Source organism: Vibrio sp. FF266, from assembly GCF_041439695.1.
GTDB classification, from domain to species: Bacteria; Pseudomonadota; Gammaproteobacteria; order Enterobacterales; family Vibrionaceae; genus Vibrio; species Vibrio tasmaniensis_A.
In genome coordinates, this window is record NZ_JBGOOO010000018.1 from 1 (window position 1) to 57,671 (window position 57,671).

Annotated in this window: 52 protein-coding genes and 1 pseudogene (1 of these 53 running past the window's edge); 16 read left to right on the top strand and 37 right to left on the bottom strand. The window is 43.6% G+C overall.

From position 1 onward, the window contains the following. Positions 1-176: 176 nt before the first annotated feature. The 6 genes from ACED59_RS14260 to ppsA all read right to left on the bottom strand — a co-directional run bounded on the left by ACED59_RS14260 (position 177) and on the right by ppsA (position 8,495). A complete protein-coding gene (locus ACED59_RS14260) occupies positions 177-1,499 on the bottom strand; it encodes a CoA-disulfide reductase (RefSeq protein WP_009846288.1) in 1,323 nt (440 codons plus the stop codon). Positions 1,500-1,576: 77 nt separating this feature from the next. Further along, entirely contained in the window at positions 1,577-2,983 is a 1,407-nt protein-coding gene (locus tag ACED59_RS14265) for a cation:dicarboxylate symporter family transporter (protein WP_009846289.1), read from the bottom strand. Between the two features lie 37 nt (positions 2,984-3,020). Then, complete coding sequence (locus ACED59_RS14270; protein ID WP_009846290.1) at positions 3,021-3,404, bottom strand: RidA family protein; 384 nt, start codon at positions 3,402-3,404, stop codon at positions 3,021-3,023. A gap of 23 nt (positions 3,405-3,427) precedes the next feature. Next, positions 3,428-4,093 carry a transcriptional regulator gene (locus ACED59_RS14275; protein ID WP_009846291.1) on the bottom strand — a complete coding sequence of 222 codons (666 nt, stop codon included), beginning with the start codon at positions 4,091-4,093 and terminating at the stop codon, positions 3,428-3,430. A 489-nt stretch (positions 4,094-4,582) separates the two neighbouring features. Beyond that, positions 4,583-5,920 (bottom strand): MATE family efflux transporter, encoded by a 1,338-nt coding sequence (locus tag ACED59_RS14280; protein WP_017096987.1) that lies wholly within the window; start codon positions 5,918-5,920, stop codon positions 4,583-4,585. Positions 5,921-6,122: 202 nt separating this feature from the next. Next, positions 6,123-8,495, bottom strand: coding sequence for a phosphoenolpyruvate synthase (ppsA, locus tag ACED59_RS14285; protein WP_009846293.1), 2,373 nt, complete (start codon positions 8,493-8,495; stop codon positions 6,123-6,125). A 178-nt stretch (positions 8,496-8,673) separates the two neighbouring features. On the opposite strand from ppsA, the gene ACED59_RS14290 reads away from it, so the two are divergent. After that, a complete protein-coding gene (locus tag ACED59_RS14290) occupies positions 8,674-9,507 on the top strand; it encodes a pyruvate, water dikinase regulatory protein (protein WP_009846294.1) in 834 nt (277 codons plus the stop codon). Positions 9,508-9,624: 117 nt separating this feature from the next. Here the strand turns inward: ACED59_RS14290 and grxB are convergent, their stop codons facing one another. From grxB to ACED59_RS14305, 3 genes are all read right to left on the bottom strand, one after another. Then, positions 9,625-10,257: a glutaredoxin 2 gene (grxB, locus tag ACED59_RS14295; protein WP_017096986.1), complete on the bottom strand. Its 633-nt coding sequence runs from the start codon at positions 10,255-10,257 to the stop codon at positions 9,625-9,627. A gap of 348 nt (positions 10,258-10,605) precedes the next feature. Further along, positions 10,606-10,767, bottom strand: a complete 162-nt coding sequence (locus tag ACED59_RS14300) for a hypothetical protein (RefSeq protein ID WP_009846296.1) — start codon at positions 10,765-10,767, stop codon at positions 10,606-10,608. Positions 10,768-10,930: 163 nt separating this feature from the next. Further along, positions 10,931-11,911, bottom strand: a complete 981-nt coding sequence (locus ACED59_RS14305; RefSeq protein WP_017096985.1) for a Gfo/Idh/MocA family protein — start codon at positions 11,909-11,911, stop codon at positions 10,931-10,933. Positions 11,912-12,515: 604 nt separating this feature from the next. Here ACED59_RS14305 and ACED59_RS14310 point away from each other — a divergent pair. The 3 genes from ACED59_RS14310 to ACED59_RS14320 all read left to right on the top strand — a co-directional run bounded on the left by ACED59_RS14310 (position 12,516) and on the right by ACED59_RS14320 (position 14,762). Then, complete coding sequence (locus tag ACED59_RS14310; protein WP_009846298.1) at positions 12,516-13,292, top strand: glycosyltransferase family 25 protein; 777 nt, start codon at positions 12,516-12,518, stop codon at positions 13,290-13,292. Between the two features lie 211 nt (positions 13,293-13,503). Beyond that, positions 13,504-13,986: a GNAT family N-acetyltransferase gene (locus ACED59_RS14315; protein WP_017096483.1), complete on the top strand. Its 483-nt coding sequence runs from the start codon at positions 13,504-13,506 to the stop codon at positions 13,984-13,986. Positions 13,987-13,988: 2 nt separating this feature from the next. Further along, the gene (locus ACED59_RS14320; RefSeq protein ID WP_017096484.1) at positions 13,989-14,762 is read left to right on the top strand and encodes a murein L,D-transpeptidase family protein; all 774 of its coding nucleotides are present in this window, start codon (positions 13,989-13,991) and stop codon (positions 14,760-14,762) included. A 104-nt stretch (positions 14,763-14,866) separates the two neighbouring features. On the opposite strand, the gene ACED59_RS14325 is transcribed toward ACED59_RS14320, so the two are convergent. The 7 genes from ACED59_RS14325 to ACED59_RS14355 all read right to left on the bottom strand — a co-directional run bounded on the left by ACED59_RS14325 (position 14,867) and on the right by ACED59_RS14355 (position 22,045). Then, a complete protein-coding gene (locus ACED59_RS14325) occupies positions 14,867-15,604 on the bottom strand; it encodes a sulfite exporter TauE/SafE family protein (RefSeq protein WP_017096485.1) in 738 nt (245 codons plus the stop codon). Between the two features lie 159 nt (positions 15,605-15,763). Further along, entirely contained in the window at positions 15,764-16,483 is a 720-nt protein-coding gene (locus ACED59_RS14330; RefSeq protein WP_017096486.1) for a glycerophosphodiester phosphodiesterase family protein, read from the bottom strand. Between the two features lie 56 nt (positions 16,484-16,539). Further along, positions 16,540-17,850 (bottom strand): sn-glycerol-3-phosphate import ATP-binding protein UgpC, encoded by a 1,311-nt coding sequence (locus ACED59_RS14335; RefSeq protein ID WP_017096487.1) that lies wholly within the window; start codon positions 17,848-17,850, stop codon positions 16,540-16,542. Beyond that, positions 17,840-18,682, bottom strand: coding sequence for a sn-glycerol-3-phosphate ABC transporter permease UgpE (gene ugpE / locus ACED59_RS14340; RefSeq protein ID WP_017096488.1), 843 nt, complete (start codon positions 18,680-18,682; stop codon positions 17,840-17,842). The genes ACED59_RS14335 and ugpE overlap by 11 nt, the downstream gene beginning before the upstream one ends. A 38-nt stretch (positions 18,683-18,720) precedes the next feature. Next, the gene (locus tag ACED59_RS14345) at positions 18,721-19,602 is read right to left on the bottom strand and encodes an ABC transporter permease subunit (RefSeq protein WP_029223743.1); all 882 of its coding nucleotides are present in this window, start codon (positions 19,600-19,602) and stop codon (positions 18,721-18,723) included. Between the two features lie 272 nt (positions 19,603-19,874). Next, on the bottom strand, positions 19,875-21,167 hold the full coding sequence (locus ACED59_RS14350) for an extracellular solute-binding protein (RefSeq protein ID WP_009846306.1): 1,293 nt from the start codon (positions 21,165-21,167) through the stop codon (positions 19,875-19,877). A gap of 275 nt (positions 21,168-21,442) precedes the next feature. Continuing rightward, positions 21,443-22,045, bottom strand: a complete 603-nt coding sequence (locus tag ACED59_RS14355; RefSeq protein ID WP_017096489.1) for a 2OG-Fe(II) oxygenase — start codon at positions 22,043-22,045, stop codon at positions 21,443-21,445. Between the two features lie 387 nt (positions 22,046-22,432). Between ACED59_RS14355 and ACED59_RS14360 the strand changes: the two are divergent. Further along, a pseudogene (locus tag ACED59_RS14360) lies at positions 22,433-23,220 on the top strand (MBL fold metallo-hydrolase). Between the two features lie 75 nt (positions 23,221-23,295). On the opposite strand, the gene ACED59_RS14365 reads toward ACED59_RS14360, so the two are convergent. Both ACED59_RS14365 and rimK read right to left on the bottom strand, forming a co-directional pair. Next, complete coding sequence (locus tag ACED59_RS14365) at positions 23,296-23,724, bottom strand: RimK/LysX family protein (protein ID WP_004733090.1); 429 nt, start codon at positions 23,722-23,724, stop codon at positions 23,296-23,298. Between the two features lie 32 nt (positions 23,725-23,756). Further along, a complete protein-coding gene (gene rimK / locus ACED59_RS14370) occupies positions 23,757-24,662 on the bottom strand; it encodes a 30S ribosomal protein S6--L-glutamate ligase (protein WP_010428457.1) in 906 nt (301 codons plus the stop codon). A 603-nt stretch (positions 24,663-25,265) separates the two neighbouring features. Here rimK and ACED59_RS14375 point away from each other — a divergent pair. Both ACED59_RS14375 and ACED59_RS14380 read left to right on the top strand, forming a co-directional pair. Beyond that, complete coding sequence (locus tag ACED59_RS14375; RefSeq protein WP_017096491.1) at positions 25,266-27,050, top strand: SgrR family transcriptional regulator; 1,785 nt, start codon at positions 25,266-25,268, stop codon at positions 27,048-27,050. A 164-nt stretch (positions 27,051-27,214) separates the two neighbouring features. Next, positions 27,215-28,276 (top strand): MBL fold metallo-hydrolase, encoded by a 1,062-nt coding sequence (locus ACED59_RS14380; RefSeq protein ID WP_029223745.1) that lies wholly within the window; start codon positions 27,215-27,217, stop codon positions 28,274-28,276. A 111-nt stretch (positions 28,277-28,387) separates the two neighbouring features. On the opposite strand, the gene ACED59_RS14385 is transcribed toward ACED59_RS14380, so the two are convergent. Continuing rightward, the gene (locus ACED59_RS14385) at positions 28,388-28,813 is read right to left on the bottom strand and encodes a MarR family winged helix-turn-helix transcriptional regulator (protein ID WP_017060573.1); all 426 of its coding nucleotides are present in this window, start codon (positions 28,811-28,813) and stop codon (positions 28,388-28,390) included. Positions 28,814-28,910: 97 nt separating this feature from the next. Between ACED59_RS14385 and ACED59_RS14390 the strand changes: the two genes are divergently transcribed. From ACED59_RS14390 to ACED59_RS14410, 5 genes are all read left to right on the top strand, one after another. After that, positions 28,911-29,402: a DUF2798 domain-containing protein gene (locus ACED59_RS14390; RefSeq protein ID WP_371695888.1), complete on the top strand. Its 492-nt coding sequence runs from the start codon at positions 28,911-28,913 to the stop codon at positions 29,400-29,402. 33 nt (positions 29,403-29,435) lie between these two features. Continuing rightward, a complete protein-coding gene (locus ACED59_RS14395; RefSeq protein ID WP_017069212.1) occupies positions 29,436-29,741 on the top strand; it encodes a DUF3861 domain-containing protein in 306 nt (101 codons plus the stop codon). Between the two features lie 206 nt (positions 29,742-29,947). Next, on the top strand, positions 29,948-30,712 hold the full coding sequence (locus ACED59_RS14400) for a hydratase (RefSeq protein ID WP_017096638.1): 765 nt from the start codon (positions 29,948-29,950) through the stop codon (positions 30,710-30,712). Between the two features lie 222 nt (positions 30,713-30,934). Beyond that, complete coding sequence (locus ACED59_RS14405) at positions 30,935-32,293, top strand: Na+/H+ antiporter NhaC family protein (protein ID WP_017096639.1); 1,359 nt, start codon at positions 30,935-30,937, stop codon at positions 32,291-32,293. 157 nt (positions 32,294-32,450) lie between these two features. Further along, the gene (locus ACED59_RS14410) at positions 32,451-33,518 is read left to right on the top strand and encodes an AraC family transcriptional regulator (RefSeq protein WP_017096640.1); all 1,068 of its coding nucleotides are present in this window, start codon (positions 32,451-32,453) and stop codon (positions 33,516-33,518) included. 20 nt (positions 33,519-33,538) lie between these two features. Here the strand turns inward: ACED59_RS14410 and ACED59_RS14415 are convergent, their stop codons facing one another. The 4 genes from ACED59_RS14415 to ACED59_RS14430 form a co-directional block, all read right to left on the bottom strand. Further along, complete coding sequence (locus tag ACED59_RS14415; protein ID WP_017096641.1) at positions 33,539-34,552, bottom strand: alpha/beta fold hydrolase; 1,014 nt, start codon at positions 34,550-34,552, stop codon at positions 33,539-33,541. Between the two features lie 124 nt (positions 34,553-34,676). Next, positions 34,677-35,837, bottom strand: coding sequence for a multidrug effflux MFS transporter (locus tag ACED59_RS14420; protein ID WP_371705019.1), 1,161 nt, complete (start codon positions 35,835-35,837; stop codon positions 34,677-34,679). Positions 35,838-36,160: 323 nt separating this feature from the next. After that, the gene (locus tag ACED59_RS14425; protein WP_017096643.1) at positions 36,161-36,541 is read right to left on the bottom strand and encodes a hypothetical protein; all 381 of its coding nucleotides are present in this window, start codon (positions 36,539-36,541) and stop codon (positions 36,161-36,163) included. Positions 36,542-36,725: 184 nt separating this feature from the next. After that, positions 36,726-38,438, bottom strand: a complete 1,713-nt coding sequence (locus tag ACED59_RS14430; RefSeq protein WP_012601031.1) for an RluA family pseudouridine synthase — start codon at positions 38,436-38,438, stop codon at positions 36,726-36,728. 314 nt (positions 38,439-38,752) lie between these two features. Here ACED59_RS14430 and ACED59_RS14435 point away from each other — a divergent pair, with 314 nt between their 5' ends. After that, complete coding sequence (locus ACED59_RS14435) at positions 38,753-39,205, top strand: NUDIX pyrophosphatase (protein ID WP_029223766.1); 453 nt, start codon at positions 38,753-38,755, stop codon at positions 39,203-39,205. Between the two features lie 16 nt (positions 39,206-39,221). Here the strand turns inward: ACED59_RS14435 and ACED59_RS14440 are convergent, their stop codons facing one another. From ACED59_RS14440 to ACED59_RS14485, 10 genes are all read right to left on the bottom strand, one after another. Further along, a complete protein-coding gene (locus ACED59_RS14440; RefSeq protein ID WP_017096644.1) occupies positions 39,222-39,659 on the bottom strand; it encodes a bifunctional diaminohydroxyphosphoribosylaminopyrimidine deaminase/5-amino-6-(5-phosphoribosylamino)uracil reductase RibD in 438 nt (145 codons plus the stop codon). Positions 39,660-39,923: 264 nt separating this feature from the next. Further along, entirely contained in the window at positions 39,924-40,451 is a 528-nt protein-coding gene (locus tag ACED59_RS14445) for a DUF4823 domain-containing protein (protein WP_009844743.1), read from the bottom strand. Positions 40,452-40,527: 76 nt separating this feature from the next. Beyond that, a complete protein-coding gene (locus tag ACED59_RS14450; protein WP_029223767.1) occupies positions 40,528-41,115 on the bottom strand; it encodes a nucleotidyltransferase family protein in 588 nt (195 codons plus the stop codon). Continuing rightward, a complete protein-coding gene (locus ACED59_RS14455) occupies positions 41,115-41,402 on the bottom strand; it encodes a putative quinol monooxygenase (protein ID WP_029223768.1) in 288 nt (95 codons plus the stop codon). The genes ACED59_RS14450 and ACED59_RS14455 overlap by 1 nt, the downstream gene beginning before the upstream one ends. 957 nt (positions 41,403-42,359) lie before the next feature. Further along, positions 42,360-43,217 carry a hypothetical protein gene (locus ACED59_RS14460; protein WP_017096647.1) on the bottom strand — a complete coding sequence of 286 codons (858 nt, stop codon included), beginning with the start codon at positions 43,215-43,217 and terminating at the stop codon, positions 42,360-42,362. Beyond that, positions 43,217-44,071, bottom strand: a complete 855-nt coding sequence (locus ACED59_RS14465; RefSeq protein ID WP_012601024.1) for an ABC transporter ATP-binding protein — start codon at positions 44,069-44,071, stop codon at positions 43,217-43,219. The genes ACED59_RS14460 and ACED59_RS14465 overlap by 1 nt, the downstream gene beginning before the upstream one ends. Then, the gene (locus ACED59_RS14470; RefSeq protein ID WP_012601023.1) at positions 44,068-44,439 is read right to left on the bottom strand and encodes a GntR family transcriptional regulator; all 372 of its coding nucleotides are present in this window, start codon (positions 44,437-44,439) and stop codon (positions 44,068-44,070) included. Before ACED59_RS14470 ends, ACED59_RS14465 begins: the two co-directional genes overlap by 4 nt. Before the next feature lie 226 nt (positions 44,440-44,665). Beyond that, positions 44,666-46,408, bottom strand: a complete 1,743-nt coding sequence (locus ACED59_RS14475; RefSeq protein ID WP_017096648.1) for an EAL domain-containing protein — start codon at positions 46,406-46,408, stop codon at positions 44,666-44,668. Positions 46,409-47,295: 887 nt separating this feature from the next. Further along, complete coding sequence (locus ACED59_RS14480) at positions 47,296-49,239, bottom strand: bifunctional diguanylate cyclase/phosphodiesterase (protein WP_102582529.1); 1,944 nt, start codon at positions 49,237-49,239, stop codon at positions 47,296-47,298. 161 nt (positions 49,240-49,400) lie between these two features. Next, positions 49,401-49,958 (bottom strand): hypothetical protein, encoded by a 558-nt coding sequence (locus ACED59_RS14485; RefSeq protein ID WP_017096649.1) that lies wholly within the window; start codon positions 49,956-49,958, stop codon positions 49,401-49,403. A 538-nt stretch (positions 49,959-50,496) separates the two neighbouring features. On the opposite strand from ACED59_RS14485, the gene ACED59_RS14490 reads away from it, so the two are divergent. Together ACED59_RS14490 and ACED59_RS14495 are read left to right on the top strand one after the other, a co-directional pair. Next, entirely contained in the window at positions 50,497-51,186 is a 690-nt protein-coding gene (locus ACED59_RS14490) for a response regulator transcription factor (protein WP_371705017.1), read from the top strand. Then, complete coding sequence (locus ACED59_RS14495; protein WP_017096651.1) at positions 51,179-52,528, top strand: HAMP domain-containing sensor histidine kinase; 1,350 nt, start codon at positions 51,179-51,181, stop codon at positions 52,526-52,528. The genes ACED59_RS14490 and ACED59_RS14495 overlap by 8 nt, the downstream gene beginning before the upstream one ends. Positions 52,529-52,669: 141 nt before the next feature. Here ACED59_RS14495 and ACED59_RS14500 read toward each other — a convergent pair whose 3' ends face one another. Continuing rightward, positions 52,670-53,215 carry a GNAT family N-acetyltransferase gene (locus ACED59_RS14500; protein ID WP_017096652.1) on the bottom strand — a complete coding sequence of 182 codons (546 nt, stop codon included), beginning with the start codon at positions 53,213-53,215 and terminating at the stop codon, positions 52,670-52,672. 226 nt (positions 53,216-53,441) lie between these two features. On the opposite strand from ACED59_RS14500, the gene ACED59_RS14505 reads away from it, so the two are divergent. Then, the gene (locus ACED59_RS14505; protein ID WP_009844755.1) at positions 53,442-54,707 is read left to right on the top strand and encodes an HD-GYP domain-containing protein; all 1,266 of its coding nucleotides are present in this window, start codon (positions 53,442-53,444) and stop codon (positions 54,705-54,707) included. Positions 54,708-54,856: 149 nt separating this feature from the next. Here ACED59_RS14505 and ACED59_RS14510 read toward each other — a convergent pair whose 3' ends face one another. From ACED59_RS14510 to ACED59_RS14520, 3 genes are all read right to left on the bottom strand, one after another. Further along, a complete protein-coding gene (locus tag ACED59_RS14510; protein WP_017096654.1) occupies positions 54,857-55,576 on the bottom strand; it encodes a DsbA family protein in 720 nt (239 codons plus the stop codon). Positions 55,577-55,699: 123 nt separating this feature from the next. Continuing rightward, the gene (locus tag ACED59_RS14515; protein ID WP_017096655.1) at positions 55,700-56,269 is read right to left on the bottom strand and encodes a protein disulfide oxidoreductase; all 570 of its coding nucleotides are present in this window, start codon (positions 56,267-56,269) and stop codon (positions 55,700-55,702) included. Positions 56,270-56,272: 3 nt separating this feature from the next. After that, positions 56,273-57,671: the 3' portion of a protein-disulfide reductase DsbD gene (locus ACED59_RS14520; protein WP_032499583.1), read on the bottom strand. It continues 665 nt past the right edge of the window; the window shows 1,399 of its 2,064 coding nt (coding positions 666-2,064); its start codon lies beyond the right edge, outside the window; it ends in the stop codon at positions 56,273-56,275.

Below are 57,671 nucleotides of genomic sequence, written 5' to 3' on the forward strand. Positions count from 1 at the left end.
GTGTCCCGTCCTGAAATGTGTTTACACATTGAGGACGAATTATGACTACTTCAAAGCGGAAGATTACTCGTTGGTTAAACATCGGTGTTTGGCGTTAAGGCAAAAAAAAGCAGAGCTTAATCGCTCTGCTTTGATCTCTAAATGAATATGCTTTGGGACTAGTACAATCAGTTCGCTTATTTAGCGACGTTACCTGCCACGTTTAGCGCATCCCATGTACGTGAAAAAGGCGGGGCATAACAGAAATCCATGTAGCCTAGTTGTTGAGTAGTCATCTTGGCTGTGATCGCTACGGCCAGTGCATTGATGCGGCCAACGGCTCCTTTCTTACCTACGATTTCACCACCTAAAAGGACCTTAGTTTCTGGGTGATAAACCAACTTCACCTTGATGTCTTCCTGGCCAGGGTAGTAATCGGTTTGGTTCTTATCTGAAATGGTCGATACTTTCACATCCAAGTTATGTTCTTTCGCTAGAAGTTCATTTACGCCAGTACACGCCAGCTCGTAATCGAGTACTTTCAAACAAGACGACCCCAAGAAGCCCGACATGTAGGTATCTTTACCTGCTAGCTTGTCTGCCATCATACGCGCTTGCTTATTGGCTGTGGTTGCTAGAGCAACATAAACAGGTTTGCCTAGTGCCATATGATGGACAACGGCACAGTCACCGACTGCGTGGATGTAAGCATCTACAGTAGCACCATATTCATTTACCAACAGAGCGCCGTTTGCAGCTTTTGGCAGTTCGAATGCTTCCGTGTTTGGTTTGAAACCGAGTGACAGGATCACGACATCGGCTTCTACGTTGCCATTATCGGTTTCTACTATGTAACCACCTTGTTCCGCATCGCGAATTGCAGACACGCTGCACCCTGTTTTAAGGTCTGCACCTGATTCACGAATCGCACCTTCGACTACTTCAATGATTTCTGGGCTGAACTGACGGCTCATGATGTGTTGTTCACGTTCGATGATCGTCACGTGTTTGTCTAAGCCGTGCGCTGCATCGAATACTTCCAGGCCGATAAAACCAGCCCCAATAACACACACACGTTGCTTGTTAACATCCTTTAGCGCTTCTTTAACCGCCAAGCCGTCTTCCATGCTTGTTAGTGTGTATACGTGTTCTGGATTGAATTCACCTAATGGTGGAACGATTGGTCGCGCACCTGTTGCAATGACCAACATATCGTAATCGATGACGCTTTCTTCATTTTGGTGACGTACCGTAATTTGCTTTTCAGTGCGGTCGAATGACACCATTTCTGTTTCTACACGTACATCTAAGCCTGATTTTATGGCTTGATCTGGTGTACGGGAGATCATTCGCTCGGTGTCATCAAACATGCCGCCTGCAAAGTAAGGTAAGCCACAGGCTCCGAAAGAGATGTAGCTACGCTTATCTAAAACGATGACTTCGTCTGATGGTTGATTACGTTTGTATTTTGCTGCGAAACTCATACCCGCGGCGCTACCGCCTATAACAACAACTTTCATATTTACTACCTAAATAACCTGAACTCAGGAAAAACAGAAGAGCACTCACGTGGAGTGCTCTTAATTAAGTTTGAGAATTATACTGCTGCTTCTTTTGATACTGTCGCTGTAACGTCAGCGTCGTATTGTTCAGTATCCAATGAGCCATTCTTCTTCGCTGTAAGAACGCCTGACAACATAGAGCCTGAGATGTTCAGCGCTGTACGAGCCATGTCAATTAGTGCTTCAATAGACACTAAAATCGCGACTACTGTGATGTCTAGACCCATGATGGTGAGTACCGCTACTGCTGCGAACGTTGCACCGCCACCAACACCTGCGATACCGAATGAAGCAATCGCGATAACAGCTATCAGTTGTAGGATAAAGCTCAAGTCTACAGGCATGCCCATGACCTGTGCCGCCATGATTGCTAGCATTGCTGGGTAGATACCGGCACAACCGTTTTGACCGATACTAGTACCGAATGTCGCTGACATGTTTGCTGTTTCTTCGTCTACACCTAGGCGCTGAGTTTGTGTTTCAACGTTTAGTGGGATAGCTGCCATGCTTGAACGAGACCCGAAACCGAACACGAGTACTGGCCAGATTTTCTTCATGAACTTGGCAGGAGAAAGGCCGAACATTGACACCATCACGAAGTGGATGCCGAACATAACGCCAATTGCTACGTAGCTTGCTAGAAGGAAGCGGCCCATCTCTGCAAGTGCGAACAGGTCGTTTGTCATCATGAACGTGGTCATCAGAGCGAATACACCGTAAGGCGTTAGCTTCAGGATTTCACGAACCATTGAAAGCACTACTTCTTTTGCAGAGTTGATGAAATCAACGAAGTTTTGCACTTTCTCAGGCTTACGGTTTTTCACTTGAAGGATGCAGTAACCAAGGAACATACCGAACAGTACAGTTGATAGCGTAGAAGTACGTTGAGAGCCCGTTAGCATGTCGAAGATGTTGGTTGGAATGATAGACAGAGCCATACCAGACAGACCGCTGCTCGCCATCGCATCTTGTGTTGCGACCAGTGAATCACCGCGAGCTTCAATCGCACTGTTTGTGCCGATTGTGCTTACTAGCGCGTTCGCATCGATACCAAATAGGTAAATACTTGCGATACCAACGGCCGCTGAGATAGCACAAGTGAAAAGTAGAATACCGATGATTTTTGGTGCGATTCGAGATAGCGCACCGCCGCCTTCAACGTTCATGATCGAAGAGATCATCGCCACAAACACAAGTGGGATAACGATCATTTGTAGAAGTTTGATGTAGCCTTTACCGAACACCGAAATCAGTTCAGCAAAGCCAGATGTCGCAACGTTGCCGACACCGAAAACAAGTTGAATTGCGCCACCGAACAGTAAGCCAGCAGCAAGCGCACTCAGTACGCGGAAGTTAAAACTTTTCTTTTGCTTTTTGAAGTTCGACAGCAGTGCGTAGAACCCAAAGAACAGTATGCTTAATCCAATAAATGAAACGCTCATGAGAATCTCCTATGATACCCATTAATACCTAAGTCGGTTATTTTTTGTATGCGATGGCTTCAATTTCAACCAGTGCGTCTTTTGGTAGTCGTGCTGCTTCAACACAAGAGCGAGCAGGTGCGTTCTCTGTACCAAACACCTCTGTATACACTTCGTTAAAGGCAACGAAGTTCTCCATGTCTGATAGGAAGCAGGTTGTCTTAAGCACTGTGTCCAGTCCCGCATTACTCGCTTCTAATACAGCTTTTAAGTTTTCCAGAGACTGACGAGCCTGCTCTTTGATGCCGCCCTCAACAAACTGCATGGTTTCTGGAACGAGAGGTAATTGACCTGATGTATAAACCATGTCGCCGTAAGACGTACCTTGTGAGTAAGGGCCGATAGCTGCAGGTGCTTGTTCAGTGGCAATGATCTGTTTCACGATGTAACTCCTAATTATTGGTTTTATTCTGATTTAAATTCACGGATAAACTTGTAAACCGCCTGTCGGCTGATCCCAAGTTGCTCTGATACTTGTGTAGTCGTCTCTTTTAGCTCAAATACGCCGTTATCAAATAAGCAACGGATGATGGCTTTATTACGACCTTTGCAGGAAACCGACTCGTCTTGGTCAACCTCGTTAATGGCTGAACTCAATGCTTGCTGAATCACATCATTTGCATTGTTACTGAAGGTCTCACTGACAATGGTTTGTGGCACATTGCACTGCGGCATCAGCGTCTTGACGATTTCTGGAAATGGGAAAGATAAGTTCATGTTGATACACAGCATACCAATCGGCTTTTGTTGTGGACCAGCCAGTACACAGGTGGTCGATTTAAGTAGGGAACCATCTGCTGAGTTGGTGAAATAGCTTTTCGGAGAAACTTCGCCAGTTTTCTCGAATGTGCTCCACATGCGTAAACCTAAATCGGTGATTGGTGACCCAATTTCACGACCCGTATGATGACCATTGACGATCTTCACGACTGAGTTTTCTAAGCTTTCAAATGAATGGATAACCACTTCGCAGTAAGGACCAATCAAATCGGCGATAGTGTCTGCTAAGCGGAAGTAATTACTTAAGCATTCTCTGTCTTCATCGGTGAATCGAACTTGTTTTACATTCATGATTTCGGTTTACATTTTTGAACTCAATGACTGAAATCTACTCCTTTGGTGGTACTCCCACAAGATGCGGTAAACTTCTGTAAACCTGAAGTGAACGTTCAAAACATCAACAAATCGTAAGTTTTAGACCTATATCACGAGCGGAATTTGAACAAGATCACCAAAGGTAGCCAAATGAGGTTTAATTTCTTAAACCGCATCAAGGTTTACATATTTAAAACCAAAGGTTGCATTTTTGAACCCTTTGATGATCTAGGACAAGTTATAAGGAAAGGCAAAAAATTGAATTAATTGGTATTGTAAATGCATGGCAATCAAGCATTTACCTTGCGAATGTGGTGGTGAGTAAAGATAGGTGGTTAATTGAAAATGAGGTTGTATTAGAGAGTTAAATTCACAAAAAACAGCTTTTTAATAGGATGCAAGCTAGGATTTAGATCCTAAAAAAGCAGCTGAAGTTGCTGCTTTATTTTGGAGTGTTCTGTTTGATTATTCGCTTGGCAGTTTAAGCTCGACTTGTTTTAGCGCGCGCTGATACATAAACCATGCACAGGTGCCGGCAAGCACATTACCTGTCATTGCGCCCCAGAATAGGCCTTCAATACCCGCAAGCTGAGAGCCAACCCACAAGCTAGGTAAGAAGAAGGCGAACAGGCGCAGCGCTGAAATCGTCAAGGCGGTATAGGACTTGCCTAATGCGTTAGAGACGGAAACCATCAGCATACAGATTCCTAATGGCCCTAAGCTAATAGGTACGATCAGTAGGTGATAGTTTAAAATCGTCGAGACTTCGCTTTCACTGGTCATTAGGTTTGCTAGTCCGCCAGAGAATAACCAAGTCACTAGTGCGATCACCAACTGGAAACCCAATACAAACATCACCGCAATCTTAACGAGCTTACGTATGTTTTCGAGATTGTTCTCTCCCAACATGCGGCCAATCATCGGAGGCATCGACATCGTTAGTGCTAGCACAGCGACAATCGAGAAGAATTCAAAACGTGAACCCAATGCCCAAGCTGCAACGGCAGCTGTGCCATAGCCAGCAAGCAGCTTAGTGGCGAACATGGATGAAACAGGAGGCAGCAGCTGACTGATCATCGCAGGCCCCATGATGTTACCAATGGAGCGAACACTCTTGCTGATGTCGAGGTCGTGCCAGTCGAAGGTCATCCAATGCTTCTTGGTGACCTTTGGTGCAACGATAAATATACCCGCACCGAACGCCAAGATGGTCGCAATGGCGGCTCCATTGATGCCCATGTCGAGCGTAAAGATGAAAATCGGGTCCAATATTAAGTTGATGATACTGGTCGCGATCATCATTGAACCGGGCAGCATGGTATTACCATTGGCACGACACACACTGTAGAAAAAGTAGAGCAGTGCACCTGTCCAAGAGCTGGCTAGCCAATAGATCCAATAAGAATCAATGATCGGTAATACCGTCGGTGGCGCATCCAACAATTGTAAAATTGGCCCTCGCAGCAGATAGATGATGACGGAGAAAAACGCGACACTCACGCTGCCCATCGCAATCACTAATCCACCAAGCTGCTTAGCGTAGCGCGTTTCATTCGCGCCAATGGCTCTCGCGATTACCGCGGTTGTCGCGATACCTAACCCGACCTGAATACCGATGATGATCATCTGTATTGGAAGCGTGAAACCTTGAACAGCGAGCGGCAGTACGCCCAGTTGGCCAATAAAAGCACTGTCGACAAGCTGGAAGCTCATTAGGGAAAGTACCCCAAATAGCATTGGCCATGTCATTGTATAGAGTTGTCGGCCAAGAGAAGGCGAGGGAGTTGCGGTAGTAGAATTCATAACACTCTTATCGGTCTTGAAGTTAGGCTTGTTGTGATGACAAACCTCTCAATGAAGAATTGTGTAAAGGATAACGTAAGGTCAGCGCGATACCAATGCTTGTTATGATAGGCAGGTTATCTTTGTTGGCTCTCGGTGAACAAAAAAGCCAGTCGCGATGACTGGCTTTGTTGACTCTATATCTAGTTGTTGACTCTAAGCGTTACTTGTTTGCAACGTTACCAAGCTTCAACCACGTGTCGATAACCGTATCTGGGTTTAGTGAAACAGAGCTGATGCCTTGTTCCATTAACCACTCCGCTAGGTCGTCATGGTCTGATGGGCCTTGGCCACAAATTCCTACGTATTTACCCGCTTTAGCTGCTGCATCGATTGCCATTTTCAGCATCGCTTTCACCGCTGGGTTACGCTCATCGAATAAGTGAGCAACGTCACCTGAATCTCGGTCTAGGCCAAGTGTCAGCTGTGTCATGTCGTTTGAACCGATAGAGAAGCCATCGAAGTACTTCAAGAATTCCTCAGCCAAAATCGCATTCGATGGTAGCTCACACATCATGATGACCTTCAGACCTTGGTCGCCACGACGAAGATCGAACTTAGCCAGAATGTCGATAACCGATGCTGCTTCGCTTGGAGTACGAACGAATGGGATCATGATTTCAACGTTCTTAAGACCCATTTCGTTGCGAACGCGTTTGATTGCTTGAGTCTCTAGCTCGAAACAGTCTTCGAATACTGGTGAGATGTAACGAGATGCGCCACGGAAGCCCAGCATTGGGTTCTCTTCATGCGGTTCAAACGTTTTACCACCGACTAGGTTGCTGTATTCGTTCGACTTGAAGTCAGACATACGTACGATCACACGCTTAGGCCAGAATGCAGAAGCGATTGTAGCAATGCCTTCTGTTAGCTTGCTTACGTAGAAATCGATAGGATCTTTGTAGCCACGAATACGCTGGTTGATTTCTGCTTTGATCTCATCCGTTTGCTCATCGAAGTTCAACAGAGCTTTAGGGTGAATACCAATCATCTTGTTGATGATGAATTCAAGGCGAGCAAGGCCAACACCTTCGTTCGGGATTTGGGCGAAGTCGAAGGCACGATCTGGGTTACCCACGTTCATCATTACTTTGGTTGGCAGCATTGGTAGCTCATCAACCTCAGAACGTTTGATCTCGAAGTCGAGTTCGCCGTTGTAAACGTAGCCTGTTTCGCCTTCTGAACATGACACTGTTACGGTGTCGCCATCATTCAGGCTGCTTGTCGCGGTACCACAACCAACTATGGCAGGAATGCCTAGCTCACGAGCAATGATTGCTGCGTGACAAGTACGGCCGCCACGGTTAGTGACAATCGCAGAGGCTTTCTTCATCACAGGCTCCCAGTCCGGGTCTGTCATGTCAGTGACCAGTACGTCGCCTTCTTGAACCAGTGACATTTGGTCTAGAGAGTCAACCAAGCGAACAGGGCCTGAACCGATACGCTGACCGATAGCGCGGCCTTCAACCAAGACATCCGCCTTGTTGTTTAGCTCGTAACGCTCGATAACGTTTTGGTCGCTCTGAGAACATACGGTTTCAGGACGCGCTTGAACGATGTAAAGCTTGCCGTCGATGCCATCTTTTGCCCACTCAATGTCCATCGGACGTTGGTAGTGCTTCTCGATGATCATTGCTTGTTTTGCAAGTTCTTTGATCTCTTCATCGTTCAATGAGAACTCGTTACGTTCTTTAGTATCTGTATCGATGATATCAACTTGCTTGCCGATCTCTTGGTTGGTTGAGTAGATCATCTTGATCAACTTAGAACCAAACGTCTTTTTAACAACTGGGTAGTGACCCGCTTCTAGCATTGGCTTATGAACGTAGAACTCATCTGGGTTCACCGCGCCTTGTACGACCATTTCACCTAGGCCCCAAGAAGAGGTGATGAATACCACTTGGTCGAAGCCTGACTCAGTATCAAGCGTGAACATCACACCTGAAGAAGCTTTGTCTGAGCGAACCATACGCTGGATACCCGCAGACAATGAAATGCCACGGTGATCAAAGCCTTGGTGTACTCGGTAAGAGATAGCGCGATCGTTAAACAGAGAAGCGAACACGTGTTTCGTTGCTTCGATAACTGCATCGATACCTTTCACGTTAAGGAAGGTTTCTTGTTGGCCAGCAAAAGAAGCATCTGGAAGGTCTTCAGCTGTTGCCGATGAGCGAACCGCAACAGACAATTCTTCGTTGCCTTCAATCAGTTCACGGTAGTTATCACGGATATCTTGCTCTAGTGATTCTGGGAAGGGTGCGTCTAGAACCCATTGTCGAATCGTTGCACCTGTCTTACGCAGTGCGTCAACGTCTTCAACATCAAGTTCATCAAGGAGTTGGTGAATGCGCTCATCAAGACCTTTGTAGTCAAGAAAGTTGTTAAACGCATAAGATGTGGTAGCAAAACCATTAGGTACTGATACGCCAGCGTTGGCTAGGTTAGAAACCATCTCGCCAAGTGAAGCATTCTTACCGCCGACTTTGTCGACATCTTCCATGGAAAGGCCATTGAACCATAGGGTGTTATTTTGCATTTATTTCTCCAGAAACATAGCAAGCATTGTAGGGATTTAAAGGCAAACGATTACGTATCAGTTTAAAAAAATGTAAATTATTTTCTAAAGCTGTGGGGGACGTAATAGTCAGCAGGGTTTCGTTATATATATTATGGTTCCCATCCTACTCAAAATAATTTTAAACATTAAATAAAAAATGCAAATTGATATCCAAAGTCGTGATGTATTCTATGTTTCTGATGGAACGGCCATAACATGTGAGACTTTAGGGCATGTTGTTCTAGGTCAATTCCCATTCGAAGCTAATGAAAAAACCTTCCCGTTTGTCGAAAGTGAAGACAAACTTTCTGATTTATTGAAAGAGATCGAGATTTCATATCGAGCAACAGGCCATGAACCTTTGGTCTTTTTCTCGATTGTGATTCCGGAGATAAAACTCAAGCTGTTAGATGCGCCTGCGCATTGTTATGACGTGTTAGAGAGTATCGTGCAGAAAGTGCAAGATGATACGAAAATGGCGCCTAAGCCGAAGCTGCAGCGTTCTCGTAGCGTCAATAAAGACTCGGACAAATACTTCGACCGTATTGCTGCTATCGAATACACGTTAGCGCACGACGACGGCATTACTTTAAAAGGCTTGGAAGAGGCAGACATTATCTTGTTGGGAGTCTCTCGCAGCGGTAAAACGCCAACGAGCTTGTACATGGCAATGCAGTTTGGTTTACGCGTCGCAAACTATCCGTTTATCCATGATGATATTGCTCGCTTAAGGTTGCTACCGGAATTTGAGATATATCGTCATAAGCTGTTTGGTTTAACCATTGATGCAGAAAGGCTCACTGAAATTCGTGAGAACCGCTTAGCAGGCAGCGAATACGCGAGTGACTCTCAATGTTTGTATGAGCTGCAAACGGTAGAAGGTTTGTTCAGACGTGAAGCCATTCCATACATCAACACCTCGTCACTGTCTGTTGAAGAGATTTCGACACGAATCTTGGAACGTACAGGTTTGAGAAGGCGCTTGTTGTAGAAAAAGACCATTGAGTCATAAGAATCGAAGCTCGTACGAACAATGGTTCGGGGAGCTTCGATTTTTCTTTTAGCTGGTTGTTAGCTATTAACTGTTAACTATTAACGACTCAACAAATTAGCGAAGCAGCATGATGCTAAGCGTTTTGCTCTGTTTTTCGAGCCAATGTTCAAGTGCTGGTGGCCATTCGATACTTGGTTCGACACAGAAACCGCGAAGCATTGAGAAATAAAGAGCTTGATCAATCAAAGGTAGCGATGATTCACCATTCTCTAGCTCCAATAGAAGCTCTGCATCTTTCAGCAATGGGTTAATCAGTTGAACGTATTGTGGGGTCTTTTCTAAGAGCTCTTCAAAATTAAAGCCTTCGGTCTCTTTACTAACACGCCAAGCTTCTTTTGCTCCAGCCGAACGATATTCAGCCAAGTCGAGGTTCCACCAACGTGGGCGTCCGATCTGTTGAGTGAGAGGGAAAGTTCGGCTTTGGAAAAGAGTAGCCTGCTCTGAAGGTTCACGTTGCTCATTATTTGATTTCAAATCCATGAAATAAGCAATGATGTCTAGGCTTTCGGCCATGATAGAACCATCGTCTTTCTGTAAGACGGGCACCATTTTTTTACCGATCAGATCGATAAGGGTTTGGGCATCATCATAATCCACAGAAACAAGTTCGATATTCAAGCCAAGAGATTGAGCAATGTAGGCAACTCTTGCACAGAAAGGGCAGTGGTCGTAAATGTAAAGCTTCATAGCTTCCCTCATTTATGGTCATTACAAGTATAAGATAATGCTAATGTACCAGAAACTCTTACGAATACTAAGCATCAATAAATGCCAAGTTCCAGTAAACGCTTAGCACTAATAAACAGCATGCACTACCAGACAATAAGTATTTAGTGTAGATACTCTTTACTGAATTCTATTGTCCGTTGGATTGGACTTTATTGTAACGAGTAAATTAGTGGGGAAGCTGGTGGGTAAATCACGGGCACAAAAAAGGCTCTGGCTGCTCATTCTAATGCAGAAGAATGAAGTCAGCCAAAGCCTCAATTTTGTTACCTTTAGCAGAGTGACTACTAAAAGAGCGGAGCGGTTAAACTATGCTTTTTTAAGGTCTTTTGCAGGGTAAGTAAGCGTCATTATTGCGCCTTCTACTGTTGTAACATGAACGTAGCCACCACCAGCACTTAGGCCAATTACTACCATTTCACCTAGCTCAACACCTTTTGTTGCAACAACGCGATCATCAACTGAAAACACTTTACACACCTTCAATAAAATAAATAAATACGACAGATATCGAACGCGGATTTAAACAGATGGTATCCCAATCAACTAATCCGGTTATTTGTCGTAAAGATTAAATTTAGTTATGCATAAATCGGCATTTCTTAAAAATCAGTTGGTTAACATGCTTGGGGTGTTATTTGTCGGCGGGATAAACGACACCAACTTGTTGACGCATATCTGTAATCAACTTTGCAACGGTTAAAGCACGTAGTTTGGCTTGAGCTTGTGTACTTTTGTCACCAGCAATGCAGTTTGCAAAGGCTTGGGCCTCGTAACTCATGGAGTTTTCTCTTTGTGCTTGAGTAAGGTTTTCTACCGTGCCATCACGATAGCGAATCTTAACGTCGGTGCATTCTGCAATGTGATCGATGATGATCGCTCCCTGTTCGCCTTGGATCTCGCTTGGTACGTAAGAGTCGCTGACTTTAGAGTGCGCAAGGGTTACATCAAATTCTGGATACTGGAAGATCGCACAGCCATGCGCATCCACACCTGAGTCAAGTAGCTTTGCCGAAGCCTGTGCATTCTCAGGTTCACCAAACAGAGCAACAGTCGCGGCTACGCAGTAGAAGCCAATATCGACTAATGAACCATTAGAGAAAGCTGGGTTGAAGGTGTTTGGGTTCTCGCCGTTTAGGTATTTCTGGTAACGCGATGAATATTGACAGTAGTTGATGTGCGCTTTATGCACTTTGCCTATCTTTTTTAAGCCGAGTTGAACTTGCTCAAAGTTCGGTAGATACTGAGATTTATACGCCTCAAACAGCACCACACCGTTCTTCTGAGCGACCTCAAACATGTGTGTTGCTTCTTCAATATTCGATGCGACAGGCTTCTCACAGATGACATGCTTGCCGTGTTCCATCATCAAGATAGATTGCTCGCAGTGCAGTGAGTTTGGTGAAGCGATGTACACGGCTTCAACTGTGTTGTCATTTGCCAATGCGTCGAGTGAGTCATACGTCGTTTCAACGTCAAATTCTTGGGCGAACTGCGCCGCGCTGGCCAGATTTCGTGAATAAACAGCAGCCAACTGCATCGATTGTGATTCATGAGCAGCTTGAACAAATTTCTGTGTAATCCAATTGGTTCCAATTACAGCGAACTTAATCATAAGGTATCCAATAGTTAGTATATTAATTCTATGAAGATAGTAGCACTCAATGGCTAGCATTGTTTCTGAGATTTGCGGAACAATTCTCCAAGATCTTTAGCCTGATATTAATATTAACTCGTCTATACCTGAGCTTTCTAGAGCATCATAATAGAGTCTTTTGTTGTGCTGGTTCGGAGGTGGGAGGTGCAGGTTTAGTATCAGTGACCGATTGTATTCTCTCAATTGGTGGTTTATTGGAAGTGTTTAATATAAAAGACTCAATACCCAAAGAATGAAGATCTATTGATTATATCCTCTCGTCAATTCTTAAGAAATATTATACAAGCTGAATTGGTGTGCAATTGTATTTATATGCAATCGCGCAATTAACCTATGGTGTTTTAATATCACTTTGTTTAGTAATTGATAACATTTTAAGACAATAAATGTTATCGATTGGGAGCAATTTACGTTACAGAGTCACGAAGTTGAACATAATTGGAATAATGAACAACATTTGTTTTAGATTGGTTCTAATTATGAGAAATAGGGGGGTTACTTTTGTTGATATTTATATTAATTTCTTATGGGTTAAATTATTAGCAATAGGTGTTTTTTTACTGTGAAATCTCTTATTATTGCGCTAGAACGTAAATCTGAACGATTTTTATCCAGCCAAAAGCAACTTTTAAATATTAAGTCTCTAGATATTGAAAAGTTGAGTGCTGTTGATGCTATGTCCTCTAAACCTCATCCTTTGATGGATTTCTATGATGAAACCGCCTTTTATGCACTAAATGGAAGGATCGCTGTTCCTGGTGAGATCGGGTGTTATGGTAGTCACTATTTAGCGTGGGAAAGATGCATTCAGTTAAATCAACCAGTTATTGTCTTCGAAGACGATGTTGTTGTTGATGTCGATGTATTTGAAAAAACGGTTCAATTTGCCAGTAAGCATATTGAAGAGTGTGGTTTTATGAGATTGGAAAATTATTCGACTAAGAGAGAGTATAATTATGTCGTTGAAAATCTCGATGACGAACAAAGTCTAGTGCGACATATTAAAACACCACTATGCACCACTGCCTATATGATCACACCGCATGTGGCGAAAATTTTTATAGAAAAAAGTGAACGATTCCTCTACCCAGTAGATGTATTTATTAGAAATGTATGGCTTCATAAGCAACCAACTTACGGAATATCTCCTGCAGGATTAACCGGGGGAGAAGGTGGCTCAGTCATTGGAAATCGGTCTTCTAGAACAAAAAAATCACTCCGTATTAAAACTCTAAAATTCTTAAGTAAGTTTAGAGATGTCGCTATGAATGGTTTGTTCAATTTGACCTATACCGTAATAATCAAAAAAAGCAGACCCAAAATGTTTAACGGTTTTTAATCGTTTCTTATCTGATTGATTTTACGTCATTCGTTTAGAACGAACCGAGATTTAGATATAAGAACAGCTCCCAATTGGGAGCTGTTCTTCGTTATCGTGTCATGTAATTAGTGGTATCAAGCTCTAGCTCGAAAGTTTTGTTAAAAGAGTAGGACGGTGCACAGCTAAGCTATTTTTGCTAAGGTGTTATTGAATTTTAAAAGGTAGTGATATGCAAATCCGGAACGCTAAGGTAACTGATATTAGCTCGATCTTAGAGCTCTCTATGCAAATAAATCGTCAACATCATCTTGGTGCCCCTATGGTATTTGCTCCCGCTTCTCATGGCTTAGCTGATAGTGAAGAATATTGGTTGGGATTGATGCTTGATCCGGTTGGCACTTTCTTAGTTGCGGTTGACGCTCAACAGGTTGTTGGTTTCTTGGTGGGGAAGGTAACGCAGAATAAAGGGGTAAGCTTCATTCAGTCTCACAAAATAGCACGAGTGAATACGATTGTGGTAAACGATCAGGTTCAGAGCCAAGGCGTCGGCAAAGCGTTGATGAAGTCGTTTAATCAGTGGGCGCAAGCGAGCGGTGCTATTGAGCTTAGGTTAGAAGTGATGGAGTTTAATCAGCAAGCTAAGGGTTTCTATGAATCGTTAGGCATGGAAACTCAATCACGAACCATGTCCATGCGCTTTGAGGAGAACTAAAGGTGCGTCTATTTTTGCCTTTATCACTGTGTTTACTGTTTGTAGCTTCGAGTGTGCAAGCTGAAAAGGTTGTGGTTGAAAAGATAATTTCTGACGCGACGGCAATCGAAACCATTGTATTCGAGTCGAAACCGGCTCACTCTCAGCGTGTCTCAACGTCTTCCTCTAACTCAACCTCTTCAGTGATCTCTAATTCCAAACATGTGATTATTGTGGATGATGTTCTTAGCAGTAACTCTGGCGAACAAGTTGCCCAGCTGTCTCAAGGTTCATCTAAACGTCCCCCTCAAAGCTCTTCTCAACAGTCTTACACTCTAACCGGTCCCTCTTCTGAGGCAGACTCTCTGTCGCAAGTGGTTACTTTAGTCAAAGTTGATAAATCGAAGCGTAGAATGTACCTACTTAAGGGTGATGAGGTCATTCAAGAGTTTCGTATTGCGTTAGGGAAACAACCGAAAGGGCATAAACGTTTTGAAGGAGATAACCGAACACCTGAAGGGGAATACCAGCTCGATTATGTGATGGAAGAATCGGATTTTCACCGCTCGGTGCATATCAGCTACCCGCAACCTTCGGATATGCAGTGGGCTGAAGAAAATGATGTCGACCCTGGAGGGAACATCAAGATCCACGGTATTAAAAATGGTGAGCGCCGTTCACCGAGCTTTATTCAAAGCTTTGATTGGACGGATGGTTGTATTGCACTAACCAATCAAGATATGGATGAGTTCATCCAACTCGTAAAAATGGGTACCCCGATCCATATAGAATGGTAGTAATTGGTACCCAATTTTCTTAATCACTTTCGGAATCTATTCGCGCAGGCAATTAGCGCAGTCAATTCGTGAAACCAACTTCCGTAATTAACCGCTAAAGTCAGTTACAGTATGACTCGACCTGCACTGAATATCGCAATTACGATCAGCAACGCAATGGTGACTGGCTTAAATTTCGCTCCACCAAATCTCTCGAATAGTTTAGAACCCACATAACCGCCAAACATGCTGCTTGGTAACAGTGCAAAAGTAAGCCAGACCACCTCGCGGTCGACTAATCCTGCGATAGATGCCGATACAAACGCACTGGAATCTGCCAACACAAAGAACGCAATCAGGCCAGCTCTGGCTATATGCGGAGCAACTGGGCTTGCCAACGCGTGTGTACCAATCGGAGGCCCTGACATTGAAGCTGCGCCGTTCATTACCCCAGCAAGGCTACCTAGAATATAGGGAGCAAATCTAGGCTCTCTTTTGTACTGGAACCCTTTGTAGATCATAAGTGCAGATGCAAAAATGAAGGCGCTGATGATCAAGATGATCGTGTCTTGGCTAACGGATTTTAGCAGAAGTAGGCCGACCGGAGTGAAGGCCAAACAAGGGACAAATACCTTTGAAACCCAGCGCCAATTCACATGATGTTTAACCTTCGGCAGCAATTGGATATTGCCTAACAGGTCGATCAGCATGAAAACGGGAACCAGCTCGATTACAGGCACGAATAACGCACTTAATGGCAGTGCCACTAAGGTGAAACCGAAACCTGAGAAGCCACGAACAATAGCGGCAAAAATGAAGATTGCACCCAAAACAGGGAAGGTTGGACTAAAAATGAGATCCATAAATTAAGTAACCAATGAAGCTGTCTAAATAGAGCGAGCGATGAAACCAAGTGAGTAGCGGAATGTACTCCTACTCACTTGTGTTTGCTACCTAATTTTCAGGTTTTTCAGGGTTAATTTTAAAGTCTCTCGGGGGGGATTTTTGCGGTATTTACGAGGTCAATTTATAGGGTTGAATTGATTCGGAAAATCAGTAAATACAGCATCTACTTTTGAGAGAAATTTGAAGCGAGACGGATCATTGACGGTGTAGCACCATGCTTGAATGTTCGCTTCGTTGAGTGTGTCAATATCGCTCTGATCAACGTGTTCATAGTTCATGTGACAGCTGAACGCTTTGACCTCATTGATGAGCATAAGATCATCTTGAGTCAGTTGCTCTGTGATTACTCCCACTCGATATCTCGGTAAATGACGAGCCATTTCAGCAACCACCTTATGGCTGAAGCTCGAAAGTAAGACCTTATCAGTGTCTAGATTTGAGCGAATCAACTCGTCGTGCAGCAAATCAACCACATAAGGGGCTTGATGTCGGCTGTCGACTTTGATTTCGAGGTTGACGCTAAGATCATGCTGCTCAACGAGTGTGAGTAACTCTTCCAGCGTCAGTATTTTTTCTCCAGCGAACTGCTCAGACTTCCAACTGCCAAAGTCGAGCTGACGCAGTTCAGCAAGGGTGTGTTCATCAACTCGACCCTTGCCATCGCTGCAGCGCTCAAGCGTGTGATCGTGACAAACGACCAGTTGGTCATCCTGAGTGGGCTGAATATCAACTTCAATCCATTTCAAGCCGAGTTTAGCCGCTTGTTCAATGCTTGCTTTGGTATTTTCTGGGTGAGTACCAGCTACACCTCTATGACCTACGATGATAGACGACATAATTAATCCTTCTTAAAGACGCACCGTAAAAACGCATTAAATATCAGTGTACTCGATTAAGCGAGAGCCGTCGTTAAGCTTGTCGTATCTTCGTGTGGCTCCTGTGATGTGAAATTATTTGGGTGAATGCGTTTGCCATGATTGTCAAAAATATGCAGGTTGGATTTATCGATTCTTAGCCCTAGTGGGACGGCTTGGCACAGTGTCGTTTCTGGTGTTACTGCAATAAAGGGCTGCTCGTTCACCAGACCATGAACCAATTGATTTGGACCCAAAGGCTCAACCACACTGATACGCAGTTCAAGAGGCAAGGTGTTCATCATCAATTCTGAACCAATTTCAGAGTGCTCTGGACGAATACCAAGTGTGATAGCTGTATTTTTTACGTGGGCGTACTCGGGTAAGTACATTTGCTGATCACCAATCTCAAGGTATCCGTCATCGAGTGTTGCTGGTAAAAAATTCATTGCAGGGCTGCCAATGAAGCTCGCCACAAAAGTACTGGCTGGCTGGTGGTAGACCTCTCGTGGCGTCCCGACTTGCTCTATCTGGCCTTTGTTGAGCACCACGATTCTATCAGCCAGTGTCATGGCTTCGACTTGGTCATGAGTGACGTAAACACTGGTCACGCCAAGTTCGCGTTGCAGTTTTTTGATCTCTAATCTCATGTGAGCACGCAGTGAGGCATCTAGGTTAGACAAAGGTTCGTCAAACAGAAAAAGTTGTGGATCGCGAACGATCGCTCGTCCCATAGCAACACGTTGACGTTGACCACCCGAAAGCTTGGCTGGCTTGCGGTCTAGGTATTCTTCGATTTTCAGCGTTTTGGCGACTTTCTCAATTTTCTCTTCAATAAGGTGCTGACTAACACCTCGGTTCTTTAAGCCATAAGCTAGGTTTTTGTAAACCGACATGTGGGGGTAGAGCGCATAATTTTGGAAGACCATTGCGATATCACGCTGAGCTGGCTTTTCGTTATCAACACGGCGACCACTTAAGTGAATCTCGCCACCAGAAATGCTTTCCAAGCCCGCAATGGAACGTAGGATAGAAGACTTGCCACAACCAGAAGGACCCACCAAAACAAGGAACTCACCCTCATCGATATCAAGCGAGACTCCTTTGACGGCTTGATGGCCGTTTTCATACGTCTTTACCAAGTTTTTGATACCCAGCATGATGGGAGCTTTACGCGTACGATCGTGAGTGGCTTGGTTGTGCGCTAACGTTTGTTTTAACTTTGGCATCGGTGTGTCCTCTGTATTTTTGTGGATAGCTTGGTGAGAAGGCAGGTGAGACATCTTGTACTCAGCGAGTGATTGAACGCGGTTATCGTTCATTTGATTTTTGTCGTTATTATTTTTCACTTTCTACTAGCCCTTTTACAAACCAACGCTGAAATACAACCACCACTAAAACGGGTGGCAACATCGCTAAAATCACCATGGCAAAAACATAGTCGTAGCGCGGTAAACTGGTTTCATTGATGTTGTTGAGTACTTGTTTGATGCCCATCACGATGGTGTTGTAGCCTTCGTCCGTGGTCATCATGATTGGCCACAGGTATTGGTTCCAACCCACCACAAACATGATGATGAAGATCGCGGCGATCATGGTTTTAGACAGTGGCAATAAGATGTCGACAAAGAATCGAAACGGACCTGCGTTATCTAGCTGAGCGGCTTCTAACAATTCATCGGGGATGGTTTTGAAGAATTGCCTGAAAAAGAAGGTCGCGGTGGCTGATGCGATCAAAGGCAGAATCAACCCTGTATAGCTATTAAGAAGACCAAGCCCAGCGACAACTTCATAGGAAGGAATAATACGAACCTCTAATGGCAGTAACAGCGTCACGAAGATCAGCCAAAACCACGCCGTGGCATAAGGGAGTCTAAAGTAGACTAAAGCAAACGCGGCCATCATCGAAATGATGATCTTACCGATCGCAAAACCTAGCCCCATGATCATCGAGTTGGCGATCATTTTACTGGCGGTGACTTCGCCACTAAAGCCCATGCTTTTGTTCCAAGCTTCGCTATAAATGGCCGTAAAGTTATCGCCCGGTAGCCATTGCAGACCTTCGCTGACAATGGTGTTTGGGTTATGCGTAGAACTAGCGAAGATTAGCCAGATAGGGACCAACATAAACAGCATCCCTGCAATTAAAATTAGGTGGTCTGAGACCTTATTACTTTTCATAAATAACTCCTGTCGCGTTAAATCCTAGCGTGGAGGGGCTAGTAATGGACGCGCTTTTCTACAACGCGAAACTGGATAAATGTGAGAGTGAGTACCAGTAGTAACAACACAACAGACTGGGCGGAACTGCCGCCTAAATCTGCGCCAACAAAACCATCTCGATACACCTTGTACACTAATGAAGTTGTACCGCCACCTGGGCCACCATTGGTCATGGTGTCTATCACGCCAAAGGTTTCAAAGAATGAGTAGGTGAGGTTGATGACCAGTAGAAAGAAGCCAGTCGGGGCGAGCAGTGGGAAGGTAATGGTCCAGAAACGTTTCGAGTCACTGATACAATCCAACATCGCTGCTTCTTTTACGGCGTAAGAGATTGATTGAAGCCCCGCCAGAAAGTAGATGAAATTCACCGAAACTTGTTTCCACACGGACACCAAAATCAGAGCAAACGTGGCATCCACGGGATCGGTTTGGAAGCTAAAATCCCAACCCACAACAGCAAAGATTTCTGTGAACACGCCAATGTGCGGGTTAAACAAGAAAGCACCAATAACACCTGCAATCGCAGGGGCAACCGCGTAAACCCAAGTGAGAGTGACCTTGTAAGCGCCTTGTCCGTGAATGATGTTGTCGGCTTTCACGGCAAGCAGCAGAGCCAAGGCAAGTGATAAGAAAGAGACCACAATCGCGAACATCAAAGTAAAGCCAATCGAGTTCAGGTACTCGCTCGATTCGAATAGCATTTGGTAATTCTCAAACCAGACGAATATAGATGAGGTGCCCCAAGGGTCTTCCAGCATAAATGAAAGGTAAACCGCCTTTGCTGCTGGGTAGATAAAGAAAATGGCAATGATGAGGATCTGAGGTGCCAAAAATAGGTAAGGCAGCGGAGAGTGAAAGAATTGTTGACGTCGTTCCACAGGGTAATCCCTAAAAATAATTACAGTGGCCACTATGAGCGGCCGTTACCACTAGCGCGATATCAAGGCATGCATCCCGTTGAGTTATCGTTGTTGGAGCAAGAAATGGCGCTAGGGAAGAATCTCCTCACGTCTTGCCATAGCGTTTTTAGCGACGCAGTGACAAGTCGTGAGGAGTGATGAACGGCTCTGATTCGCTAAGCCTTAAGCTTGTGAACAGTTTCGTTTCATTAATCGATCCAGTTTACTGATCGATCTAGTTATTAACCGATCTAGTTCATCGTTCGAGCGAAGCGCTTTAGTAGTTTGCTGCTCTCATCTTCGACCTTGTCTAGGCTGCTCTCGACGCTAGATCGGTCAGCGAAGATGTTATCGAACTCACGGTGCATCACTTCACGGATCTGCGGGTAATAACCTAGGCGGTAGCCTTTAGTCCACTCGCCCGATTTGAGGCTTAGTTGCTTAACGCCCACTTCTGCGTCTGGCTGCTCTGTGTAGTAGCCGGACTTTTTCGCTAGTTCATAGGCAGCAGTTGTTACAGGTACATAGCCAGTGGTTTTGTGCCAGTAAACCTGAGTTTCAGGTTTGGTCAGGTAATCAAAGAACGCTGCAACACCTTTGTCCTGTTTCTGGTCATGGCCATTGAGTGCAAACAGAGCTGCACCACCAATGAAGGTTAAGCCAGCATCAGGGTTGACCGATTTCCAGTATGGAAGGTAAGTTGTGCCTAACTCGAAAGGTACGCGGTTACGCAAGCCACCGAACGAGCCTGAAGAACCCATCCACATCGCCACTTCTTGGCGCTCGAAAGGTGTTTGGTTCGCGTCCCAGTCGCTGCCGTAATACTTGTAGTAACCTAGATCTGACCACTCTTTCATCTTGCTAACATGCATCATCATGTCTTTGGTATTGAACATGATCTTAGTGGATAAGCCGTCGTAACCATTGTTTTGGTCTGCGACCGGTAGATTGTGGCGAGACTTAAAGTTTTCAAACATGATCCACGGCGTCAGAGATTGAGAAAACGCGATGTGTCCTTCGGCCTTCAGTTTCTTAGCAACCACTTCGAGTTCTTCATAAGTCTTAGGCGCTTCGGCTCCCACTTCTGCGAGAAGGTCTTTGTTGTAGTAAAGAACCGGCGTCGAACTGTTGAAAGGCATACCAACCATCTTGCCTTGGTTGTCGGCATAGAAGTTACGAACGCCAGCTAGGTAGTCGTTTGAATTAAAGTTGTAGCCCGATTCAACCAGAATATCCTGTACCGGTTTCGCGACACCTTTAGCGTTCATGATGGTTGCAGCACCGGCATCGAAGACTTGTAGAATGTTAGGAGCTTCGCCAGCTCGATATGCTGCGATACCCGCTGTTAAGGTCTCTGTGTATGAACCTTTATAGATTGGCGTGATCTTGTAATCATCTTGTGACGCATTAAAGTCAGTCGCAATCTTATTGACGGTTTCTCCAAGTTGGCCGCCCATTGCGTGCCACCAAGTAACTTGAGTCGTTGCGAACGCCGGCATTGCTGCTGTCGCAGAAAGAACGCCTGCCAAAATTAGCTTATTCATCTTCTTTTCCTTTTGGATGAAATCGATATAGAGGTATTGAATTTGAGTATTAACGAGACGGTAGGGGTATCGTTTGAAGCTATCTTGAACAGGGTATATTTCACTTACGTGGCTAAAGCGTTTCACTGATGTGAAAGATTCATTTCGATTTTATTTAAGAGAAAAGTTATTGATGGATTTGATGTTTGATGTATTTGGCTTTCAAGACGTTTTTCTGACCAAAAAAAAGCCTCTCGATGGAGAGGCTAAGAATAAGGTTCGATGTGGATACAGTTTTAGTGCGCGATGTCTAATTGGTTGTCTTTCACGCCGTTAATACGGAACCAACCTGCGATACTGAATCGCTCTGTGTTGGTTGGTAACACTTCGTGTGGGAACTGTTCAGACAAGAACACAAATAAGCGGCCTGACTTTGGTGGAATGGTCGCAATGTGGTTGTCTTTTAGATCGTAAACCACGAGCTCCCCTGCGTCTTCCTCAGACCATTCGTCATTCATGTAGAACACAGTGGTTAGGCGGCGGTTTTCATTGCCTTTAAAGCAGTCTAAGTGCTTCTGGTAAAAGTCACCTTTTTCGTATTTAGCAAAGTGCGCTTCGTACTCGAACAGACCCAAAAAGAACGCTCGGTTTGCCTCTAAACGAATTTGTTCCATTTTGTCTAGGAACAGAGATGTTGGTTCGCCCATATCACGGCGTACCCACTGAATTTTGTCACTACGAATCGTTGCTTCTCGTGCTACGTCATCGTTACGGCCGATCCTAGCCTTTTTCCAGTTCTCTGGAATGCAATCCCTCAATGCCACTACTTCCTCGTGAGTTAAGAAGTCATCCCAAACAAAGTAACCTTGGGTAGAAAGAGCATCGATAAGTTGGTTCATGTATAGCACTCAGACAATAAATTAGAGGCGCATATATAGTCCGAATAACTCAGGTCACCAAATCACATGTTTTGTCGTCACGACAAATGATGCTCAGTGCTTAAAGCGCAAGGCTTGTTGAGCAAGGTTTTCGGTAATGTGAGCATTCGATAATGCTGAAAAATATCGGATGAAATTGATGATCATCTTTGGAATGTGCCCTCATTATTCTGAGTTAAATTGGACTTGAGTAACGTTGGATTTGAGTAATTGAGTGGATACCAATGGAAATCTTGATTCGAGCTATATATCTGGTTTTAGATTGTTGTTTTTAACAAAATGATCACAATTGATGATGAGTTTGCTATTGTATAGGTCTGACCAGTTGTTTTGTCACAAGGAATGGATTTGCAACTTCATACCATCAAAGGCTATATCCAAGACATGTATCTCGTAGAGTACCCTGACAGGTTGCTCTTGCTGATGGTGCGTGTCGAGCCGACATCCCGCATTTGAAGGCTTTCATCGAAACAGAGCTTATGCGTGATTTTGCTGATCTACATACGGTTGTGGTTACGCACATGCATCCAGACCATGCAGGGGCAGCGCACAGGCTCAGAAAGCTAACGAACTGTAACTTGGTTGCAGCAAACCGAGATAAGGATTGGTACCACGGTATCGATGGCATATTGATGCATTTGACAGATCTGGCATTGGCACGATGGATGGCGAATCGATTGGGTAAGCCCAAAGCAAATCTATGGTATTCAAGAAAGTTAAAGCCGGACTACAAGCTGTCGGATGGAGACAGCATTCCGGGTTTTGATGACTGGTTGGTTCTGGAAACGCCAGGCCATACCGACAGAGATCTTTCCGTCTATTGCCCATCACACAGTGTCGCCTATGTGGCGGATTTAATGGTCGAGGTCAAAAAGAAGCTGATTCCGCCTTTCCCAATTTTTCATCCCAATAAGTATCGAGCGTCGGTATCTCGTATCTATGGCATGCAGTTTGACACCTTGCTGGTGGCGCATGGGGGACAAGTGAATTTGAGTGAGCAAGCCTTTGAACATCTGTTGATGAGTGCGCCAAGAAGGCCAGTGACACATTGGCGAGTGACCAAAATCAAACTCAAAGGTTTGCTAAAATCTGTTTGGCGATTTGGGTTTAACAATAAAAAAAATCGCCATAAATAATAAAGGCCAGTCTCAAAGACTGGCCTTTATTAGTACGCGTTGTTGACTCACTATTTGAGCTGTGGAGCAGTTCAATTAATGAGAAATTAGAAATTCACCCGCTGGGTCAACAATCACTTTGTCACTCATGCCTTGACGACCAAGCAGCATCATATAAGTCATATCTTGACGGTTGCTTAGTGTGATATCGATAGGCCATTCCTGACCACCAATTTTTAGCATGGTTTCAATCACACAACGGTGTTCAACTTCGCCGTTCGATGATTTGATTCTTTTACTTGTTTTCAGCTTCGCCTTGCAGCGCACTGTTTCTTCTAGGTGGTAAACGTCTGGGTGAAGATCGAACTCAACGAAGTTTTCACCGTCTGTTTTTACACATAGTAGATTGTCTACGTGTAGAGAAGAGGTTTGAGCCCCTGTATCAACACGCGTATGTAGTCCAGTTATCCCTAACTCTGGTAAGCAAAGTGCTTCTGTATTCCCTATGATCATTTTATTGTTCATGTTTTTTCCAATCATGAGTAAACGGCGTTTAATCAGCCTTTGCCACGAGTACGGTTAGCGTTTGGTTTTGCATTTTTCTCGATAAATCCGAAAATCATGTCTGCTACATCTTTACCTGTCGCTTTCTCGATACCTTCTAGGCCTGGAGAAGAGTTCACTTCCATTACAACAGGGCCATTCTTAGATTGTAGAATATCGACACCACATAGGTTTAACCCCATGATTTTAGCTGCATTGATCGCTGTAGCGCGCTCTTCTTTGGTTAGTTTAACCAGTTGAGCTGTACCGCCACGGTGTAGGTTAGAGCGGAATTCACCCTCACCAGCTTGACGTTTCATTGCTGCAATAACCTTGTTACCCACAACAAAACAACGGATGTCTGCGCCATTAGCTTCTTCAATGAACTCTTGAACCAAGATGTTCGCTTTTAGGCCCATGAATGCTTCGATAACGCTTTCAGCTGCTTTGTTTGTTTCTGCTAGAACTACACCGATGCCTTGAGTACCTTCAAGAAGCTTGATAACCAGTGGCGCGCCACCTACGTTTTTGATCAAGTCTTGAATCTTGTCTGGGCGGCTAGCGAAACCTGTTTTTGGTAAGCCAATACCTTTACGAGACAACAGTTGTAGTGAGCGCAGTTTGTCGCGAGAACGACTGATAGCTACTGACTCATTGATACAAAAAGTGCCCATCATTTCGAATTGGCGAACAACCGCAGTGCCGTAAAAGGTAATGGAAGCGCCAATACGTGGAATAACAGCATCGTATTGAGGTAGCTCTTCACCCATGTAGCGAATCTTCGGATTGTTACTCGCGATATCTATATCACAGTGCAGCGTGTCGATAACATCGACCTGGTGACCACGAGCTTCTCCAGCCGCTTTTAAGCGAGAAGTAGAGTATAGGTTTTCGTTGCGAGAAAGAATTGCGATACGCATGGCGTTTCCTTAGTTAATACCTGATTGGTAACTGCAAATAAATGAGTTGTTAGCTGAGCTTTCAGTTTTTCTGAGGCTCTTTGCTTGCTTCGGGGCGAACCTTAAGGCTTTTCGTTTAACTAAGAAAACGAATTAAATTTGTCGAGTCGACAACGGAAATTTATCGAATGTGTGAGCGATTGGTACAACTAGGTTGAGAGGGAGTTTGGAATGGAAAAGCGAGTTGAGACCTAACTCATATTGGGGGTAGGAGCCTATTAGGTTGTACTCAACTCGCGTTAACTCGGTGCTTAAAAGTGTACTAATAACGCCAGTTACATAGCTCTATAAGTGTTCGTAGTGCTTCTCTTTCGAGCTTGCTACAGGTGCTTTTTAGCTTATTAAGATAGTATTTTCTCATGATGATTACTTCTCTTGTATTAGGCTTTGGTGGGAGCTCAAAGTTCCTTGTTGACCCATTAATTATGGTCACTTAATAGGAAGTAATAAACAGATGGGTTTTTACTAGGTTGTTCCTGTTTTTGTCTTTTAGCGCTACTTTTGGGCTGATGTGTTTTATAATGAGCTTAATCAGGAAGGGTTGTTTCTAAAAAGGTTCATTATTTGTCTGATCTAAACATGATGCGTTACTACACAAGGCTAGATTCGTTTGAGCCTAACCTCTCACATTCGGTTACCTTAACTGAGGTCGCAGATAAGCTGTTCACCAGCTTGCGCCATGCACGAACCTTGTTAGGCAAGATGCATCAGGCTGAATGGTTGGTGTGGGAGCCAAAAGTCGGCAGGAATCAACGTTCTAATCTGACTTTACGTTTTAGCAATCAAGAATTGACTCAACATGTTGCCAGTAAACTGATAGAGCAGGGCAAATACGAAAAAGCACTCTCAATTCTAGACAATGACCGCGCTGTATTTGGCTCTCTCCTCCAAGAAACCTCTGGCGCGACGATGCGTGAAGGGCTGCTGCACGTTCAATTAACCTATAAACGTAAGTTTGAAGACCTATTCCCGCATCATATTCACCGCAGTAGCGAACGATTTTTGATCAGGCAAGTGTTCAGTTGCCTCGTCACTTGTAATGGCAAGGGCAAGTTGAAGCCTGAACTGGCGCACCATTGGGAATATGATGCTGAAAAATTAGTTTGGACTTTCTATTTGCGCCCGGGCTTAACCTTCCATGATGGTCAACCCGTTGACGCCAAGCAACTCGTGTCGTTATTTACCGCCTTACAACCGCTACCTTTCTATCAGACAGAGCTCGCCCATGTCGCTTCGGTTTACAGTGAACAGCCGTTAAGGATCAGCTTCCAATTGACCAAAGCAGACACTGGCTTCGCGGGCTTATTGGCTGGCGTTAAGTATTCGATTCAACCTGCTGCGCAAGTGACTCGTGAGCCATCGCCATTGAATTCAGTGTCTCATGCCGTGATTGGAACCGGCCCTTTCAAAGTGGTTGAGACTAGTAACGAACGCATCAAGCTTGCCGCATTTGAACACTATTATGGTTGTCGCTCGTTAACCGATGAGGTGACTATTTGGCAATTCGAAGAGTCGATGACGGGCAGTGCTCGCTTTGATGACAGCCAAATGCAGGTGTCACCTTATGAAGATTCATCTTGCTTCCATCAATTAGGGAAAAGCGACGCGAAGCTGGTGTCGGCTGAAACTGATGGCCTTCGTAGCCGAGTTGAGGATGGGTGTTTGTTTATCCTTTTCAATCAGAACTCAGCGGCTAGCTTGCTAACTGATGAGCAGCGTAAGTACATCTCAGGGATAGCTAACCCACAAGCGGTACTGTCTCAATTGGAACAAAATCAAGGCTTGTTTAGCGTCTCTTTTGCTCAGAACATACTGCCAAGTTGGCAGAAGTTGTATCGAACGCCTGCGAAAGAAGCACAACTACCGACAAAGATGAGCATTGCGGTTTATAATTACTACGCGCTCTATCGTTGTGCTATTTGTGTATCAGACATCCTTAAACGATATGGCGTGGAAGTTGAGGTGAACACCTACAGTTTTCGAGAATTGGCGCAGCTCTCTCAGAGTGGTGAGTTAAAGGAGGATCTGGTGTTGTGTAACCTGAATCTCGATGATAATGCCCCGTCTTCGCTGTTTTCGTGGATGATGAACGATCCTGTTTTGCACTCTGCTTTAGGAGAGGTGAACAGTGATTGGCTCAAGCAGCGCTTGGATAGTCATAAAGCATCCGTTGAACTGCCTAATTACTTGGCAGAGCTAGAACCCATCGCGTCTACTCTGATCTCAGATTATTGGTTAGTGCCTATGTTCCACCATTTACAGACCGTTCGTTTCCAAGGGATTCTGAAAAACGTGGCCATTACCAACTGGGGATGGCCAGATTTCAAGAATGTATGGTCAGCTGATTAGCCTTGCCTACCAAATAGAGTAACTCCTCTCCAAAGTCGATTTTGGCACGCTCACGTTTAGATAAAACAAAAATTACACTCATTGGTTTACTTTTTAATTTTGATATGTAAACTAGCCAGTGTAGTTTTTGCGTTGGGATAGACCCAATGATTAAAGAGATACCAATGAAAAAATATCTATTACCGATTTTAGGAGTACTTGCCGTGGTCGCTATCGTAAGCACAGGTTCACAATCAAACGACAATCTAGATAAGCTTCCAAAGAAGTTTGTAAACAGTGATCTGGAATACAAATCGGGTATGTCTGATATTTTTTCAATCCTGAAAGCTTATGTGACTGTGGAAAGAAACGAGCCCGTGCCGCGCGCTGCATTGCCTTTGATTCCAATGACTGCCGAGCAGCTGATCGAAGAACAAGACGACGTTGCTTACCGCTTAGGTCACTCCAGTGTGATGATGAAGCTGGATGGCAAGCTTGTGATGACAGATCCTGTGTTCAGTGACCGTGCATCACCCGTGCAATGGATGGGGCCAAAGCGCTTCCACCCAACACCAATCTCACTGCAAGAGTTACCTGACATTGACGTGGTTGTCATCAGTCATGACCACTACGACCATTTAGATAAAGGTGCCGTAAAGGTATTAGCCGATAAAGTAGGTACATTTTTGGTGCCACTCAGAGTCGGTGCATTGCTGGAAAAGTGGGGCGTGGATAAAGCAAAGATTATTGAGTTGAACTGGTGGGAATCAGCAACAGCCTCAGATATTGAGTTTACTTTGACGCCAACACAGCACTTCTCTGGTCGTGGCTTACTTGATCGTGACCAAACACTGTGGGGGAGTTGGGTTATTAACGCTTCAGATAAGAAAGTCTTCTTTAGTGGTGACTCTGGTTACTTCAACGGCTTTAAAGAGATTGGCGACCGTTTTGGGCCGTTTGATTTAACCATGGTTGAAACGGGCGCGTATAACTCACTTTGGGCGGATATTCATATGTTCCCAGAGCAGAGCGTTCAGGCGCACATCGACCTACAAGGTAAGGTGATGATGCCAATCCACAACAGTACGTTTGATCTTTCTATGCACGATTGGCAAGACCCAATGGAACAATCTTTGGCGATAAGTAAAAAACGAGATGTACAGATGGTGAGCCCTGTGATGGGTGAGCGTTTGGTGATTTCAGAACCCGTACCTGTTAAGGCATGGTGGAAATTAGCATCGAATTAGAGTTGTCATCCAAATAGACATAGCTAAACCACTAAGCTTTACAACCCAACTTATACAAAAAACGCCACCGATCTTACGATTCGGTGGCGTTTTTTCGTTTTATTTTTAAGATCAGCTTTCTAAGTTCTGCGCCATTTTCTTCGCAATTTTTCTGAATTGTTCTAACTCGTCTTCGGCCATGCCTTTGGTCATTCTCTTCAGCATGTCTCGATCGATATCCGAGACCTTACTCATGATCTCTTGACCCTTATCAGTCAGAACCAATAACTGGCTGCGCTTGTCTTCCGGGTTCGGAGACTTCTTCACAAGTTCCTGATTGATCAAGGCATTAATGAGCCGAGTGACCTGTGCTTTATCACGATCTAGGAAGTGTGCGATATCGATAGCGGTACATGGAGACTTCTTAGTAATGATCTTCATGACACGAATGTTCATAGGTGCGATCTCTGAGTCTAAGCTCTCAATCTGTTCGCTCATTTGACGTTTCAAAGAGTGCACTAAACGAAAGATAGACTCTAGCGATGTGTTATCAGACATAAACGATCCTTAGAAATATAGTTGACATTATCAACTACTGTATTTATGGTTGACATTATCAACTTGATTGTTCGTAAATTCAAGACAGGAAATAGATATGACGATTCAAGCAACTCTAACGCAAACTCTTCCTGAGCAAAAAGGCACACCGGTTTTATACAAAATTTTGGTCATGTTGAGCTTAATGCTGACGATTGGCGGCAGTTTAACGGCCGTGATGACCTACATGAATGTCGGATTCGGCGAGGCATTTATTGGCAACTGGCTTTCTTCGTTAGCCCTTGTTGTCGTGATCATGATGCCAATGGGCGCGGTGATGATGGCTTTAGTCACCAAAGCCGTTGCTAGAGTGTTCACAACTTATAGCGAGAAAGTTCGCAACCTGATCATAGGACTGATCATGGCATTCATAATGGAGTCCATGATGGCATTTGTAACAGCGGCAAATAATATTGGATTTTCGGATACATCGGCGTTTACCAGTGGATGGTTTAATGGATTTATTGCCGCGCTTCCTATTGGCCTTACGATCATGGTCGTAATGTCGATGACGGTTAAACCTAAGCTAGAACGATTCATGAAGAGCTAGCCAAAACATTTCACAGCATTGTAGGAGATCCACATGAAAGCATTTACAGGCAAACACAATAACTACCGCATCACTATTGAAGAAGTGAGCGTTAAAGAAGACCGCGAACTTCAAACCATGCAGTTTGAAATTGAAGACAGAGAAAACATGTTCGCGATTGTTGAGAAGATCAAACAAGACAGCGGCTTAGATGAGCAATCAGCAGCACGACTGGGTGTGAGTATCCGCTTACTCGGCCCATTGATGATGCAAGATAGAAAGCATCCTTTGTTTGTTAATTTTATGCCTCACTTCAGAGACTTCATGCAAAACCTTAAGAAGACCTTGAAAGGGCAGTAAAGCCTAACCATCAGCAACACATCGAAAAGCCAGTAACGAACTTACTGGCTTTTGTTGTCTTTAAATCAAAATAATTTCAGTTGTTTGCGTCTAGAATATGCGAAAATTTATAGCTGAATTTTCGGTGTAGCACCGTTGTTGAATTGTCTATTCAAGCTTTAAAAAATCCGATATTATACTGGTCATAAAACTAAAGGTGGTATTATATGACAAATGTATTTAAACAAGCAGCTGAAGAACTGTTGAGTCGTCGCGTTGCTGGCACCAAAGCACCAAGATTGGACGAACAGTACCGTCCGAATAACTTGGAAGATGCGCTAAAGATCCAATCTTCAATGATCGATTTGAAAAGCGATAAAGTCGGCGGTTGGAAGTGCTTACTTCCTCTGGCTGAAGACAAGTTTGTTGTTGCGCCAATCTTCTCGGGCAGCGTTCAACAAGGCGAAGTTTGTGAACTGTTTGCAGACAACGATGTAGTGCGTGTTGAGCCTGAAATTGCATTTACTCTTGCTAAGAGTCTGCCTGCAAACCAAGAAGGCTACAGCGAAGAGCAAATCAACGAAGCAATTGGTTCTTGCCACATGGCACTTGAGTTAATGCAATCTCGTTTTGCGGATGACAGCGGCGCTGAGTTCTATGAAAAACTGGCCGATGGCCTAGTAAACCAAGGTCTGTTCATTGGCCCTGAGATTGATCGCGAAAAAGCGTTCACTTCTGCAGAGATCAGTATTGAAGTGACTCAAGGCGAGCAAATTCAAGCATTCGACGGTAAGCACCCGAATACACTGCCACCAAGCCCAATTTACTGGCTGATTAACTACATGACACGTCGTGGTGTTGATTTCCAAGCGGGTGAAGCTATTATCACGGGCTCTTACTGCGGTATCGTGGAAATGGAATTCGATAAGCCAACGACCTTCCACTACGAAGGCATTGGCGAATACCAAGTGACGTTCCAACAAAAACGCTAACTTAGCAAAAGCGTTAAGTAAGCAAAAAGTTAGCTTCTGCGCATACGCTATCTGTTCTCAAAAGGCTATTTACTGGTGAGTAAATAGCCTTTTCTATTATGTGATGTTCAATGGCGTGCTTATTACTTTTCATTAAATTGGGCGTTTAGACGTCTAGACGTTGACAACCTCTAAGTGTGACATTAGTCTGCTCATCTTCCTGTTCTATTGCGTTGATGTTCCATGTCCAATTCAAAAAATTCTAATGCGGTAATTGCCCCTTCGGCAGTTGCGCTTATCCCTCTTATCGTGTTCCTATCGTTGTTTATTGGCGTAGGTACGTACTTGTCGCTGCAAGGCGTCGATTTTGCTTTCTATCAGCTTCCAGCTCCAATTGCAGCTTTGCCTGCTGTGATGTTAGCGTTGTTGCTAAGCAAAGATAAATTGAACCGCGCTATCGAACAATTCTTAGGTGGAGTAGGTCACAAAGACATTATCGCAATGTGTATGATCTACCTATTGGCGGGTGCTTTTGCGGCTGTGGCTAAAGCGTCTGGTGGCGTGGACGCAACGGTAAACCTAGGTCTATCGGCGATTCCGACAAGCATGATCCTACCGGGTATCTTCCTAATTTCAGCTTTCATTGCGACCGCAATGGGCACATCTATGGGTACTATCGCTGCGGTAGCCCCTGTTGCGCTAGGCATTGCTGACTCAGCTGGCATGAGCATTCCTCTAACCGCAGGCGTGGTGCTAAGTGGCGCTATGTTTGGTGACAACCTTTCAATCATCTCTGATACCACGATTGCCGCGACACGTTCGCAAGGCTGTGAGATGAGAGACAAGTTTAAAGAGAACATCCGTATTGCTCTGCCTGCTGCTCTTATCGCGATCGTTATCTTTGCTTTCAATAGCACGGCAACTCAGGTACCTGAAACAGGTCCAATTGAGTGGCTCAAAGTTCTGCCGTACATCACTATTCTGATTCTTGCGGTATCGGGTATGAATGTATTCGTCGTGCTGACGATTGGTATCTTACTGGCGGGTGGCGTGAGTTTAGGTTCTATTGAGAACTACGGTATGACGGATTACGCTAAAGATATCTATGCAGGCTTCGGCAACATGCAAGAGATCTTCTTACTGTCGATGCTGATTGGTGGTTTGAGTGAGCTAATGCGTCGTCAAGGTGGATTGGCGTTCCTGACTAATCTAGTGAGCGGTTTGATTCGTGCGTTTGGTTCTTCCCACTCTAAGCAAGCGAATGGCCGTGCGAGTGAGCTAGGTATTGCTGGCTTGGTATCTATGGTGAACCTATGTACGGCAAACAACACGGTAGCGATTATTGTGTCTGGTAGCGTGGCTCGTCAATTGGCGGAAGAAAACAATGTATCTCCACGTCGCTCTGCAAGCCTGTTGGATATCTTCTCTTGTGTGATTCAAGGTGTGTTGCCTTACGGTGCTCAGGTATTGCTATTAGGTTCTGTGTTCAACCTATCGCCTTTGGAAATCGTGTCTAACTCATACTACTGTTTTGCACTTGCAATCGTGGCTGTAGTCGCTGTGTTTAACAAACACCCAGCGCGCCAAGTGGCTAACGCTTAATAGCAACTGACCAAACTTAGTTATCACTGATTTTGATAGTAAAGGCTCCTGACTAGGAGTCTTTATTATATATGGCGAATGAATTACCATGAGTTCAAGTTATCATCGATACTTATTGAGCTATCGACGCTATATACTCTGTTATTAAAATGGAACTTTGATGCTCGCAATTCCCCTGCCATTTGTTGCTGCTCTGTTGTTATTTATCACGGCTGTTTTGCTTCGATATCGTTACCCACAAACAAGCCAAAAAACGTTTTGGTTTATTATGTTGTGTGCGTTGATGATTACTGTCGTTGGGCTACGTTGGACGTTTGATATTGCACTGTTCCGTTTCTTACAACCGGTTCTAGGGGCAAGTGTACCGGTGGCTGCATGGCTCTGCTTTGCGGGAGTTCATCGAAGTGAACCTTTGTCTCTTTTGCATTGCTTAGGCCCAGTGGTTGTTCTGGTTGGCTCCTTTTCTTATTCGTATATTTGGGATGGAACGATTGATCTATTGTTGATCTCGTTGTACCTCGGCTATGGCTGCTTGTTGTTGAAGTCATCGTTTAACTTTCCAGAGCACATCAGGCTGAGTGATGTATCGAATGTTTTGTATGCAGAGCGTACGGCTGGTATAGCCTTACTGTTTTCAGCTCTCGTGGATAGCATTATCTCGTATGATATTTTGCTACTCAACGCACAACACACAGACTTGATCTTATCTATTAGCTACTTAGTTCTTATTCCTGCGATTGTTGGGACTGTGATTGTTGTCAGCACCAGTACGTCTCCGATTCAGGAACAAAACCAACAGCAGAGTGAACTGACAACACCAAGCTATTCTCCTGAAGACATTGATGTATCTGCGGGATCGTCGAGAAGCTTAAAAGTCGATGAAGAAGTCCCGCAAATCGTCGCTAAGTTTGATGCATTAATGAAGGATCATCAGGTGTTCAAGGATCCTGATTTGTCCCTCAATCGAGTGGCGAGAAAGCTAGGTATCCCAGCTCGAAAAATATCGTCTGCGGTTAACCAAACTCATAATGAGAATATTTCGAAGGTGATCAATGCCTATCGAATTGAGCACGCTAAGACTCTCCTGAAGCAAAGTGATGAAGCGATAACTGACATCTTCCTTAGTTCAGGCTTTCAGACCAAGTCCAATTTCAATCGAGAGTTTTCAAGGATAACTAGGCAAACTCCGAGTGAGTACCGAAGTTCGCCACAAGTGTTAGATTAAGTGTGTTTGCTTTATGTTTATCAGTTCAGAAAGCTAATGATGTCGTTTAAGATCAATTGATGTAGCTGGTCGCGTGATGTACCAACGCCATCTTTACAAATAATGCCATCGCCTGGGACTTCTTCTTCAAGCATCGGTATTGCCCCAGGTTTACAGCTTTGAATGAAGCTGAAATGGGTGGCGCTTTCATAGACCTTATAGCGTCTTAAATTAAGAGGCATGTGCTCAGCAATGTAGCCAGACTCTAATGCCTGGGGTAAGTCGCCAATATCAATTCCTGCAGCCAATATTAAGGTTGGCACTGTAATGTTATTTAAGCTTTGTAGCGAAAAGCTACGAGCAAGCCCCAAATCAAGGCTGACAACGCGCTGAATTCTAGGGTCTGATAGGTCTTTTTCATTTGGTTCAGCTGGTTGGGCTTGTGATAGTCCTAATTCATCAGACAGTCCACAGGTACGCGGGTTAGAGTATATAAGACACTCGGCTTCAAAGGTCGCTCTATCTATTTTCGCTCCTGCCAATTGCATCACTGTCCAGCCTCCTAAAGAGTGCCCGATTGAGGTAACATTTTCAGCGTTAGCAAATTGCTTCCACGGGATTTCGGATAACAAGTAGTCCAGAATGCGTGACATATCTTGTGGTCTCTCCCACCATTTCGCTGCTTGCTTCGGGGATTGGTCGAAAGAAGTGGTTCCCGGATGGTCAGTGGCCGCTACGATGTAGCCACGACTCGCAAGTTCGGTTGCCAACCAGTTTTGGTTTCGCCAGTTTCCTCGGTAGCCGTGTGATAGCAGTACAACTGGAAAAGTGCCGGATTGAATCTCTCCATCTTTGATGACTTGCGTGCCGATGAAGGCTGGGTTATCGCCAATCAAGGTTGTGTCTGATACATCTTGTGTGGGATACCAAATGGTAGTGTTTAGCGGGCGATTAGGATCGTCAGCTAAGGTGACTTGAGTGAATCCGACACCGGAAGCGATGGATGAAGTGCAAAGGAAAAGTAGGGATGTGAACAGTAAATGTATCCATTTCATGGTTTAACTCCAATTGAGGTGATTGGAGCCAATATGCGCTAAAGCCAGTGAGGGTGAGACCTTAAACACGATCGAGTACGTCCTAAATCGTGTTTAAGTGCCAACTTAGCTATTTTGGATGTCCCTAATTCAGTTTCTTAGTCACATACTCTTTGTTTCTGACCATCAGCCACATCAAGCCGCCTAGGATTCCCACCGATAATTGGATAAAGCCTAGGTTTTCAATTAGCGAATCTGGTCGGATTGAAACCAACACCATGCCAAGCGAGCCACAAATCATGCTAAAGAACTGAATCAATGCGACGGCAGAGCCCGTGTCATGATCTTGCTGGTTCAGCATTAAGTTGGTACCCGGTACTCGCATGATGATAACCATCAGCGTCGCTGGTGCTGCGATAAACATAAAGAACCAAGGGGACAAGTCGCCGATGGTTAGGGTAAAGATTCCTGCTATCGCCAATAAAGCAAAACATCCAGAGATGACCTTTTGAACTGATATTCTGTAGGACAACTTCATATAAATTGTTGGGCCAAATGAGGCGCACAATGCATTGAATGCGAACGCGTAACTAAACTGTTGTTCGGTCAATCCAAAGTGATCGATGTAGATATAAGAACCCGCCGCAAGAAAGCCCATCAATGCCATCGGTATGATAGAGAAAATGACCAGCAGCTTGAGGAACGAGCGGTTTTTCATGACCACGCCCATTCTTCCCCATGAGCGGAACATAGAACCTTGGTATTTGGTTTCGAGTGTTTCTCGATAGCAGCAAGCTAAAACTGACGCAAATGCACCAAAAATGGCGAGGGTGACGAACATCATTCGCCAAGACGCAATTTTCAGTAAGAAGGCACCAAATACAGGCGCAACCATTGGCGCGATGATCACCAGTGACATGATAGTCGCCATGATCTTTTCACGTTCTCGGCCGTCATAAAGGTCTTTCACAATGGCGGTTGCGATAACGGTGATGGCACTGCCCGCAAAGGCTTGGGATATACGGGCACCAATCAACTGCTCAATGTTGTTGGTCATGGCACATAATACGCTCGCCACCATATAGCTTGCGATGCCAATGAGTAGAATCGGCTTACGTCCAAACTTTTCGCTGAGCGGTCCCCAGAACAACAGGCCAACCGCATAGGTCACGAAGTAGCTGCTCAGGGTTAGGTTGACCATCGATTGGTCGGTATTGAACACCTCAACCATTTGCGGAAGGGCTGGCAAATACAGGTCGATGGTCAATGGAGGAAACGCACTGATGATGACGAGGAAAAATAGCATACCGGTCTTACCCAGTATTGGTTGTGGTTTCTTCAAGGTATTTCCCCGCTATCCAATAAAGGGCTTTTAATGGATGTGATGTTGGCTTTCAGAAGGTTTAAGACACGCTAGACATGAAGGATGGATTCGCTCAAGAACTTGGCGGAAAATCTCTAATGGTTTGTCTTGGTACTTATTGTATTACAAAATATTATCACTCTTATAGTGAACGAGTTCAACCTGTTAGTGACTAGGTTAGATTGCAATGATGATCGATAGATTGTAGTGCGGATAGATAGTTTGTAATGCTCATCGAAAGCTTGTAGTAGCTGTGAGTTAGCTGGTTATCTTTTCTTTGGGCGCTTTTCTACCAAGCCGTTGCGTTCTAGGCCGCGTCTAACACTACTGCATAGCTTACCAAAACGGCGTAATTCTTCGAAGTTAGGGCCTTGGCCGATTGAAATACTGTGTTCCCAGTACATCAATTCACTGTCGACCATCTCCAGTAGTTTCTTAGAACAACCGGCGCAGTTTCCTTTTGGGCCACAGATAAACGTCTCCGACTCGTAAAGAGGGAGTTCGTTTTTCACTTCTTCAATTAGATTGAGCATTGCCGAGTTTAAATCTGGCTTTTTGTTTGTGAGTGGTTTCAAGCTTAGTGCTTGCGAAGCGATCACGGAAGACGTAGTTGTGTTGGATTGTATATTCCAAGCAGCTGATGACATATCAAAGGCCTCAAGGAAAGAAGAAGAGGCGCATGCTACTCGTCTCAAAAAAGTGGACCTTGATGTAGTGCAATAAGCGTGGAGAATTATCCGAAAGGGGTAGGAGAAAGAGGGAGGCAGAGTCACAAATGGCTTGTGACTCTGGTTTATCTCCTAGGCTCAACGCAGAAAGTAGTCTTAACGCTTAGAATTCGGCGTCGAACTGGAACTCCATCCACTCTTTGGTGACTGGGTGGTGTAGTGCTAGCCTTTCTGCGTGTAGGTGCAGTCGGTCGGCTTTGTTGCCATATAAGCCGTCACCAACGATAGGCATGTTAAGCCCTTCTTCATGTGAACAGTGAACACGTAATTGGTGTGTGCGGCCCGTTTTCGGGTGCAGATAAACCTTTGTTGTGTCTTGGCTTCGCTCAATCACTTCCCATTTCGTTTCAGCAGGCTTGCCGTGTTCGAAGCAGACAATCTGACGAGGACGATCGTATAAATCTCCACGTAGTGGTAAGCGAACATAACCTTCATCTTGCTCTAAAACGCCTTCTATCATTGCCACGTAACGCTTCTCAACTTCACGAGTAATGAACTGCTTCTGTAGGCTTTTGTTCGCACGTCGTGTAAGCGCAAATATTAGAATGCCAGAGGTCGCCATATCCAAGCGGTGGATAACAAATGGCCCTTCAACATCGGGATGCATTTCTTGAACACGAGTGTAGGCCGAATCTTTTATGGTTTTACCCGGTACGGATAGAAAACCTGCTGGTTTGTGTACCACAACGATGTGATCGTCTTGGAACAGGATATCGAGGTCTTTGCCTTCTGCTGGGTTCTCTAGCAATGGGTTGGGATCGACTTCCAAGCCTTTCATCATATGGCCTAAAATCGGTACACACTTACTTTGGCAAGACGCGTAGTATTTCTTGTGCTTACGGATTTCCGATTTCGGTGAACGACCCCACCAAAATTCAGCCAATGCCAGCGGTGTGTAACCGTTCAAATACGCGTATTGCAGCAGCTTGGGAGCGGCACATTCGCCAGAACCCGCTGGTGGTATCTTGTTTGGTGTGTCTTCAAAGATCTGGTTGAGATCCTCAATGTTTCCTTCCGCATTTTGGAAAGCGTATTGTGAAAACAGTTTGTGCTGAAGCTGATGAGAAAGGTGCGCTCTTTGCTCTTTGAGTTCAGCTAATTGATTAGTGAACACATCAACTTTGATTTGTAACTCGTTTAGGCTCTGTTCCCAGTTGAGCTTAAGATATTTCTGCTGATTCTTGTCGGCAACACTGGCTTTGTTTAGCTCGTTATTTAGCTGTTCGAAGGCTTGCTCATCAAGGTTTTCTCTACCTTGTTCACGCTGTTCTTTACGTGTTTTTCGGCCTTCGATAATTAATAAACGCTGAGCTTCAATCGCTTGTTCAGCTTGTGCTTTTTGTTGTGCTAATTGTTCACACAGTTCAAGGTATTCAGCGTTTGCTTGCAGCGCTTTAAATTTCGCATTCACAGCCATCATGTCGGCTGTATCTTGATGGAAAAAGCTGTCGCTGCTCAACATGTCGAATACGGGTGGCACAAAGTGAGGCAGTAGGTTTTGGTCGGCGATTTTTCCGGAGAAAGCAGAGAAGTAACCAAGCTCACCTTCTGGGCTTCTCACCAACAACACACCAAACATTTTGCCGCGACCAGCGTCAGAATCTAAGCCGAAGTCATGTTGCCAGTCGGTTTGTGTTTCTAGATATTGTTGAAGCTGATGGGAGGCGATTTCACACAGTGGGTGCGGTTCGTAGTAGAACGGGAATGTGAAACGCTCAGGCAACGAATATGACTCGATCGGCTGTTGAAAACGAGTGAAGCAATGCTCAGGTGTGTGGCTGTTTTCTGAGTCGTGCGTTGATTTAGATGAGTGCATAGTCGTATTAATACTTATATCGTGGTGATAAAGGGTTGTGGGTCTACTGTGTGAGAGTCTAAAAACTGATGCGCTAAAAACAAAAGTGAAGAAACACAGTACAAGGCGGCGATTCTACTCTTTATCGAAATACGCCTCAAATAAGAATCGCTCAATGACTGGGTACAAAGGTTGTTATTAGATATACAAACCTCAAGAGTTGCGCTTGATGTTTATAAATTGATGAGTGGCCTCTCGTTTTTAATCATAGAAGACAATTTAACAAACCAAGGGTGGTAGCCTTGCCGCCCTCTTATGAAAACTAAGGTAACGTTATGATTCCACTCAACACTTCGATTGTATCCGGTGTCGCTATTTCAGAGATCAACGGACAAATGAAAATGCTATTAATGAAGCGTGTTAAAGGTGAGTTTTGGTGCCACGTCGCAGGCTCGATTGAAGCAGGTGAAACAGGCTGGCAAGCTATCGTGCGCGAGTTTGAAGAAGAGACCCAAATTAAGGTGGAAGCTCTGTATAACGCGCAGTTTCTGGAGCAGTTTTACGAGGCGCATGTAAATGTGATTCAGCTAATCCCTGTGTTTGCAGTGCTATGCTCGCCCAACCAAGCGATTGAACTGAATGATGAACACACCGAGTACCGCTGGTGCAATTTAGAAGAGGCAAAAGCGTTAGCGCCGTTTCCTAATCAACATGCGGTCTACGATCATATCTGGTCGTATTTTGTCGACAAACCAGTAAACCCACTTTACCGAGTGAAATTGAGCTAATACTGGCTGTTTAGATCTAGGACTTACCAAGGTAAGGGGTTAAAAAGGCGCTCACTTGTGCTTGGCATAGCCCTACATCCACTTTCACGCCGTGCGATTCAAGTATCGCCACACCACGACCATTATTGCGAGGGTCTGGGTCTAGCATCGCCACTACTACGTGTTTTATACCTGCTTTAACCAATGTACTTGCGCAAGCGGGTGTTCTGCCAACAAATGAACATGGCTCTAAAGTTACGTAAGCGGTAACGCCTTCCATTTCTCCATCCGTTTCGCAGTCATAGCCATTCAGTGCTTCAACCTCGGCGTGGTTTCCACCGACCTTTTGCGTATATCCAACAGACACCACCTTATCGTTTTTCACCAAAATACAACCCACAGGCGGGTTTGGTTGGCAATCGGGTAGGGCTTGGCGCGAAGCTTTGAGTGCTTGCAGCATGTATTGTTGGTTCATGGTCGTTACTCAGTATGACGAGAGAGCGTAGCAGCTAGTCGCCACGCGCGGTTGATGAGCTGGTTAGTCACTAACTTACTAAGCTAATAAATTATTAAGCGAAGCAAGTGGGGGCATGTTCGATCTGATTGGGCTTTTAGTCAATGGTTTTAGTACAGAGGCAAAGTTTGATTCGACATAGGTTAACCATGCTAACTACGGTGTCATAAGGTAGAGTTGATGTTGTCTACGCAATAGAGCTCAATTATTGAATCACCACGATAATTAATTTAATAGGCTAGCCATAAATTCGCTGACCGGCTCTGACAATAAATCTTGTGGGTGGTCACCGCCAAAGGTAGCTAGCCCGCTTTTTCCTTCGATTATGCCAGACTTAATAATTACTTTTGTTTTAACATCAACAACTGTAATTTTTACGCTTACTTTATCTGGCTTTGCTGACCATTCAGTCGCGCGATCTTCCCAGTGTAATATGGTAGGAAAAATTAAGTAGTCGAACTCATTGCTTTTCGCATATTCAAGGACAAAATTGTAATCAGCTGCTTGGTTAGCGATTGCGACGTTGTTTAGTTTTGTGAATAACTCTGATTGAAGAGCTTTACTCACCATTAGTCCTGAGCCTGAATAATAGTGCTTCCCATATTCCCCATTCTTTGAGCGGCCGATTAAAACTGAATCACTTGTTTCAAATTTAGCTGTCGAGTTTACATCCGTAACCTGAAGTTTATGTGTATCAGCACACCCAATGATAACTAAGCTTATAAGTATCAGTAACGCACGTAAAATCGACATAATAGCTACCTTATATGGATGTGAGCTAATATTAACCATAGTTTATATTAAACATATTAATGTATAAAATTTGCGACTAATTAGTACGAGCGACAAAGGACCCTTTGAGACTCAAACAACCAATAGTTAACTTCGGCCAATGAGTTAACCAGTTTTTGGACTGAACTCGTTGATCAAACACGTCTCTGCTGCGATTGGGATTCGGTGTGATCTTTAAATCAAACAAACTCTCTAAACCAAAAGCCGAAATGCACTCGATTTCCCCTGTCGGGCTTTGCTTGACGGCGACTGTGGTTTCTTTCTCTGGCCAGTAACGCATCGCATCCAATGAGCCTTGGTAAGGTTCATCCCCATTTCTGGTGTGCATGTTGGCTTGATTGCGAACTTGCCAATTCAATTCAGGTAAGCGTTGTTTAAGCTGAGCCTCGTATCGAAGATCCGATTCGTAGGAGGTATCAATGGTATCAAAGTAGATCACATCAATATCATTGAGAGGCGTCGGGGAGTCAAAGTCATGCAAGTGATCCCAAACGAGGTTTCTCACAAAGCCCGCAGCAACATAGCACTGCGGCAAATCCAGCTGAGCGACACAGTCTAAAACCTGCATTCGTAAGGGATCTTGCTTGATCAACGTGACGATACTGTTGGCTAGCGGATGTATCATTATGATGTCGGAACATCGGTGACTTGGTAATGACGTGTCACGTTCTTGGAGGTTTCACTCCATTCAGACGTTTTTACTCGCTGTTGGTGCGCTTCGAATGCTTCTCGGCTAGTGAATTCTTCATACACTTCAAAGCGATTAGGTTGAAGCGTGCTCTGACTGACTCGAAACGCAATACAACCAGGTTCTTCCAGTGTCAGTTCTTTGTGTACAACCAAGGCTTGTGTGACGGCTTTTAGGTCGTTGTCTGGCACTAGAATATGCCCTTGCAGAATTACTTTACTCATAATTACGTCCATTTAATTACGCCTATTTAATTTTGTCCATTACGGCTTTTTTCTATCAAAAGCTCTATCCGTTACAAACATAATCCCATTTTGATGTTGTGACGTATAGGCTAATGTGGCGACTATTTGTTCACAGTGAATGTACATTTAGTTACGCTGTAACTTTATGGGTGGGGTGAGTAATAAAAGATAAGATGCTGGAACTAAATCTGTGTTAGTCCGGTATATGAAATACGTATCACTGAACTGTATTGATACTGAAATGAATTTGTCATCTGAGAGAACTAATCTAAATTTCGAACAACGGCTTAAGAGATTGAATTGAGCCATAGTTGATAACTAGGTCATACTTTGATGTAAATGGTACTCGAAACTCTATATATTTTGTGACTTGTATCATTGATCTGGACATCAAACACCGTTAGATTCGAATGGTTGGCAATAAAAATAGCTCATGAAGAGCAGTTAAAGAAAAGGAAATATCCCTTATGAAAAAAATGAGAAGAGCACAGCTTCATCGCGTTCGTATCCAATACTGGAAAGACACGTCAAAAGAAGCATCAAAGAAATAAGCTTTAAATCGTAAAGCTTAAAAGCTTGATAAAATGTAAAACGCTACAAACCGATTTCATTAGCACTCTCAAGGACCTTCATCTGGTCGGCGACTAAAGAAATTACCCCCCAAAGAGCTGGCAGGCATTAACAGTAATGCAATTCAATGTCAGCTCATTAATACCTCCTAGTTTATCTTTACCCGCTCAGCACTCTGAAGCAAAACCAAAACCAACCACCAATCCGTACCTTTGCCTCTATCACGAAAACCGTTGTTAGAATTCAAAGCACCTAACAATAAAACAGCGGCCAATAAAAAAGCTCCCGATTTCTCAGAAGCTTTGATTTAGATTTAGATTTTGATATCTGATTTGGTTACCCGTTGAGGGCTCAGAATAAGTGACTCTATCGTTGGAACAGCGTCTTCAAGCTCACATCGTCCGTTCTATTTAGCTTTAGGCTCAGCAGATAGCCGCCAACACCAATCAGCACATAAATACCCAAAGACAAAACCGGCGCTTCTGCAATCGCACTGAATGGGTTGCTCGCCGTTAGTACCTTTATTGGTAGTGATGCGATGAGAGAGAAGAAGTCATTGATGCCATAGAATCCAAATACGGCGACCGAGAGTAACTTAATCGCATAGCTTGAGATAAAAATGACAAGCAGTGGAGAATTCACTAACTGCGAAATTGCCAGGGTAACGGTTGCTAGTGGCAATAAAACCAGTGCAACTAACATCATTCGCCCAAAGAATACCAACCAATTGCTCAGCACATAAAACAGTGATTGCTGCTCTACTATCAATGCCAATTGTTGTTCGCTTGAGACGTTCAATATCCAGAATAGGAAGTCAGCGAATAGAACTAATAGCGCGCAGATAGCCGGAATAACCACTAGACCGAAGCCTAGCTTAACGCCGTGAGTCATGGCATTGGATACTGGCATACTTCTCCAAAACATCGAGCTTCCTTCTTGGCGCTCTTTACGCAGTGTTTTAGGGATGTAAAGCGTCGAAAGTATGAGTGAAATAAGGCCAGCACCAAAGTAGATCACTGAGTTGAGGTCTTGTGCGAACTCTCTGTGTATGTCGCTTACGTCACCATTCACTTCCATTTGGAAGAAAAACTCATGCTGCGCTGCGCCATTGAAAAACAAACTAACGAACAGCAAGAAACCACATAACGCGATAAATAGAGGTAATCGAGTGTTAATTTTGTGCTCGATCAGTTCTTTTTCTAGCATATAAAAAGTTGGGTGCATTATGCCTTCTCCGTCTGTGTTGCAAGGAATAGGTCTGCGAGACCAACGTTGTAGATGTTACCCAATGATTCAACTTGCGCTTTATATTGGCCTTCCAATAACCACTTAGTGGTTCCTAGCCCAGGCTGTGAGGTCAGAGGATTGAGTTTCTGGATTTCACTTGAGTGGTTGTTTGCGACATCGATAATGAAATAGTCGTTTTCGATGTCTTCCATGCTCTTTTGCAGCACACAGTGGCCTTGTTTTAGAATCAATACATCCGTTAATAGGTGTTCAATCTCTGAAACCTCATGGCTGGCAATGATCATCGCGCGTTCGCCGTCATGGAACCACTCTAGGAGGTGGCGATAAAAAGTATCGCGGTAGAGCAGATCTAGACCTAGCGTTGGCTCATCTAAGATCAACACTTGAGTGTCGGTCGCGATGATGATCGCAAGGTGAAGTTGTACCTTCATTCCTTTAGAAAGCTGCTTGATAGTCGAAGTCAGCTTAATGTTGGTGCTACTTAACGTTTGTTCTGCTTTTTGCTTGTTGAAGCTTGGGTGAACGCCTTGTGTGTATCGAAGCAGTTGCTTTACTGTCATCCACTCAGGCAATACGTTCACATCTGAAATGTACGATAAGTGCAACATGAGTTCTGCATGCTGGTGGATAGGGTGATAGCCGTTAACTTCTATCTCACCTTGATAGCTGTGTCCGCCAAGCAGTGATTTGATCAGAGTCGATTTCCCTGCGCCATTGTGGCCTAGCAGACCAAGCACTTGCCCCGGTTTTAACTCAAAGCTGATGTTCTCGACACCCACTTGATTTGAATAGGTTTTGGTTACGTTTTTCACTGAAAGTAAAGTACTCATGACTTGTCCTTTATATGTTGTTCTAGCTGTTTCACGAGTTCTTCGACACTCATATCAATGATGCCTAGCGTCTCAGCGATGGCTGGGATCTGTGTGTTGATGAATGATTGATGTGCGGACTCTTTCAATTTTTGAAGTGCCCCTTCTGCGACATACATACCTTGGCCGCGTTTTTTCTCTACCAAGCCTTCATCCACCAGTAACTGGTAGCTTTTCATGACAGTAAGGTGGTTGATCTTGAGATCGGCGGCAACCGCACGCACAGAGGGCAGTGCTTGTTGCTCTAACCAAACACCTTGAAGAATTTGGTCACTGATCTTTGCCGCTAGCTGCCTAAAGATCGGTTGGTCGTCTTTCCATTCGGTCATAATTAAAACTGCATGGTGATATACATGTGTATAACACTAAACTTTTTATTCAGATTGGCAAGGTTTTTATAAAAATGAAGAGTATATTTTTATGTTTGAGAGAAATGTATTGGGTTATGAGAACGCTTGAAGCCTACTTCCTTGTGGGCTCTCAAGTCGTTGTATGATCAATGGCAATTAAACAAGAAAAGGGAGGTCATCAATATTTAAATGAGGTGGTAGATAATTACTCCTCCGAGTGACTAGGTCTACTGTACAGATAACCTTGATGTAGGTTGTAGCCTAACTGACATAAGATATATTGCTGCCTGCGCGTCTCGACACCTTCATAAATCATCGTGATGTTTGATAAGCGTCCAATCTCCGATATATTAAGCAATACTCCTTGATGATAATCTCCTGACTCAATGTCTTTAACAAAACAACGATCCAGTTTTAGGTAGGTCGGAGAGATAGCACTAATTATTTCAATGTTGTTGTTACCTGTACCAAAGTCGTCTAGCGCGATGGTGATTCCAAGATCTTTGATCATTTTGATGTTGTCGATGACCTCATAGCCATAGCCAATGTTTGAATACTCTGTTATTTCTACGACAAACTCATTCGCTTCCATCGTGACTAAATGCTCTTTGAGCTTTGTAAAGTTAGATCCCACCAACGCACTCGGGCACACATTGACACCGTAGATATCATGGCTATTGTCTAACTTCGCTTTTTTTACTGTTTCAATGATTAAAATAGTATGAAAGGTCAACAAATTAGTACGTCTCATGGTGTTGATGAAACTCAGAACGCCTACGTTACGCACTCTAGACAATAACTCGTAATATAAAACGCTATTGTCGTCAGTGTTGATTATGGGCTCTTCCTCGAAGGATATGTGTCGCCAACGAAGCAGGTAAATGCCAAAGCCAAGAATATATGAGCGATAAAGTAGCGTGGCGATCACCAGAGAAAAAATGACCCACAGAAGCACAATATCATCACTGTAGAAAGTGATGGTTGCACCGGTTGGAAGTGGGGCTTGATAAATCGGCTGACTGTTTTCGCCTAGGTTTAATATGTAGTGACCATTTTTTTGTATGGAAACTGAATCAACCAAAAGAGGGAGTAATGAGTTCTTATATCTAGCTTCAATAGACCATTTAGAAATACGCGCAATGAGTTCGATGTCCTCTTTGGGGTCTGAGAAGCGTGAATAAGCAAAATCTAGGCTATCGTCAAAGTTTTCAATTTGGTCTAGTTCAACCATTTTTGATTGTGTTTTGGATATGTAGCATGAACCATAAGGCGTTGTCATCAAAACAGAATCCAGGTTAAGTGAGTGCCTCAATGCGTACACTGCAACTTCGCTATCACAGCCATAGTTCATTACTTCCTCTACTATTTGCTTTGCGTTTTTACTGTATTCATCTGCAATTTTCGTTGTATAAAGGATTTGGAAGAAGTAGACAACGAACAAAAAAAATGAAGAAACGGTACAAACGGCTATAAAGCCTCTGATCAACTCTTTTTGGTAAGTGTTGAGCATCAGCTTCAACATCTCGATATGGCTGAGCTTGAATTGGTTGATGTTGTATTTTGGTGTTATACGGTTGGTTGTACTTTTATCTAGGTCGATAAAATAACCAACCTTATAAAGGTTCGAGATAAGTTCACTATTATTGTTAATTTTGGCTTTCTTACACAGATTCCTATACTTTTTTCTTATCGAAGCAATAATGTTCTTTAAAGCGTACAAGCTGAACTCTTCATCGAAGTGTAATTTAAATGACTTTTCAACATCTCTAGCAGATTGAGGGTTTGATATCGATGAATGCTCAATAAGATATTTAAAAACAAAACTTTCTTTACTATTAAGACTTTCCTCTGATATCTTATTACTGTTCCTTTTTATGTATATTTTTTCTTCATTATAAATTAATTGCAAGCTCTCATAGTTATTGTTTATATTGAAAGAACAATGCATAGCTTAACTCCTAAGCGATAGTTATTATATTTACGTGATTGATATGTGATGCTGAGATTTTCATTCAACCTAAGAGTCCTTTCTAAATAACATAACTAAAATGTCACTATTTCTCTCAAGATGTTGATACTAATCGCAGAATTTTGGGGTCAATAACAGGTTATAGAGATGTTCACCCAAAACTTGAATTTATAAATAAAAGTTGATGATTTACAAGGGGTAAAGTGGATTTATCCATTTATTTTGGCATTTATCCATTTATTTTGGCATTTATCCATTTATTTTGGCATTTATCCATTTCTAGGGGCTGGATTTTTACTTTTTGTCTTGTTCTGTAATTTTTGTCATTCCCTCTTTGGAAAGCTAATTTGGCTTTTGGTTTTATATGATTAAATTATTTATATGTCAGATCGCCCGGTTTTTTATGATTATCTCGATATGGTTTATTTATTGTTAATTTTGAGAATATAGTTTTATTTTCTATGTTAATTTGTGTTGCACTTATTTTTACTTCTGTAGTTGGACTGTTTCTATAAGGATGGCTTGATTTTATTTTCATGTCATTTAAGTTTATGTAAATAAAGGAAATAAACTCAAGATTACCCGATTTATAAGAAAGGTAATATCTAGTATCATTTTCCAGGGCATACTATAAGTATGTCTACTTTGGTTGGTTGGATATTGATGATTATATTAAGTTAGCGTTGGGAGTAATTTAAATGGTAATTTCATTACAACCAACCAAAGTATAAATTATCTAGACTTGGGTATGACGTAAAAGTTACGTAAGCGGTATAGTTGATAGCATTTTCGCATCTACCACTTACATAATTATATTGTGCTTGGGGAATTTAATTGCTTTAGTAAGTAACCCCCTTAGAGTCGAGTTATCTACTAGACAAAAATCGCATTTCGACTTCATCGGGTGGGATAGGTTTGCTGAACAGAAATCCCTGTAAATATTGATATCCGCAACTGGTTAAGAAAGCTTTTTGTGTTTCAGTTTCGACCCCTTCCGCAACCACCATAAGCCCCAATTTTTCACAGATAGCATAGGTGGCTTGGACAATCGCTTCGCTCCCTTTATAGGTGCCATGGACGAAGCTTTTATCTAGCTTAACGGTACTAATTGGCAAGTCATGCAACATAGAGAGAGAAGAGTAGCCAGTGCCGAAGTCGTCAAGGTGTAGCTCAACGCCTAACGCTGAAATATCGTCTAATGCTTGTCTGACTTCACCGTGTTTGAAGATCATTGAGGATTCAGTGATCTCAAGGGCGATACTTTTAGGTTGTATGTTGTAGAAGTTGAGCATTGCCGATAGTTGCTCTGCAAAAGTAGTGTGCATCTGAATACACGAGATATTGATGCTCATTACCAATTCATCATCAAATTCTCGGTGCCATATCGACAGTTGCTTAAGTGCAGAGTTAAGGACCCACTTTCCGAGTGGAACAATCTGTCCGGTTTCTTCCGCTAGGCTAATAAATTCATCAGGCTTGATGTTGCCAAGATCTTTATCCGACCATCTTAGTAAGGCTTCAACCCCTTTAACTTTATTGCTATTGGTGTCCATTATCGGTTGGTAATGAAGATTGAGGTCATCACCTTCTAGTGCCAGAGTTAACCTATGGCGTATCTCTACTTGCCGATGCAGAATCTGCGCTAAATTTGGAGTAAAGGTTTGGAAGCGGTTCCGACCATTGGCTTTGGCAACATGCATCGCCATTCCGGCCTGCTTTAACAATGATTCTTTATCCGTGGCATTATCTGGAAAATGAGCAGAACCTATGCTGCAACCTACAGATAAGGTGCCAATTCCTTTTATTTGGAAGCTTTTGTTCAAAGAATCGATAATGCGAGAGCAGAGTAACGGGATATTTTGATTTTTTCGGGCGTGAGCAATCACGATGAACTCATCACCACCAAAGCGACCGATTGTGCATGTTTCGTCGAGGATCTGTTTAAGACGCTTGCCAACTTTTTTGAGTAGTTGGTCACCAACACTATGCCCATAAGTGTCATTCACCAACTTAAAGCCATCAAGGTCCACAAACATCAATTCAAAGGGCGAGCGACAGGCAATACTCGATTCGAGCCTTTTGGTGATCCCGCGGCGGTTGTAGAGCTCAGTGAGACAGTCGTGTTCTGCGTTATATCGAGCTTTAATCAAATTTTCTTTTTGTTTGGTGGTACAGGTTAGGTTTAATAGCAGTTCACTTTTGTCAAACAACCACTTTCCATGAACATCAAAGTGGTGGGTTTTATTTTCAATTTTACAGCTGACTTCCTCCAAAATGTCTCGACCTTTGCGAGCTGAAAATAACCATTGGTCTGCAACTTCTTCGCTTGAAACAAAATCGGATAGGCGACTAAACGGCGAGCCGTAGTTTTTAGAAAAAGCGGAGTTTGCACTCACTACGCTTCCCACTTTGTTGAATAAAAGAGAGAGGTTGGAACCATCAGAGTATGTGAGATCGCGTTTTAAGCTCTCTTCTTCTGCGATGACTTGCGCTAGCATCCCTGTTCGGCCATCGGGTAATGGGATTCCAGAGAAAAGACATAGTGCGCGTTTAGAAATGTATTTTGGGGTGAAGTTCCACCAAGTCTTTACACTTTGATTTCGCTGAAATTGTCTCTGATATTCTTCAAGCGTTGCTTCGATCGCTTTTGACATTTCAACACCAAAATCGCGTGAGGTCAGTTCAAATAGAGATTCAGACTCCCAAAGAGGGAGGGCACTGCTGTTTGCCCAGGTTATTCGCTTATTATCAATGTCATATATCCAGATAGGACACTTTAGATGTTCGAAAGGTTGGTAGCTGGTCATCATAATAAATTCGGGGAACTCATACTTTAATCGATTTATGCAGACAGATGTCGTGCTTTGGCAGTGCGTCTATCAAATTGAACTCTGATCTTTAACAGCCGTGAAGGAGCTATGTGTTAAAGAAAAATCAGGCGCTAAAGATAAATTAGCGACAAAAATAGCGTTTAAAGATTCAGTGAACGGATAATTTTGGTTACTTTTCCTTTCGGGGTGCTTTCAATCGCATAGCCTTTATTGTCCCCAAAAATTTCCCCGTTGATGAAGTTCCAACCTGTTGATGTCTTGACGATTTCTTTCGGGAAGCGATCGTCAAACATTGAATGATTTGTGTATACCGTCTCAATTGCTTCAAATAATAATTGGGCTTGATCTTGGTTAGTGACGATGAAGTCTTCTTTCAGGCACATTGTTAATTCTGGAAGGGGTTGAGTAGTGAAAGGTTCAGTCATCGCGCCGACTACCCCATTATGTGAATAAAAGCGATATGAACCAGAGCTGCTTTCGTTGCCATCTGGAGATTTAATGCTTGGGGTTGTTAGGTAGAAATTACAGTTGAAGACCATCTTTTGGATAATACTAATTTGTGGTGTGACTTGAATATCTATCCAAGAGCTTACTTGCGCTTTGATTTGATTCATCACCTCATGTTTATTAGGAGCAGCGGTGACTCGTGTTGCCAACAAAGCGGTTATGGTCAGTAACATTAAAAGCGATTTATTCATCTTTAAGTGGCCTTGTGACAAAGTGACTTTTGTTTAATCAGTAAGTCACCGTTGTTTATTATTGGAGTGAATGATTAGCCGAATAAATGTTACTTGAAGAAGACTTTACTTGATAGTGGGGAAGATAGCTTGATAATGGAACATGCTATTTGATTGGTTAAGTAATCGTTTTCTTCAATTTTTTAGAATACGATCGCGGTTTTAAAATCTGTCATTTTGTTGATTTGAAGTGTTACTAACTATTGTGTTATTAATGTTTAGCAAGTTTATTTGAATGAGTTTTGTAAATTCTTTTAATGTAAGTGTGCGTAAGAAGGTAAGCAAACGTAAGCATTTAAGCGTTTAGATTTTCCGTTTTTGACGGGAAATTAATCAATAAATGAGCGATTTTGTTGCTGAACGATGGTTTGTAAACGTGTATGTACAAAAGTGATTAATATGTTTTGCGTACGGTAAGTTAGTGACTTCAATAACAATATTGATGATATATGAACAGTATATATACTGCCCTCGCTTTTAATAAATGCTGGTGATAGAAATGTCGAAAACCAAAGTGCTGATTGTCGAAGATGACCAGGCGATAGCGCGTTTAACTACGCTTTACCTCGAAGCTGAAGGCTACAATGTTAGCGTTGTCCATGAAGGGGATTTGGCCATTGAAGCGATCCGCAGTATTGAACCCGATCTCGTTCTGTTGGACTTGATGCTTCCAGGAATGATCGGCGCACAGATTTGCCGACAGGCTCGCGAATTTTATAATGGGATTATCTTAGTATTGACTGCCTCTGCTGATGAAATGAGTGAGGTTAGTTTGTTTAAGTTTGGCGCGGATGACTACGTAGCAAAACCTATTCGTGGTCATGCATTATTGGCACGAATTGAAGCACTATTGCGTCGCGCAGCCCCTGTTGTTGCTGAGCCTGACACGACCGCTGAAACCCCAGGTGAAATTGTGATCAACAGTACAGCTCAAAGTGCCACTCTGTATGGACAGAACCTAAAGCTCACCTCTGCCGAGTTTGAAATTCTAAATCTTCTTGTTAATAACATTTGTCAGGTCGTTACTCGAGATCAATGTTGCCAGCTATTTAGAGGTATTGATTATGCCTTTAACGACCGCTCTATTGATATGCGTGTTTCAGGGTTGCGCCGGAAGCTGCGTATGCATGCAAAAGATAAGCAGTTGATCCGTACGGTTCGTAACAAGGGGTATATGCTGGTTGTATAAGTCTATCGCGGTGAAACTTCGATCTGTTTCTATGTTTACTCGTTTGTACCTTGGAATTGTGGCAGGGATGTCGGCAACGATCTTTTTGTTTTGGAACCTTGGTGAAGGGCACATGCGGCGTACCCAGATCGAAATATTCCTTAATGATGGCATCTACTTTTCTGAGCAGTATGTTCGTCAACACAACCGAGAAAACTCGCTATATAAAGAACTCGACAGAACAGGCTACCAGCAATTTTATATTTTCAATTTACGCCTGTTGGAGAATTGGTCGGGAGAGGCTCCTTGCCAACGATGTGAGTTATTTACCACCTTAAATGGTGTACCGATATACTTAAGTGAAAACGACCTTTATTCGGCAGTATTTCAACTTCCAAATTCTAAGTTCAGCTTTGCGTTCAGTGAGGTAGGTGATTTCTTCTCACCCGAAATTGAGTGGTATGAAGATTCAGAAAGAAACTTTTTTATCGGGCTTTTGTTGGCCGTTATTTTCGCCATCGGTGCAAGTGTTTACTTACCTGTGAGGCATTTCCAAGAAAGAATAGAATTACTGGTTAGGAAGCAGAAGCAGTTTGGAAAGGGGAAGCTGAGTACTCGTTCGGAGTTAGATGAGATACATCCAGTGTCTGAGTTAGCCAATAGTTTTAATATCATGGCTGAGGAGATTGAGAGCAAAGTAAAACAAAGTCATATATTTGCCCAAGCGATTCCACATGAAGTCCGCACACCGCTAAGCCGTATTCAATTGGCGACGGATCTCTTAAGGCGGGAAGCTCCAGAGCATCATCAGGTTTTTTTCGATGATATTGATACCTACATCGGGGATATCAACGACCTCACGTCAGAAATTATCATGCTGTCGAAATTGAATGTCATGGATAATTCTTTCTTCGAGCTTGTTAAAGTGAAAGCTGACCTTCGCGAGTATTGTTTAGATAGAATCCGTTACTCGGAGTTAGACAATGTTATTTTTGAGTCCAAAGTAAAGCTAGAGTGCAAAATTAAGTGTGATTGCTCGATGGCGCGTTTGGTTTTTGATAACGTGATTAAGAACGCTGGGAATTACACACAAGACAAAGTCTGGGTAACTCTGGACGAGAACTCAGAAAATTGGCTGGTTCTGATTGAAGACAATGGCTCTGGGATACCGGAGGACAGTCGTGAAGAAGTATTCCTTCCGTTTTCTCGCTTAGATTCTAGCAGAGCATCAGCAACCGGTGGGTTAGGGTTAGGTCTAGCAATCGCGATTTCAGCGGCTAAAAAGCTTTCTTGGGACATTCGGATCTGCGATAGCAATCGCGGTGGTGCTAAGTTCTGTATCTTAATCCCAAAGATCACGTAAATGATTTTAGTAAGAGACCAATTAGACTCTTAAAAATGAAAGCCACGGTTTAATATCGTGGCTTACTAATTTAATTAACTTACTAATTACCAATTATCATTCACTATCAATTGGCAAAATTTACCAAGTAGAAAATCAAGCTTAGATATTGTTGGCGCTTAAACGATGAAGGCCATAAATAGCATGATCTATGATACGGCCATTTAAGTTCTCGTTACGAGTTATGATACCTTCTAATGTGAAATGTAAGCGCTCACAAACCTTGCGACTACTCTGGTTGCCAGTTGCAGCTGATATCTCCACCTTTTCCATATCTAACTCATTGAAAGCAATATCAATGAGCTTCTCAACTACGCGTGTAACGATCCCGTTACCTTGGTAAGTCTCAGACAACCAATAGCCTATCGTGACTTTCTGTTTGCTGTGGTCAATGGTGTTAAAGCTACAGTTACCGACGATATTGTCTTTGTACACAATCGCACATGTCATGCTTTTGCCTTCCGCGTAATCATGTAGCGAGCGCTGGATGAAGATCCTAAAGTCCTGCTCTGTTTTGCAGTGCGGTGGCCATGCTAACCATTGGCTAAGATACTCATTTTGGCTTTGTGAAATTTCCGCGTAATGAGATGCGAAGTTCTCTTCAACCAGAGCGATGGATAACTCTTCATCGATAACTGTTTTAAACATGTTTTCCCTTTTCTTTTGGCTGATGATTTAAGTGTCTTTTGGTCGGCAGGTTATAATGTCGCACAATTTTTAATATGCAACCACTTGTGGCACGAATTATTCGTGATACGCTAGATCTATCACGAAATACATTAAACCTTATAATAATTGCGGGTATGATCGTTAGTCATGCATTAGTATTAGCAGCCTAAATATATAAAATATATAAAAATACTAGGCTTAAGTAATGAATCAACATTGCCAAGAGGTAACCGTAGACCTAAGAAAGGCTCTATTTGGTATTGCTAAGGCGCTTGATAACGTCGGTTTTGAAAGCAAAAACCATGGACAGAGGGTGGGTTACATCGCGTATCGATGTGCTCTGAGCGTGGGGTGGGAAGAGGAGCAGGCACAGCTCGCATTTTCGTTAGGGCTAATTCACGACTGCGGAGTGTCGCAAATAGACGAGCAACGTCGACTGAATTCGGGGTTTGTTCCCGACTCGACTTATTACCATTGTCAAAAGGGCTACCAAATTTTAAAGGAGTGCCCTGTTCTTTCTATATTTGCTAAGCCAGTTCTTTATCATCATACCCCTTGGTTAGATCTAAAGACTATGAATATCAGTGAATTAGAAAAGGAACTGGCTGCAGTTGTGATGCTTGCTGACAGAGTTGACTATCTATATGGCATAACAGCTTCTGATCGTTATGGGAACCTAACCCCAGACGGTAAAGCGAGCATTATTGGACGTTTGACTGAGCAAGCGGACGAGATGTTCGAAACCAATCTTGTACAGCACATGTGTGAGTTGGTTGATCTGGATGATTTTTGGTTCTCGATGGAGACCCCTTACATCGAGAATATGAGAGATAACTTTGAACCTGTACCCTTTTTCTCTCAGCAAATGTCGCTGGATGAGACAGTCGCCTTTGCCGAGTTTATTGCTAATGTCGTTGATACGAAAAGCTCGTTCACTTTCAAGCACTCGTTGAAGGTAGGGCAACTTTCTGAATATTTAGCTAAACAACTTGGTTATTCTCACACAACGCAGAGAAAGCTCTATTTGGCTGGTTTAGTTCACGATATTGGCAAACTGCAAACCCCTGGTGACATTCTTCATAAGCCAGATTTGCTCACTGACGAAGAATACTGTTGTATTAAACGCCATGCGACAGATACTCGATTCGCGCTGCAGGAGTTGTTTAGTTCGCCTCAGGTGTGTCAGTGGGCTTCCGACCACCATGAAAGGTTAGATGGTTCAGGCTATCCGATGGGTAAAACGGCTGAAGATTTAGATCAACCCAGTAGAATTGTTGCTGTAGTCGATGTATTCCAAGCATTAACCCAGTCTCGCCCTTATCGTAAAGGTATGACACTGGAAGAAACTCTAGCGATATTAACGGACCAAGTTGATAGTTATAAGTTGGATCGAGAAGTGTTTGAATGCCTTAGAAAACACGCAGAGTACTGTTTTGAACTATCGACGGACAAAAGAATGTACGCGTTTTAACTTTGGTCGTTTTTAGGATTCAACTCACCTTTAAATTTAAGGTAAATGGACTATCTACTTTATTCAAACAATGAAAAAGCCGACTGGGTGTTGCGCGAGTCGGCTTTTATTCACTTCTCTTTCTAGTCTTTATCTCTATCTACGCTCGATTAAAAAGCATCATCCACGATATCTTTTAGTCGGTCGTAAGGCACATATCCCGGTAAAACATTTCCGTTCATCATCATGGTTGGAGTGCCGGTTAAACCTAGAGCGCTAAAGGTTTGGTGGTTGGTCATCAGTATGTCGCTTTGCTCCGAAGTTGTGTCCAATTGCGCTTCTGTGCCTGTCTTCTTGGCTACGGCTTCTAGTGAGCTTTTCGAGTGAATACCACTTTTTGCCATCAGCAGTCTGTTGACTTCAGGGAAGGCTGCTGGGTTATCTTTCCATACTTTCATCGCGTATAGAGCTGCATTGGTATCAAGGCCATCTACTTGTTGCTGCTTAAATGACAAGTACACGTTGATCACTTTAATGTCGCTGTTTTCAGAGGCTAATTGAACCAAGCCTTTTTCCAAGCGCTTACAGTAAGGGCAGTTGTAGTCAGTAAAGTTAACGATTACTGATTTGCCATTCGGGTTGCCCGTGATTGGGTGAGCGTCATTGTTATACAACCAATCGTGACTCTCCGCTTGAGCTTTCTTTGCTTGCGCTTGGCCCGCGACATACTGCTCTAAACTGGTATGCAGCCCTGAAATCGTAGAAGGATTCTCCTTCAGGAACTGGTTAATTTCTTCGAGTTGCTGGGTTTGTTCTGTGCTTAACTCAGCGAAGGCACTTGTGCTCATTAGTGAGCCTAAAATCAGTGTGCTAATCAGATGTTTTTTCATGTTGTTTATTCTCTAATTCTTGATAATCGTGAGCGCGTTTTGGGTCGCGCTCACGGTATTATTGTTTGTTAAATTGGCTTTAATCGGTTCATTTGCTCTGCTCTGTTTTTCTTAGTGAGCGAGTTATGCAAAGTAGGTTCTTAACCACAGGCCGATAGGGGAAGTAACGCCGGTTGCGATACTGCTGATCTTTCCATCTTTGATGATGACAATACTTGGCGTGACATTGACTCCCCAACTTCTGCTGATCGATCCAGAGAGATCATTGATAACAGGGAAGTCATACTCTTTGGCGTCTAAGAAGCGCTGAACACGTTCGTCTGGGCCAGATGAAAGTGCGACAGAAACTACTTGATGGGAGTCGCTGAAGCTATTAACCGTCGGGCTCACCAATTTGCACGCGCTACACCAAGTCGCCCAAAAATAGACAATAACGGGCTTACCGCTTTTGCTTAGCTCGATAACATCAATATCCTCACCTTGGATCGACTGACCCACGATTGGAATCGCGTCTCCTTGAGGCATGCTTCTGCTGTGGTAAAAATCCATGGCAAACGAAACCACGCCTACGATCAGTATCATTGAAACGAGTTCCTTTCCCCACTTCTTCAGACGGCTTGGCTTTTTGGTTTCAGCCTTTATAGCGTTATCTTCAGCAGAGCTAGGCTTTTGTTCATTGTTGGGCGTCTTCATCAATTATCTCGCAGCGTCGATGGCTTGAATAACAGTGTCACTGTCTAGAATCACGGGCAATGGAATACCATTTTTGTAGCTCGGGCCATAAACGATATTAAATGGCACACCAAATCGCCCATTACTTTGTAAGTATTGAGTGACACTTTCACTTGGTGTTGTCCAATCGCCTTTCATCAAAACAATGTCTTCTTGTTGCAAGTGGCTGTAGACAGGGTCTTGAAGAATGACGCCAATTTTGTTGGCTTTACAGGTGATACACCATTCAGCAGTCACGTCGACAAAGACTGTTTTTCCTTGCTCGACCAACTGAGGGATTTGTTTCGCATCCAGTTTCTGCCAATCAAGGTTATCGACAATTGGCGTTGCCCAGTTATCAGCAGTAACACTACCGACGATCAATGCAGCACCAAATACCAAGGTTGTGGTTGCCATGATAGGAATCAGTACCTTGCGTCCTAATTTCATGCCAATCCAAATTAACACTGAAACGACGATAAACAATGACAACAAGATGGTTGGGAACTTGCCAACGAATGGGCTCAGCAGGCTTGTTAACCACAGACTGGTGATGAACATCATTAAGCCGAATACCAACTTAACTTTGAACATCCACGCGCCCGGTTTTGGTAGCAATTTAGTTAGGCTTGGGAATAACGCGAAGATCAACCAAGGTGCGCTCATACCAATACCGAGTGCGATAAAGATAGCCCACAACTCTTGGTAACTTGCGCCCAGAGCATAAGCCACTGCAGTTCCTAGGAATGGAGCACTGCAAGGCGTTGCCAATAGTGTCGCAAACATGCCTTGGATGAAGTGACCTGAATGTGAGTCGTCGCCTTTGGTTGCCATCCAAGTGTTCAAGCCTGATGGAAGCCTGAATTCGAATAGACCGAGCAGGTTAACTGAGAACAGTAGGGTAATGATCAGCATGAACCCGATGAACCAAACATTTTGGAACTGGATTCCCCAACCAATCGCATTGCCACCCATTTTCAGAACGGTCATGCTTAGAGCTAGTAGCGAAAACGAAGTGATAACCCCCGCAGCAGACGCTAGGAATGAGAGTCGGATGTGGCGATTTGAAGCACCTTGGTTCTGAATGATGCTGTTTAACTTCATTCCTAATACGGGTAGAACACACGGCATGATGTTGAGGATTAAACCGCCCACTAACGCAAAGCCAAGCATGACTAGAAAGCTGTTGTTGCTTGTTTGGTTAGCTATCGGGTCTGACCCAACTTGCGCGGTCATCTCTTCTGCAAAGTTAGTATCTGAAACGGTAATACTCACTGTGCGATCCGTTAAGTCGACCTCGCCGATCCAGTTACTCACATCGAATACTGCGGTCATTGTATTGTCTGTGATGTGGACGGTTGGTGGAGAGAAGAAGTCATCAAGC

Coding starts and splice junctions, on each gene's coding strand:
- ACED59_RS14280 (WP_017096987.1), bottom strand. CDS start 5,920: ATGAATTCTACTACCGCAACTCCCTCGCCTTCTCTTGGCCGACAACTC.
- ACED59_RS14430 (WP_012601031.1), bottom strand. CDS start 38,438: ATGCACTCATCTAAATCAACGCACGACTCAGAAAACAGCCACACACCT.
- ACED59_RS14500 (WP_017096652.1), bottom strand. CDS start 53,215: ATGTTTAAAACAGTTATCGATGAAGAGTTATCCATCGCTCTGGTTGAA.
- ACED59_RS14485 (WP_017096649.1), bottom strand. CDS start 49,958: ATGAATAAATCGCTTTTAATGTTACTGACCATAACCGCTTTGTTGGCA.
- ACED59_RS14315 (WP_017096483.1), top strand. CDS start 13,504: ATGCAAATCCGGAACGCTAAGGTAACTGATATTAGCTCGATCTTAGAG.
- ACED59_RS14450 (WP_029223767.1), bottom strand. CDS start 41,115: ATGATACATCCGCTAGCCAACAGTATCGTCACGTTGATCAAGCAAGAT.
- grxB (WP_017096986.1), bottom strand. CDS start 10,257: ATGAAGCTTTACATTTACGACCACTGCCCTTTCTGTGCAAGAGTTGCC.
- ACED59_RS14365 (WP_004733090.1), bottom strand. CDS start 23,724: ATGAACAATAAAATGATCATAGGGAATACAGAAGCACTTTGCTTACCA.
- ACED59_RS14465 (WP_012601024.1), bottom strand. CDS start 44,071: ATGAGTACTTTACTTTCAGTGAAAAACGTAACCAAAACCTATTCAAAT.
- ACED59_RS14350 (WP_009846306.1), bottom strand. CDS start 21,167: ATGAATAAGCTAATTTTGGCAGGCGTTCTTTCTGCGACAGCAGCAATG.
- ACED59_RS14325 (WP_017096485.1), bottom strand. CDS start 15,604: ATGGATCTCATTTTTAGTCCAACCTTCCCTGTTTTGGGTGCAATCTTC.
- ACED59_RS14330 (WP_017096486.1), bottom strand. CDS start 16,483: ATGTCGTCTATCATCGTAGGTCATAGAGGTGTAGCTGGTACTCACCCA.
- ACED59_RS14390 (WP_371695888.1), top strand. CDS start 28,911: ATGACGATTCAAGCAACTCTAACGCAAACTCTTCCTGAGCAAAAAGGC.
- ACED59_RS14380 (WP_029223745.1), top strand. CDS start 27,215: ATGAAAAAATATCTATTACCGATTTTAGGAGTACTTGCCGTGGTCGCT.
- ACED59_RS14455 (WP_029223768.1), bottom strand. CDS start 41,402: ATGAGTAAAGTAATTCTGCAAGGGCATATTCTAGTGCCAGACAACGAC.
- ACED59_RS14400 (WP_017096638.1), top strand. CDS start 29,948: ATGACAAATGTATTTAAACAAGCAGCTGAAGAACTGTTGAGTCGTCGC.
- ACED59_RS14510 (WP_017096654.1), bottom strand. CDS start 55,576: ATGAAAAAACATCTGATTAGCACACTGATTTTAGGCTCACTAATGAGC.
- ppsA (WP_009846293.1), bottom strand. CDS start 8,495: ATGCAAAATAACACCCTATGGTTCAATGGCCTTTCCATGGAAGATGTC.
- ACED59_RS14415 (WP_017096641.1), bottom strand. CDS start 34,552: ATGAAATGGATACATTTACTGTTCACATCCCTACTTTTCCTTTGCACT.
- rimK (WP_010428457.1), bottom strand. CDS start 24,662: ATGCGTATCGCAATTCTTTCTCGCAACGAAAACCTATACTCTACTTCT.
- ACED59_RS14265 (WP_009846289.1), bottom strand. CDS start 2,983: ATGAGCGTTTCATTTATTGGATTAAGCATACTGTTCTTTGGGTTCTAC.
- ACED59_RS14420 (WP_371705019.1), bottom strand. CDS start 35,837: ATGCTATTTTTCCTCGTCATCATCAGTGCGTTTCCTCCATTGACCATC.
- ACED59_RS14355 (WP_017096489.1), bottom strand. CDS start 22,045: ATGAACCAACTTATCGATGCTCTTTCTACCCAAGGTTACTTTGTTTGG.
- ACED59_RS14505 (WP_009844755.1), top strand. CDS start 53,442: ATGAATCAACATTGCCAAGAGGTAACCGTAGACCTAAGAAAGGCTCTA.
- ACED59_RS14290 (WP_009846294.1), top strand. CDS start 8,674: ATGCAAATTGATATCCAAAGTCGTGATGTATTCTATGTTTCTGATGGA.
- ACED59_RS14405 (WP_017096639.1), top strand. CDS start 30,935: ATGTCCAATTCAAAAAATTCTAATGCGGTAATTGCCCCTTCGGCAGTT.
- ACED59_RS14445 (WP_009844743.1), bottom strand. CDS start 40,451: ATGTCGATTTTACGTGCGTTACTGATACTTATAAGCTTAGTTATCATT.
- ACED59_RS14490 (WP_371705017.1), top strand. CDS start 50,497: ATGTCGAAAACCAAAGTGCTGATTGTCGAAGATGACCAGGCGATAGCG.
- ACED59_RS14480 (WP_102582529.1), bottom strand. CDS start 49,239: ATGATGACCAGCTACCAACCTTTCGAACATCTAAAGTGTCCTATCTGG.
- ACED59_RS14305 (WP_017096985.1), bottom strand. CDS start 11,911: ATGATTAAGTTCGCTGTAATTGGAACCAATTGGATTACACAGAAATTT.
- ACED59_RS14440 (WP_017096644.1), bottom strand. CDS start 39,659: ATGAACCAACAATACATGCTGCAAGCACTCAAAGCTTCGCGCCAAGCC.
- ACED59_RS14470 (WP_012601023.1), bottom strand. CDS start 44,439: ATGACCGAATGGAAAGACGACCAACCGATCTTTAGGCAGCTAGCGGCA.
- ACED59_RS14275 (WP_009846291.1), bottom strand. CDS start 4,093: ATGAATGTAAAACAAGTTCGATTCACCGATGAAGACAGAGAATGCTTA.
- ACED59_RS14435 (WP_029223766.1), top strand. CDS start 38,753: ATGATTCCACTCAACACTTCGATTGTATCCGGTGTCGCTATTTCAGAG.
- ACED59_RS14460 (WP_017096647.1), bottom strand. CDS start 43,217: ATGCACCCAACTTTTTATATGCTAGAAAAAGAACTGATCGAGCACAAA.
- ACED59_RS14385 (WP_017060573.1), bottom strand. CDS start 28,813: ATGTCTGATAACACATCGCTAGAGTCTATCTTTCGTTTAGTGCACTCT.
- ACED59_RS14260 (WP_009846288.1), bottom strand. CDS start 1,499: ATGAAAGTTGTTGTTATAGGCGGTAGCGCCGCGGGTATGAGTTTCGCA.
- ACED59_RS14395 (WP_017069212.1), top strand. CDS start 29,436: ATGAAAGCATTTACAGGCAAACACAATAACTACCGCATCACTATTGAA.
- ACED59_RS14515 (WP_017096655.1), bottom strand. CDS start 56,269: ATGAAGACGCCCAACAATGAACAAAAGCCTAGCTCTGCTGAAGATAAC.
- ugpE (WP_017096488.1), bottom strand. CDS start 18,682: ATGAAAAGTAATAAGGTCTCAGACCACCTAATTTTAATTGCAGGGATG.
- ACED59_RS14425 (WP_017096643.1), bottom strand. CDS start 36,541: ATGTCATCAGCTGCTTGGAATATACAATCCAACACAACTACGTCTTCC.
- ACED59_RS14475 (WP_017096648.1), bottom strand. CDS start 46,408: ATGCATTGTTCTTTCAATATAAACAATAACTATGAGAGCTTGCAATTA.